Below are 57,671 nucleotides of genomic sequence, written 5' to 3' on the forward strand. Positions count from 1 at the left end.
ACGCATGCAGCAGCAGCGGGCGCTTGATGATGCGGAATTCCTCGACCACGGCGGTACGACCGGCCGCGGCTGTCACCATGCCCATATTGCGCATGCGCTCAAGATCGAGCTCGACCCGCTGGGGAGGGCTCCGGCGCGCGGCGACATCCGGCTCCGGGGTATTCACGGACGCCGCGACCGGGGCGTCGACGCCGACCGGGGGGGCGTCTTTCACAGGGAGACTGACGGTGACGTCCTGTACCTGGGATTTGGTAACGTCCCGGCCCTGCTCGATGCGGCGTGCCGCTTTTTCAATAATACTCACATGTACTCCTGCGCTCTGTTAGGCCATGCCCTTGACTACCGTGACGCCGATGACGCAGCTGTATGCGCCGAGCAACATAATCACCGACATTCCCAGCGCCCACAGGCGCCGCTTCTGCTTGACCTTCTGCGCTTGCGTCCAGTTCATGCTGACCGTGCCAAGGATCGGTAACCCGGTTACCTCACGCAGGGCGGACTGCGAAAGGAAGGTCGGCCGCACCTGGCTCAGCAAGAGGGCGACCGCCAGGCCTGCCGCGAGCGCACCGGCGAACACAAGGCTCGCCAGACGCAGGCGATTCGGGCCGGCTGGGGTCGAAGGTGCGGTCGGCGGATCGATCACGCGGAAGGTCAGCATATCGGTAGCAGAGGAAATGTCGCCCGATAATTTGGCCGACTCGCGGCGCTCCACCAGTTTCTGGTAGTTGGCGCGGTTGATTTCGTAGTCGCGGTTGAGCTGGGCCAGTTGGGCCTCGACTTCTGGCGCGCTGGTCAACTGGGCACGCAAGTTGCCGATTCGGCCCGCAAGGGTGTCGACGCGTGCCCTGAGTGAGGCGACGCGTGCTTCGGCCACCGAAAGTTGCACGTTCATCTGCTGCAGCATCGGGCTATAGCTGGCGCCCGGATCGGAGCTCTTTCTGCGCTTGCTGATTTCCTCTTTCTTCTGTTTTTCCAGCTCCGCCAGCAGCCGCTTGCTGGAAACAATGTCGGGGTGGGCGTCGGTGTACTGCAGGCGCAGCTGGTCGACACTCTTGTTGATCGCTGCAATGCGGCTTTCCAGCTCAGGGTTCGTACCGGCAGGATCGGCCGCTTCACCCGCGAGGGCGGCCGGTTCGTCGCCCGTCATCTGGCGCTTGATCGCATTGCGGGCTTCCTCGGCTTCGGCCAGTTCCAGGCGCGCCTGGTTCAGGGCTTCCATCATTTCGCCTAGCCTGGTACTCGAATCGCCTTGGCCGCCGCCAAGCCGGCCGAGGTGCTGGAGCTTGAAGTCCTTCAGCGTGTTTTCGGCAGTGATGAGCTTGTCTTCGTAACTCTTGATCTGGTCTTCGATGAACTGGATGGCCTTGTCGGAATCCTGCTTCTTGCCGCCGAAGCTGCCCTCCACGAAGATGGTCAGCAGTGACTGCACGATGTCCTTCGCCAGCTTCGGATCCGGGTCGTTGTAGACAATGGTATAGATGTCGTCCCGCTCGGTACCGCCGAACTTGATGTTGGCGATCAGGTTGTCGACCAGTTTTTCGTGTTCTTTCTGGTTCTTGGCCTTGATGTCCAGGTCGACCATGCGGATCACGCGCTCGACGTTGGGCCGGCTGATGAGGGTGCGGCGCATGAACATGACCTGTTGTTCGATGTTCGGCATCGAAGTCATGTTGGACAGGAGGGGCTTCAGGATGCTTTGGGTATCGACATAGACGCGCGCACTGGCCTGATAGTCGTTGGGCAAAGAAAATACGACAGCCCAGCCAGCGATGGCCACAATCCAGGACACAATGATTGCATGCCAGCGATATTTACCAATTGCCTTAAGGAATGTCAGGATGACGGCGGTGATTTCAGCCATATTGTTGATCTCGGAAGGTCTGCATGCTATTGACGGGCGCGTTGCCAGTCGGGATAACGGAGTTCAATGATCGCTTGCGCTTGGAGTAATTGCAATTGCATAATGGAAAAACCTGATACCTGAGTCACCATTTCAGCATGATTCCAACACTTCGTTGAAGCACAGAAACTGGATGATTGTGAATTTGTTGTACATTTTTACGAAGCATAGGCAATCATACAACATGTTTGCTATTTGTTATTTTTCTATTGTGCACGTATTGCCTAATTGCAATGCCTTTGAAGTGAGATTGTGTTGCTTAATTTAATTGATGCACTGCATGGAAGGCTAACACGGCGCGGCGTTTGTGCGGTGATCCTGATGAGCATGATCGGGCCGGTGCAACAGGCTGGCGCAGCAACTCTGGTCGAGACCGTTGCAAGGGTCAAGCGTTCGGTGGTCGCCGTGGGCACCTATATGCCTACCCGTAGTCCCGCCCTGAGTTTCGGCGGAACCGGATTCGTCGCGGGCGACGGCCTGACCGTCATCACCAACTCGCATGTCGTCCCGGACGTCATCGACACCGAGCGCAAGGAAGCCCTCGGGGTCCTGGTCGCCACTGCGGAAGGAGTCAGCTTCCGCCCGGCGGTGCTGGAAGTGCGCGACCGCGAACACGACCTGGCGCGGCTGCGCCTCAGCGGCGCGCCGCTCGTGCCGCTGAGCGTGGGGGATGCGGGCCAGGCCGCCGAGGGGCAGGCACTGGCCTTTACCGGTTTCCCGCTGGGTGTGGTGCTCGGACTCCATCCGGTTACCCATCGGGCGATGTTGTCTGCGATCACGCCGGCCGTCATGCCGGTTCGCAGCGCGCAGGGATTGAATCCACGCGTCATCAGCCAATTGCGCGGCGCTGGATTCAAGCTGTTCCAGCTCGATGCCACAGCTTACCCCGGCAACAGCGGCAGTCCCTTGTATGATCCCGAGACCGGCGTCGTCATGGGCATCATCAACATGGGAATGGTGAAAGGAGGCAGGGAAAATGCGATTACAAACCCGAGCGGCATCAGTTATGCGGTGCCCGCCCAGCACATTCACGCCTTAATGCAACAGAAGTCGCCTTGAGACGAGGATTTACATGTCGCGGCTTGTATGCGTAACTGGATGAGTTAGAATACCCTTCAGAAAAGGTGGCGAAATTTGCAACAAGCTCGTTTGCCTTATGACGCTTGAACCTGCACGAGGAACGCATGAATATTTTTGGTACGAAAAAGTCGCTGTCCCTGTTTTTCGCAGCGCTGGCAGCGCTTGCCCTGTCCGGCTGCGCCAGCACCGGCGGCACTACCGCAGCAGATATGGCGGCGGTGGAAGCGACCGATTACCTGATCGGGCCTGGCGACAATGTCACAATCACCGTGTGGCGCAACCCGGAAGTATCGATGTCGGTGCCGGTGCGTCCTGACGGCAAGATTACAACGCCACTGGTGGAAGACCTGCCGGCCGCCGGCAAGACCTCGACCCAGCTGGCACGCGATATCGAAGGAGCCCTTGCCAAGTATATCCAGCAGCCTGTGGTCACCGTGATCGTCACCGGCTTTTCCGGAATGTATACGGAGCAGATCCGCGTAATCGGCCAGGCGGTCAGGCCGCAGGCGCTGGCGTATCGAAAAGGGATGTCCTTGATGGATGTGCTGATCGCGGTCGGTGGGGTGAGTGAATTCGCATCCGGCAATCGCGCTCAGCTCATCCGTACTGTAGACGGGAAACAGCAGAAGCTGGTGGTCCGCCTCGACGACCTGTTGAAATCTGCTGACTTGTCTGCCAATCTGGCGATGCGCCCCGGAGATGTGCTGGTGATTCCTGAGAGCTTCTTCTAAGCAGCTTGTCGGAAATTTTTACAGGGATGTGCTGCCGGATCCATCATTGTGTCAACGATCGTCGCAAGACCTTGATTTCCTTGACGGGCACGTCTTCAGTGTTGCATGGAATGATCGTTGCTTATAGAATGAGCAGCAATGCGAGCTAGTTTCGCACAAGGGATTTGCCTGATTCGGTGACATTTTTTTGGGGTTGTGAAACGTGGATATCCAGGACCAAGATTCTGCGGCCGGCAGCGGTGGCGCGCCACGTAATCCGGGTCGCCGGCGGTTTGCCAGTGCCGGCGCCGCAGCGTCGGGAGTGATCCTGACGCTTGCAAGTGCTCCCGGGATGGCTACCGAGTGCCGAGCCCCCTCCGGCGCCATGTCGGGAAACGTCAGCAGGCCTGGCGCCAAGAATGTCATGTGCGCGGGTAGGTCGCCTGGATACTGGAAAAATTGGGCGACATACTGGCCGAGCGGCTGTTATGCGGCCACTGCTGGCAGGCGCCAGGCCACTACCTTCGCATCGGTATTTCCTTTCGGTTGGACCAGCCTGTACCAGACCGGAACGATGATGCAGGTACTCACCTGCAATGACGCTTCGTTGGACAGGCATAACCTGGGCGCCCATCTGGTTGCCGCCTACCTGAACGTCAAGAGCCAGAAAATCAGTTTCCTGACGGTCGAACGTCTCAAGTCCATCTGGCATGATCTCTATACCTACGGGTACTACACGCCGGTCGCGGGCACGCGCTGGTATGCCAAGGATGTGGCGGAATACCTCCAGCGCACTGAAACCTGATGCCCAGGTCCGTATCGGTAGCCTTCATTCAGTTGCGCAGATGTGGAAGCTGATCGACGGCCAGACGCTTGCCTGCCGTGGCTGGGACGATGAATACGTAGTCTATAACGACCTCTCGGGCGATACCCACCTGTTTGGCGCCGATGCGATGCAGGTGCTGCTGCAGCTGCGCGTCGCCCCTGCCAGCGAAGAGACGCTGGCGGCCGCCTTGCAGGCAGGACCCGGAGACCGTGAAGCGCTTGGCGTGATGCTGGCCGAACTGTCCGCCCTGTCGCTGGTCGAACGTCGCTGATGCCCCGGCTATCCGATCTGCCGGCGCCAGTCTTGCGCGCCGCACTCAGCGACGGCTCGCTTTGCCTCGCGACCGGTGTGTTCTCGGTCCGGGTACATTCCACGATTCCGTCTGTCGCAGACGCGCTTGGGCTGCTGTACGCCGATTATCCTGTCGAGGTCGCGGCTGCGTATGCCGATTTTTATATCCACCTTCGGCGCCCACGTGGCCTGCGGCGCTGGTTGCGACCCCAAGTCGAGTTTGACATCGACGGTGCCGCACCGTTCCTGCCGCTTCCGCTACCCCAGGCCTTTCCCATGTTCGAATGGGCGTCCAACTGGTGTATCTCCAGCCGTGCGCATACTTACCTCATCATCCATGCGGCGGCGGTCGAAAAAGGCGGACGCGTCGCGATCCTTCCGGCGCCGTCCGGATCTGGCAAGAGCACGCTATGCGCCGCCCTCGTCTGTTCGGGCTGGCGCCTGTTGTCGGATGAACTGACCCTGGTGCGCCTGGCGGATGGCGCCATACAACCGGTCCCGCGCCCGGTCAGCCTGAAAAACGCGTCAATCAAGGTAATCCGCGGTTTCGCACCAGGCGCGGTGCTCACGCCGGAGGTGGCTGACACTGCGAAAGGAACCATTGCCCATTTGAAGGTACCTCGCGACAGCGTGCTGCGTGCCCTGGACACCGCACGGCCCGGATGCATCGTCTTCCCGCGCTATGTCGCCAATGCCGACTTGCGCATGGAGCCGGTTGCGCGTGCACGTGCATTCACGCGTGTCGCCGAGAACTGCTTTAATTATGGCATGTTGGGGCGGGCGGGTTTTAGCGCCTTGGGGACGCTCGCCGACACGGCGCCAGCCTACGATGTAAGCTACGGGCGGCTCGACGATGCCCTTGCGCTGTTCGAGCGCCTGGCGGACTGGGCATGAGTCGTGACCTGCCGGTCCTGCTTGCGGTCCTGCGCGCGCCAGCCTCGATGGCAGGCTTGGGCCTGGCCCAATGGGAGCTGTTGCTGCGCCAGGCGGAGCGCTGCGATATGGGCGCAAGCCTGATGTTCCTTGCCCAGGAACAGGGGCTGGCGGCTGGGCTGCCGGCACCCGTACGCGAACAATTTGAGTGGCTGAAGGTCCGCGCCTCGCGCCACCGCCAGGCAGTCGAATGGGAGGTGCGCCAGCTCGAGCCCGTGCTGGCGACGCTGGGGCTGCCCCTGGTGTTGCTGAAGGGGGCAGCCTACGCCCTGGCTGGCCTGCCGCCGGCGCCGGGCCGCCTGTTTTCGGATATCGATATCCTGGTGCCATTCGAGCAGCTCGGCCGGGTCGAGGCGGCACTCATGCTGGACGGCTGGGTATCGAACCTGCCGGACCCCTATGACCAGCGCTACTACCGGGAATGGATGCACGAATTGCCGCCGATGCAGCATGCCCGGCGCCAGTCGGTGCTGGACGTGCACCACACGATCCTGCCGCGTACCGCGTCCGCCAAACCCGACCCGGCAAAACTATGGCAGGCTGCCCAGCCCGTGGCCGGACATCCGGCCTTGCGGGTGCTGGCGCCGGCAGACATGGTCCTGCATAGCGCGGTTCACCTGTTCCATGAAGGCGAATTCGATCACGGCATGCGCGGTCTTTTTGATTTGCACCGCCTGCTGGTGCATTTTGGCGCCGAGCCCGGATTCTGGGACGCGCTGTCGCTCCGTGCGCACCAGATGGACGTCGGCCGATCGCTTTTCTACGCATTGCGCTACACGGCCCGGCTGTTGGGCACGCCCGTTCCAAGCCCGATGCCCGGCCCGCTTGCAGCCGCCGGCCCTGGCGCTGTCCAGCTGGCGCTCATGGACTGGTTGTTCGTGCGCGTCCTGCGACCGCTTGGGCCAGGCTGCGATGCTTCGTTCGGGGCTGTCGCGCGCCTGGTTTTGTATCTCCGAGGGAACTGGCTGCGCATGCCACCGCTGATGCTGGCGCGCCATTTGTTGCACAAAGCCTTACTGTCCAAGCCTTCCTGAGTGCCACGGTTGGGCGCGGTCGCTGCAGCGGTCACACAGGTAGCGCCCCGTCGCCGCGCGATGGCCCTGGGGGAGCGTGGGGACCGACTCACCCATCCGATGGTGATAAGGTTCAAAAAAAAACCCCGCGAATTTCGCGGGGTTTTCCAATTAATGCTTGTCGAGCGAAGCTTATGCCTGCTTGGCCTTGTTGGAACGGCGGCGGGTTGCACCCAGTGCGCCCATCAGGCCTGCACCGATCAGCATGATGCTTGCTGGTTCTGGAACGCGGCTGGTGAACTGGCTGTTGCCGTCGACTTGCAGCAGCAAATCGCCACCGGCCAGGTTCACAGCGTATCCTGGGAACAGGCCCGCGCTATTTGGCTCGCTGCTCAGGTGGAAACCGGCCGTGGCCGAATCGCCTGCTGGGTAGTTCAGGTTCGATTGGAAATTGATACCGAAGATCAGGCTCGTAATTCCTTCCAGGAAGTTCGAGTCCACGAAATCGCCAGGCTGTGAAAGCGAAGCGCGGATACGTGCCGAGCCGTTACCTGCGTTCGGCGCCATCGAAGTGAACGACGAGAAGGTTGGGAATGCGTCGTCGCCTGCGTCGATCGTGAACAGTGCGATCAGCTGGCCGTCATCGAAACCGGTACCCAGTGCCGTATTCGCATTCATCGCGGTGTCGTAGTAAATGGCAACGCGGTTTTGGGCTGGGGTGCCAGCCAGGCCAAACACGGCGGTCGAAGTATTTGGACCTGGACCACCGGTGCTCACGCTAGAAGAGAGCACGACTTCACGCATTTTCGACACGATCGTGAACTCATATCCCTTGCCTGCATCGCCGACGCCATTCGCCTCCGCATCGAGGCCGTTCATGTTCTGCAAGCCACCGACAGAACCTTTCAGTGCGGCCTGGTACAGGAAATCGAACTCATAGCCTTGCTGCAGGGCCACATTAGGGTTAAAGCCGCCGACCGCTTTGGCTACGCCCGAACCCGACGATGCCCAGTCCAGGCCGGTGCCGCCGGTGGTCAGCAGGTTATTGTTGCCGTCTTTCAGGTTGAAGTTGACGATTGGGTCGGCGTGGGCAACACCGGCGAAGGACATGCCGATTGCCAGGGCGATTGGTGCGAGTTTGCGGATCGAGATCATGTGTGACTCCTGAGTTATTTGATGGCTTCTGCTAAGACACGTATTCTGTACTACTTTATTTGCCCTGAGCGGGCTATGCACCCTTATAAGCAAGCCCCGTGCCAGTTAAAAACAATTCTTTTAAATCAGCGACTTGCGATGTCATCGTGATGGGCAGCAGCGAGGTGTCGAGACAGGTTGTAAAGAAATTCGACACTGGATTTCAGTTCAAAATGCTTGCAAGCAAGGCCCCGAAGCGGGTACGCGGGCAATAGGCGGCAAGCGCATGTGCAGTCGACTTCGCGGCAGCCGCCGCTGGAGCACCGAGTAGCCTGCTGGACGCAGACTGGATGTCCGAAACCTTGAGACGATCGGCGCGCAGCAAGGCGCCGGCGCCGGTCCGGAGTACACCGTCCATGTTCAGGAACTGGTCCAGATTGCCGGCGATGCCCAACACGGGTACACCTGCCACGAGCGCCTGGTGGCAGGTCGGGCTGCCGCCATTGCAGATGACGAGTGCGGCGCGGCGTGCCGCCACTTCGCCAGGAAGAAAGCGTGCAACGCGGGCATTGTGCGGAATACTCGCCAATTCGACATTTCCGGCCGTTGCGGCCACCACCGTCACCGGCAGCTCGCCAAGCGCCTCCAGGACAAGTGGCAGTAAACGGCCTTGGCCGGAGCTGCCGAGCGTTACGTACACAATGGGCCTGTCGTCAGGCAACTCGTTCCACCATTCGGGAAAGGCGATTGGGGGAGACCAGGTGACTGCGCCAATGTAAGAATGTTCGACAGGCATGGCATGGGCCGGAAACATGTCCGGGATGTCAGCGTAGGCGGTGTAGTCGGCGTCGGTATAGATGCGGCGCAGGTCGCTGCCAAGCGCCGGCAGGCCATATTTGCGGCGTACGTGGTTCAATGGCCGGGCATGAAGGGCGAAGGCAAGCGGCCGCGCCGCGCGAAACAGCGGGTCGGCCAGGGCAATGGGAAGGAAGCGTGTCAGCGGGAGGTCGGGCACCCGATAGCGGGGCGCCGCATAGGGGCTCCAATAAGCGTTAATCAGGGACACATAAGGCAGTTTGGCCACCCGCGCGCTTACCGATAGCGACAGCCGGAAATCCCCCACCACCAGGTCGGGCGCCACTTTCTCCAGCAGCGCAAGGTCATCCTCGACATAGTGCTCGAGCGTGGCCTGGTCGTAGACTGGTTTGCCTTGAGCCAAGGCCTGTAGGAACTGCTGGCTCGACATGCTGCGGATCGTCCAGCGGGTAAAGCTGGTGCCTGTGAAGCAGAAATCGTACCCCTCGGCACATGCGACGTGGACGTCGTAGCGCTGGGGGTCGAGCGCGCCCGCCAGGGCGATCACGCGGCCCACGTGGGCCAGCGTTACGGCCTCGGCAACGAAAAGGATTTTCCGGCGCATCTGTGGCGCCTGGCGTGCGGGATCGGGCATGGTGGACTCTGTGAACAAGATGGATTGCGCCAGGGCAGTCGCAGTAAACCAGGAATCGGGTGCGCGCCGCGCCCTGGCAGGGCGCACGTCGCGCGGCGTCCTGGCTACTTCAACAGGCTGGACAGTTCCTTGCGCCTGGAACGTGCAGGGTAGGGGTTGCCGGCGCCGATACGGCCGATGAACACAGCGTTGGGGACGTCGTCGCCGATCAGTTCACGCAATTGCGGCAGCAGACGCCGCGCTGCCGCCTCCACCTTCGCCACGCGGGTAAACGCAAGCTTGTTGCGAAGGTAGCGGGCAAAGATCAGCGGTGTCATTTCGGGCTGCATGCACAGGCCGAGGCGGGTGGCGGTCAGCCAGAAGCGCTGCACCGCGCGTCCGGCCGCCACGTAGTCGTCGATCCCGACCGGCTCCTGGTGAGCCTTGATAACGAAGTGGGCTGCGCACGCAATCCCTGGCACCATATCCATTTCGAGGCGCGGCCCCCAGGTGCCCATCAAGGTATTCATCGTCGACAGACGATCCCAGCTCACCATCGCCCACTTCATCATGTGCAAGGTACCGCTATTGACGCCGAGCGCCTGGTCGGGAACACGGTCAGCGCTCTCGCTGGCGTCCCACTCGATGATGTCGTAGTGGGTACGATAGGCTTCCGGCATGGTCAGACGGACCTTGGCATTGTCGAACATCAGGCGCGCTGCCTGTAGACGGCTGCCGAAGGTTTCGAACCAGGCGATGGTGTACCCGGCCCCGACGGCGGCCTCCAGCTCCTGCTTTTCCTGGGTGGTGAGGCGACGTGTTTCCAGCTTGCGGCGATGCACGCTGCGGGTCTCGATCACGTCCACCAAGGGACTGCGCTGTATCCCGGGGTCCGCCACGAACTGTACGTCGTACACAGGCTGGTCGTCCGGACTCGCGCCGCGGCGCGTGATATCGGCGCGCAGGCCATGGGCGCTGGCTGCGATTGCCATCGTCTCGAGCAGCGCGCCATGCGACACCTGGCTGGGATGGCCGTCGAGGTCGTATACGCAATGCTCGCGGGTGTCGAAGCCATGCACGGCCACATGGGCGGGGCCAAGGATCTCGAAACGCCAGGGCTGGGTGTTGTCACCGCTTGGCGCCCAGCGCGCCTGGCCCATGATCCAGTCGAGAACCTTGTTGCTCATTGCGGCACCACCTTTCCGGCCAGTTGACGTTTGCCCACTGCGATCATCAAACGGTGCAGCGGATTGCGGTTGCCACCCGGACGCCAGGTCAGCGCCAGCTTGTTGCGGTAGGCGTCGAACTGCATGCCGTAGGGCGCTGCGCGGACCTGGCCGCGTTTCAGGAGGATCTTGAGTGCCTCGGTGCCCGCGATGCCGGCGCAGATCTGGCAGGCCATGATCGTCGACGGGCCGCGCCGCTCGTTGAAACTGACCGCCGACGGCACCACCAGATAGGGACGATGCAGGCCGGCAGGCGCGAGCCCAACCACGAAACGCACCGCCTTGTCGACGTCGGGCAGCTCGCCCCATTGGAAGTATTCTTCGAAGGTCATCTGGCCCGGGATGAAATTCAGCAGGGCCGCACCCATTCCCAAGGGCGCCACTGTGGTCGCCGGAATTCCCAGCGCAGCGCAGCGGGCAAAGGTCTGGCGCCGGATCTCGAAGGCGAAGAAGTCAAGACCGTCGATATACAGGTCGACGCCTTCGAGGAAGCTGTCCAGGTTGCCGCTCTCGATCCCTTCAGGGAAAACCTTGATGTCGATTTCCGGATTGATCCGGCGCGCCATGTCGGCCATCACCTCGACCTTCGGCTCGCCGATGGTATCCATGTTGGCGCCGACCTGGCGGTTGAAGTTGGCGATGTCGAAACGGTCGAAATCGGCGATGTGGAAGTTGGAGACGCCGAGGCGTGCCAGGGTGAGCAGATGGACTCCTCCAACGCCGCCGCCGCCAGCGATGGCAACACGCTTGCCGCGCAGAATTTGTTGTTCTTCAGGGCTTACCCAGCCAATATTGCGGGCAAACGCCTTGTCATAGCCAAACGGGGTTGTCATAGGGAATTGCGAGGTAAGGCGAGGGGGAAGCCCCCCTCCGTCAGTGGGAACCGTTGGACTGTCGTCCGTCGATGTTGAGCAGGCGTGCGCGGATACCTTCTTCTTCCCGTGGCGAGAAAAAGAAGGGGTAGAACGACCGCTCCGTCGGTTCGGATGCCCAGGTGCCGCCGTATTTCTGGATCTGTTCGGTGACGTAGTCCATGTTCACGCGCAGCAGGTAGGCCGGGGCATTGACCCGTGGGTTCGTCTTCAGTTCACTTTCGCGTTTGAACCCCAGCATGTACTCGTAGAAACGGCGATGACGCGGATTGATCTCGATGATGATATCGGTGCAATCGTGCAGGTCGCGTGCATATAACACAGCCAGGTGAAACAAGTTGGCCAGTGCAGTCTTTGAACGAACGGCCGTGTCGAAGGCCAGCTTGGTAAATTCACACAGCTTGGCTCCGTCCGCGCGCAGGCGGTCGAGCTCATCCTTGAAGATCATGTCCCCCGCCAGGCCCACCGTGGAATCGATGCCGATCGTGACTGTGCCTACCACGTCACCTTTGTCGGAAGCGGTCAGGGTAATCCGGTTGGGATCGTTGGTAAACGCATGGCTGCCAGCGTAGCCACGCCAGGCATACATTTTGTTAATCAACATGCTTGCCGAGTTACGCCCTTCTGGCGTATCCAGCAAGCGAATCCCGTAGGAATCCTGGTTCAAGATGATGTCCTCTTCCTCTGAGAATCGAATACTATCCTGATTCTTGCTTTGGGCCGCGTTCGATTCGAGCTCGTCCGTAGCATCGTCGGCAACATGCTCGCTTTCAGTCATGGTATTCACGGTAAACCTCTTCAAGTTGGACGCGTGTAAGGGACCTGCCCGCAGGTGCACAGGCTAGCCGCTATCTTTTTTTTATCAAAGCAGCTTAAGGAGAGCTTTGGCCTGTTCCGCCTCGGCAAACGGTTTATTGTCTGCCAGCAATTTCTCAAGTTCTTTGCGCGCGCTCGCCTTGTCGCCGGATTTGTGCAACGTGGCAGCGAAGTGATACCGCGTACCAGGTGCGTCCGGCGCCGCCGCCAGGGACTTCTTCAATAACGGCAGCGCACGCGCCGTGTTTCCCTGTTCCGCCAAAATCCACCCGAGGGTGTCAAGTACAGCCGGGTTGTCCGGCGCCAGCTTTGCCGCGCGCTCGGCAGTCGCCATTGCACGCGGATCTTTGGCCTGCTGATAAGTCCATGCAAGGTTGTTGAGGAGCACGACATTGTCTGGTTCATGCGCCAGCAAGCCTTCGAACAGCTGCGCCGCCTCCTTGTACTGCTTCCTCGCCAAGAGCATCTCAGCCAGATAAGTCCGGGTCAGCGCGTCGTTCGGGTTCGCCTTTGACCATTCGACGAGATAGTTTTCCGCCTCCTTGTCCTTGCCGCTGAGCCGTAAAGTCTGCGCGACTTTAATGGCCGTGGCCGGTGTCTTGCCGAGAAGGGCAGATTTCTTATAGGAAACAAGAGCCTGATCAAAACGCTTTAATTGCGTGTGGATATCCCCCTCGACGGCGAATCCAATCGGGGACTTGGGGTTAATCGACTGCATTTCGCGCGCCATTGCCAGCGCCTGGTCCATTTTGCCAGTACCTACTGCCAGTTCGACCTGAGCCAGGCGGGCTGGCAGATAGTCCGGCTGTAACTCGACGGCGCGTTTCAGGTCGGCGGCAGCAGCAGCAGGATCTTTCAGCAAGACATGCACGCGTGCAAGGCGCATGTGGACCGGCGCCGATTTCGGCGCCGCCGCCGCCAGTGCGGAGTAGGTCTCCAAGGCCCCGGTAAAGTCCTTGTTGGCGATTTGCGACTGGCCGAGCAGGTCAGCCAACTGGGGATTTTGTGGCGCAGTACTGCGAGCCTTGCGCGCCAGGGTGAGCGCCTTATCCGCTTTCCCGGTGGCAAGGTAATGTGCGCCAAGACGCACCACCGGTTCCGTCGCCGATGGATTTTCAGCGGCCGCTTTTTCGAGCCATGCTGTGGCCTGCTCTTTCTGTCCCTGGCCGCCGGCAAGTTCTGCCAGCGCGAACATGGCTGTCATGTGCTTCTTGTTCTTTGCGACGAAGGCTTCGAGACGCTGTTTTGCTGCCGCAGGGCCTTTTTCTGCATAATCCATCTTTGCCAGATTGACAACTGGCGCAAAGTCGTCGGGCTTCAGCGTCGCTGCTTTCTCGAAGCTGGCGCGCGCATTGGCCATGTCGCCCTTGGAGGCGTAGGCCGCGCCCTTGAGGTTTTGGAAAGCAAAATTCCCAGCGTGCTGCTTTTCCGCTCTGGCCGCCACTGCCAGCGCCTTGTCGAACTGGCGTTGGCTGAGCTCGGCACGCATGAGCGCCAATACGGTTTCGACGGACGCAGGATTGAGTTCGACCGCTTTGCTCAGCTCCCCGATGCCTGCCTCGGCATTTCCACCACTGATTCTGGACAAGCCAAGCGAGGTACGCAGGGCCGCCGACTTTGGATCGATTGCGCTGGCACGCTCGAAGTAACTCGTCGCCTTGCTGAAGTCTTGCGACTGTGCCGCCGACATGCCTGCCAGCGCCAGCAACTGGCCATCGTTCTCGCCATCCTTGAGCAAAGGAGCTAGCGTCGCGGTTGCCTCGGCAGGACGAGCACTTTGCAATTGTGCCTGCGCCAGCAATTTGCGTGCGTAGGCATGATTGGGGAACGCGTTAACAAACCGCTGTAACTGTTGCTCGGCTTGTTGATACGACCCGAGGTTCAGGTCGACCGCGCCAGACAGCAAGACGGCCGGCATATAGTTCGGCGCTACCTTGGTAACTTGTTGCAAGGAGTCACGGGCAGCGGTGAACTTATTTTGCTTGAAACTAAGCAGTGCGTCGGTGTAGCGGACGATCACGGCATTCGGCGCGACCTTGCGCGCAGCGGAGAGATCTGCCTGAGCGAGATCGTATTTTTGCGCGTCGATATGGAATTGTGCGCGTTCGACCAGCGCATTCATATGGTCAGGCTTAAGTTTGATAACTTGATCGTAGGCCGCCAAGGCTGCGTCGGTGCGGCCAGTCATGCGCAATAACGTGCCTTTGAACATCCAGACGCCGGGATCCTTTGGATTGGCCGCCAGCGCCTTTTCCAAGTGCGCATCGGCTCCGGCGGCGTCCTTGCGAGCCATGGCAAGCCGCGCCATGCCGAGAAGCGGGCCAGGGGCGTCGGGCTTCGCAGCAAGGGCAGCTTCATAGGCTTCGACAGCCTTGGCTTCAGCGCCGGTAGCTGCAAATGCGTCGCCGCGAGCGGTCAGCAATTCCGGGCCGGGAGGAGCATCCTTCGTTGCGTCGAGCGCTTGCTGGGCTTGCCCCTGCATGAGCAATGACCTGGCCAGAAGAGGCGAGGTCCGCCCCTGATCGACCTTGAGACTCGCTGCCTTGCGGATTTCCTTTTCCGCCGAGACCGGATCGCCGCTGTCGAGATAGCTGCGTGCCAATTCGACGCGGATATCGCCATCCTCCGGATTGGACGTCGCGGCATTTTTTAACTGGATCAGGGCAGCCTTGTGGTCGCCCTTTTGCTGATATTGCTTTGCGTCAGCCAGTAGTGACGCACTCGACTGTTCCTTGCTACAGCCGGTTACTCCAGCCAGCGCCAGCATGGTTGACAACACGACGGAAGCGCGAAGCACGTGTTTGGTAGAACGACGCATATGTGTTCCTTATAAGGTTTGCGGAAACGCAACAACACAGCATTTCCAGGCATGTATTTTCAATAATACCCTAAGGAACGGCTTATTTCCTCCGCCATCTAGTCGGATGTTGCGAAAATAGCGGGTCATCCATTGGAACCCCGCAGTCTCCCAAGCAGCGATTCCACATCATCGCTGAGGGGGATCCCGTGCTGCCGTAGCAATTGCACATGCAGCACAAGATTTTCCAGGACCAACTTGGCCGACACTGCCAGCAAGGTCAGCAGCCGGTCTTCATCGCTGAAATTCTCCATGCTGGCCGCCATCTCGCACAAGTGGGTCGCCACAAGGCCGCGCAATGCTTCCTCGGGAAACGGCAAATCCGCGAAATCGATGGGATCCGATCTCTCAACTTCGAGCATCAAGTCTGACAATTGTTGTGGCGTAATAGACAATTGTTTATATTGCGGCGCGATGCGCCTGCTGGGGGCGATGTGGACATCCGGATTGTATATCGCATTGCCACGGGATGGATGGTGCCTCCGCCCGGGTGCTGATATTGACGGGGCCATGCATTGCACCCCGGCGCGGTTGCCTGGCTACCACGTGTATCGATTAGTATCGACGGCGACGCGCTACGGCAAATGCGCCAAGCGCGGCGGCGATCAAGCTGACCGACCCGGGTTCCGGCACACCGTTTGGGGGATCGGGCGGATTGGTCGGGTCGCCGTCGACCTGGGCTACCGCGCGGTCGAGCACTTCCAGCCACCCCTCATTTTGGGTTCCCAGAGGTGCGGCGTCGAAGAAGTCCCATCCAAGTTGAACGATCTGACCGGAACCGAAGTTGAACAGGGTAACGGTGGACACCAGCAGGTCATCGTAGATGGATCGCGCACCGGGTGGTAGCGAGGACAGCTGGAAACCTCCCGTCGTTGGCGAGGGGGGCAAGGTCGCGGGACCGCCTGCAAACGTCGTACCGATGGCTGCTGGGCGCAAGGTCGAGGTGTCGGCGAGGTCGAAGACCAGGCTGAAGCCAAACAGCGTGTTGAGCGTGTCCCGGAAATCCGCCGCGATGATCAGGCCACCGCCGCCGGCAACAAAATTGCGCAGCACGTTGCGGGCGCTTTCATCCAGTGCGTCGATGAGGGAACCGTTTTCCTGTTCGGGAATGACCAGTACGGTCTGGCCGGCCAGCGCGGCGGTGATGCCGGCCGCGTCGGTTGCGGTGAAAGTCGTGACCGGATTGCCAGTGTCTATCAGCGCGGCCTGAAGGGTGTCGGACTCAGCTTCATTAGTATCGCTGGTGTCGACAATGCTTCCATTATCAAAAACAAGAACGGGTGCGGCGTGGACAACAAACATGAAGGAACCAAGGACGCATGCCGCCAACGCTCTCAAGACTAATGCCGAGTTCATTTAGTTCTCCTCTGGTTGAGTGTCCGAAAGAACTAAGCAAGCTCCGTACCACTAATTATTTGCGTTTGCGTACAAGCACTTAGTGTCGGGTAAATCGGAGATGCATCGAACCATGTAAATTTTGCCGACAGGCGGTATACCGCACCTGAAGGCGATGACGGAACGCTATCGATTGAAACGCGCTCCGTCACGCAAGCGCTACATATTACGGCGGTACTGCCCCCCCACCTCGAACAGCGCGGTCGTGATCTGGCCCAGCGAGCAGACCCGCACCGCGTCCATCAGGCGGGCGAACACGTTCTCGTTGTCGATCGCGGCCTGCTGCAGCGCGGCCAGGGCGGCGGGGGCCTGGCCGGCGTGGCGGCTGTGGAACTCGTCCAGGCGCGTCAGCTGCGACTGCTTTTCGTCGTCGGTGGAACGGGCCAGCTCGATGGTCGCCGGGGCGCCGGTGTTGTTCGGGTTACGGAAGGTGTTCACGCCGATGATCGGCAGGGTGCCGTCGTGCTTCTGGTGCTCGTACAGCATCGACTCTTCCTGGATCTTGCCGCGCTGGTAGCCGGTTTCCATGGCGCCCAGCACGCCACCGCGCTCGGCGATGCGCTCGAATTCCTGCATCACCTGCTCTTCGACCAGGTCGGTCAATTCGTCGATGATGAACGAACCCTGGTTCGGGTTCTCGTTCTTGGCCAGGCCCCATTCGCGGTTGATGATCAGCTGGATCGCCAGTGCACGGCGCACCGATTCGTCGGTCGGCGTGGTGATCGCCTCGTCGTAGGCGTTGGTGTGCAGCGAGTTGCAGTTGTCGTAGATCGCGATCAGCGCCTGCAAGGTGGTGCGGATGTCGTTGAAGTCGATTTCCTGCGCGTGCAGCGAGCGGCCCGAGGTCTGGATGTGGTACTTGAGCTTTTGCGAACGCTCGTTGGCGCCGTACTTGTCGCGCATGGCCACCGCCCAAATGCGGCGCGCCACGCGGCCCAGCACCGTGTATTCCGGGTCCATGCCGTTGGAGAAGAAGAACGACAAATTTGGCGCGAAATCGTCGATGTGCATGCCGCGGGCCAGGTAGGCTTCGACGAAGGTGAAGCCGTTCGACAGCGTGAAGGCCAGCTGCGAGATCGGGTTCGCGCCCGCTTCGGCGATGTGGTAGCCCGAGATCGACACCGAGTAGAAGTTGCGCACCTGGTGGTGCACGAAATATTCCTGGATGTCGCCCATGACCTTGAGCGAGAACTCGGTGCTGAAGATGCAGGTGTTCTGGCCCTGGTCTTCCTTCAGGATGTCGGCCTGCACGGTGCCGCGCACGTTCATCAGGACCCAGTCCTTGATTTTTTGCGCTTCGTCGTCGGTCGGCTGGCGGCCGTTGTCCGCCACGAACTTGTCGATCTGCTGGTCGATGGCGGTATTCATGAACATCGCCAGGATGGTCGGGGCCGGGCCGTTGATCGTCATCGACACCGAGGTCGACGGGCTGCACAAATCGAAGCCGTCATACAGCACCTTCATGTCGTCCAGCGTGGCGATCGACACGCCCGAGTTGCCGACCTTGCCGTAGATGTCGGGACGGATGGCCGGGTCGGCGCCGTACAGGGTGACCGAGTCGAAGGCGGTGGAGAGGCGCTTGGCGTCCATGCCGGTGGACACCAGCTTGAAGCGGCGGTTGGTGCGGAAGGCGTCGCCTTCGCCGGCGAACATGCGGGTCGGGTCTTCGCCTTCGCGTTTAAAAGCGAATACGCCGGCCGTGTAGGGGAAGGAGCCGGGCACGTTTTCCAGCATCAGGAAGCGCAGGATCTCGCCATGGTCTTCGAAACGCGGCAGCGCCACCTTGCGGATCGGGTTGCCGGACAGGGTCTTCGACACCAGGCGGGTGCGGATTTCCTTGTCGCGGATTTTCACGACATAGTCTTCGCCCGCATAGGCCGCCTGCATGTCGGGCCACATCGCCAGCAGTTTCTTGGCGCCGCCTTCCATGGCGTTGTCGCGCTCCTGGATCAGGTCATCCAACACCACTTCGCGGTTGGCGCTGGCCAGCATGCGCTTGGTCTCGCTCAGGTGCTGGCGCTCGCGCGCGAGCGACACCTGCTTGCCGACGTTGCGATGGTAGCCGCGCACGGTGTCGGCGATTTCGGCGAGGTAGCGTGCGCGGGCGGGTGGCACGATCACGTTCTTGCCGCTCGAGTACTTCTGGGTGCCCGCAGCCAGGCGGCTGGCTTCCACCTGCAGCCCGAGTTCGGCCAGCTTCGGCAGCAGGCCGAGGTAGAGGGCGGTCACGCCGTCGTCGTTGAAGCGCGAAGCCTGGGTGCCGTAGACCGGCATCTCGTCGGGCGACTTGCTCCACTGTTCGCGGTTGCGCTGGTACTGCTTGGCGACGTCGCGCAGTGCGTCCTGGGCGCCCTTGCGGTCGAATTTATTGATCGCGATGAAGTCGGCGAAATCGAGCATGTCGATTTTTTCCAGCTGCGAGGCGGCGCCGAATTCCGGCGTCATCACGTACATCGAGGTGTCGACGTGCGGCACGATGGCGGCGTCGCCCTGGCCGATGCCCGAGGTCTCGACAATGACCAAATCAAAACCCGCGACCTTGCAGGCGGCGATGACGTCAGGCAGCGCCTGCGAGATTTCCGAGCCCGCTTCGCGCGTGGCGAGCGAGCGCATGAAGACACGCGCCTGGCCGTTCCACGGGTTGATCGCATTCATGCGGATGCGATCGCCCAGCAGGGCGCCGCCCGACTTGCGGCGCGACGGGTCGATCGAGATGACGGCGATGTTGATGCGGTCGCCCTGGTCGAGGCGGATACGGCGGATCAGTTCATCGGTGAGCGAAGACTTGCCGGCGCCGCCGGTGCCGGTGATGCCGAGGGTCGGCGTCTTGACGCCCTCGGCCGCCTCCACGATCTGCGCGCGCAGGCCTGGGTCGACCTTGCCGCTTTCGAGTGCGGTGATCAGCTGGGCCAGCGGGCGGTGGCGCGCGGCGACGTCGCCTTGCTGCAGCGCCTCGATGCTCGTTGGGGCATAGCCCGACAAATCGACGTCGCACATCTCGAGCATCGAGCGGATCATGCCTACCAGGCCCATGCGCTGGCCGTCTTCCGGGCTGAAGATGCGGGTGACGCCGTAGGCGTGCAGTTCGTCGATTTCGCTCGCGACGATCACGCCACCGCCGCCGCCGAACACCTTGATGTGGGCGCCGCCGCGCTGGCGCAGCAGGTCGATCATGTACTTGAAGTATTCGACGTGGCCACCCTGGTAGCTCGAGATGGCGATGCCCTGCACGTCTTCGGCCAGGGCCGCGGTGACGACTTCGTCGACCGAGCGGTTGTGGCCGAGGTGGATCACTTCGGCGCCGTTCGACTGCAGGATGCGGCGCATGATGTTGATCGAGGCGTCATGGCCGTCGAACAGGGAAGCGGCGGTGACGAAGCGCACCTTGTTGGCCAGCTTCGGCTGCTCAGGGAGGTCGAGTTTGGCGGCGGAAGTGATGTCGTTCATGAGGTAGGGTCCTTGGGAGTTCGGGAGGACAGGGGTATCGGCGTACGGTATATGACGTTAACGTTAACGTCAAGCCGGGCACGTGGCCCCCGCCCGTCGTACCGGCGCAGGCCGGTACCCAATTTCCGCGCCGCAAGCCAGAACAGCTTCATTACCGCGCGACGTACTTGGGTTCCGGCCTTCGCCGGAACGACGTTGTTTTACACTAGTGCTCGTTCATGCAGCGCGGCGTTTGACGTTGCCGGAGAGCAGCTCAGCCTTGCGGGCACGGAATTCAGCGACGGCCTTTTCCTTCACGTGGCCGTAGCCGCGGATCTGTTCCGGCAGCGACGCCAGTTCGATGGCGTCGGCGTGGGTGTTTGCGCCCAAGCCGGGCAGCAGGCCTTCGATCATGTCACGGTATTCCTTGACCAGCGCACGTTCCATCTTGCGCTCTTCGGTGTAGCCGAAGACATCGAAGGCGCCGCCGCGCAGGCCTTTCAATTTCGCCAGCAGCTTGAAGGCGCCGAACATCCACGCACCATACTGCGCCTTGACCATGCGGCCCTTGTCGTCCTTTTTCGCGAACAGCGGCGGCGCCAGGTTGAACTTGAACGTGAAATCGCCTTCGAACTGGCTCCTGACCTGTTCCAGGAAGGCGCCGTCGGTGTACAGGCGCGCCACTTCGTATTCGTCCTTGTAGGCCATCAGCTTGAAGTAGTACTTGGCCACGGCGGTGGACAGCTTGCTGCCCAGGCCTTGCGCCGTTTCGGCGGCGCGTACGCGTCCCACCAGGTCCGCATAGATGCCGGCGTAGGCGCTGTCCTGGTAGGCGGTGAGGAACTCGGTGCGCTTCTTGATGATGGTCTCGAGGCTCTGCGGCATCTGCACCAGCACGGCCCGGGTGGGCGTGGCCTGCTTTTCGACGCGCTTGAAGTCCACCGCGGCGCGGCGGCCCCACAGGAAGCTCATCTTGTTCGAGGCAACGGCCACGCCATTGAGTTCGATCGCCCGCATCAGCGCGGCTTCCGTCAAGGGAATGCGGCCCTTCTGCCACGCGTAGCCCATCAGGAACAGGTTGGTGGCGATCGAGTCGCCCATCAGCGCGGTGGCGATGCGGGTCGCGTCGACGAAATCGGCGCCGTCGACGCCGCCCACGGCTTCCAGGATCAGCGCGCGCACGTCGGCGGCCGGGAATTCCCAGTCGGCCTGCTGGGCGAAGCTGCCGGTCGGCTGCTCGTGCAGGTTGACGATGGCCAGCGTCCTGCCCGGGCGCATTTTCGAGACCGCGTCGGCCGCGCCGGTAGTGAGGATGTCGCAGCCGAGGATCAGGTCCGCTTCGCCGGTGGCGATGCGCTGGGCGCGCAGGCGGGAAGGGCTGGCGGCGATCTTCACGTGCGAGGTGACGGAACCGTTCTTCTGGCTCATGCCGGTCATGTCCAGCACCGACGCGCCCTTGCCTTCCAGGTGGGCGGCCATGCCCATCAGCGCGCCGACGGTGATGACGCCGGTGCCGCCGATGCCGTTGATCAGGATGTTGTACGGGTGCTCGATGCTCGGCAATGCCGGCTCAGGCAAGGCGCCCCAGCCATCGTCAGCACCTTGTTTCGACACGCCGGCCTTGCTCTTCTTGAGCGTGCCGCCTTCGACGGTGACGAAGCTCGGGCAGAAGCCCTTGGCGCAGGAATAATCCTTGTTGCACGAGGACTGGTCGATCTGGCGCTTGCGGCCGAAGTCGGTTTCCTTCGGCAGGATCGACACGCAGTTCGACTGGACGCCGCAGTCGCCGCAGCCTTCGCACACGGCTTCGTTGATCACCATGCGCTGGTTCGGGTCGGCGAATTCGCCCTTTTTCCGGCGGCGGCGCTTCTCGGCGGCGCAGGTCTGGTCGTAGATGATGACGGTCACGCCCGGCAGTTCGCGCAGCTCGCGCTGGATGTCGTCCATGTGCTTGCGGTCGTGCAGGGTCACCATCGCCGGCAGGTTCGAGCGGTCGGCATAGCGCGACAGGTCTTCGGTGACAAGGGCGATGCGTTTCACGCCTTCGGCCGCCATCTGCTGGGCGATCATCGGCACCGAGGTCTGGCCGTCGACCGGCTGGCCGCCGGTCATCGCGACCGCGTCGTTGTACAGGATCTTGTAGGTGATGTTGACCTTGGCGGCCACCGCCGCGCGGATCGCCAGGTAGCCGGAGTGGAAGTAGGTGCCGTCGCCCAGGTTCTGGAACACGTGCGGCACTTTCGAGAACGCGGCCTGGCCGATCCACGGCGTGCCTTCGCCGCCCATGTGGGTGGTGAGCTTGTTCATCTCGGGGTAGATCGAGGTGGCCATCACGTGGCAGCCGATGCCGGCCAGCGCGAAGGAGCCGTCCGGCACCTTGGTCGAGGTATTGTGCGGACAGCCGGAGCAGTAGAAGGCCGGGCGGAACGGCGTCGTGATCGCCTTTTGCAGCACGGCGTCCTTCGCATCGAGGAAGGCCAGGCGCGCGCGGATCAGGTCACGGGTGGCGTCTTCCAGGTCCAGGCGCGCGATGCGGCCGGCGATCACGCGCGCCACTTGCGCCACCGAGAAGTCGGCTTTCGGCGGCAGCAGCCAGTCGCCGCGCGGCGCAACCCACTCGCCCTTGTCGTCGAACTTGCCGACGATGTGGGGGCGTACGTCGTCGCGCCAGTTGTACAGCTGCTCCTTCAATTGGTACTCGACCACCTGGCGCTTCTCTTCGACCACCAGGATCTCTTCCAGGCCCTGCGCGAATTCGCGCACGCCGTCCGGTTCCAGCGGCCAGATCATGGCGACCTTGTACAGGCGCAGGCCGACCTTGGCGGCCATGGCCTCGTCGATGCCCAGTTCTTCCAGCGCTTCGAGCACGTCGAGGTAGGACTTGCCGGAGGCGATGATGCCCAGCTTCGCGTCCGGGCTGTCGATGGTGACGCGATTGAGCTTGTTCTCGCGGGCGTAGGCCAGCGCGGCGTAGATCTTGTAGTCCTGCATCAGCGCTTCCTGGGCGCGCGCCTGCTGGCCCAGCGGGACCGAGGACAACCTGGTATTCAGGCCGCCTTCGGGCATCGCGAAGTGCTGCGGGAGCTTCACCTCGACGCGGAACGGGTTGGCGTCCACGGAGCTGCTCGATTCGACCGTGTCGGCCAGTGCCTTGAAGGCCACCGCGCAGCCCGAGAAGCGCGACATGGCCCAGCCATGAACGCCCAGGTCCAGGTATTCCTGCACATTGCAGGGGTAGAGCACGGGGATCATGCAGGCTGAGAAGATATGGTCCGACTGGTGCGGCAGCGTCGACGAATAGGCGCCGTGGTCGTCGCCGGCCACCAGCAGCACGCCGCCATGCTTGCTTGTCCCCGCATGGTTCATGTGCTTGAAGACGTCGCCGCAGCGGTCCACGCCCGGGCCCTTGCCGTACCACATGGCGAACACGCCGTCGTGTTTCGCCGGGCCGATCAGGTCGACGGTCTGGGTGCCCCAGACGGCGGTGGCGGCCAGGTCTTCGTTCACGCCCGGGACGAAGCGGATGTTGCTCGCTTCCAGATGGCCCTTGGCCTTCCACAGCGTCTCGTCCAGGCCACCCAGCGGCGAACCGCGGTAGCCGGACACGAAGCCCGCGGTGTCGAGGCCTGCGGCGGCGTCGCGCTCGCGCTGCATCATCGGCAGGCGCACCAGGGCCTGGATACCGGACAGGAAGATGTTGCCGGTCCTGGCGGTGTATTTGTCCTCTAAAGTGACGGTGGTGAGGCGGGACGAAACGTCCGGCGCCACGGCCTGGGGCGTGACGGTATCTGGCATGCGGGTCTCCATTGTGTGGGTCGGTGCTGCGCCGGCCGCCGGGTAGGCGGGGCGCTTTTTAACCGCGTGGAGTGTAGGGACTTGGGCCGGCCAGGACCAATAGGGAATGCGGATGGGGGTATAAGAAAAAATGATGACCGTTATCAGCCCAGGCGTGCACCCGGCCAGGCGCCGCGCGCGCACAGGTCTTCGGTCACTTCGCGCACCAGCTTGCCGATCGCGGCGGCGGCGTTGGTGAGCGGGATGTTACGCGAGGCGCACAGGGTCACCTGGCGCGTCACGGCCGGGTCGACCACCGGCCAGGCCGTCATGGCCCCACGCTCGATATCGGCCAGCAGCGGCGCCACCGGCAGCAGGGTGGCGCCGAGGTCGGCCAGCAGCGCCGAGCGCAGGATGGCCAGCGAATTGATCTCGAGGATGGTGCCCAGCGCCAGGCCCGCGCCCTGGGCCACCCGTTCGACCAGCGGACGCACGCCGTGCTGGCGCGCCGGCAGGATCAGGGTGCTGGCCAGCGCTTCCTGCAGGCGCAGGCTGGCGGCGGCGGGCGCGAAGCTTGATCCGCTGCGGCAGATGAACATCAGGTTTTCTTCGACCAGCGGGGTGGCGCTGAAGTGGCCGGCCGAGACGTCGTCGAACAGCACCGCCAGGTTCAGGCGACCGGATTTGAGCTGCTCGGTGAGGCTGCCCGAGATCTCCTCGGTCAGCTGCAGCGTGATTTCCGGGTAGCGCGTGCGGGTGGCGGTGAGCAGGGGCAGGGCCAGCGCGCCCGAGATACTGTGGGGCAGGCCGAGCGAGACGCTGCCGGACGGCCGGGTGGTCGACTGCACCACGGCCGAACGGGCATCGGCCACCTGTTTCAGGATCGCCTGCGCATGCTCGTAGAAGATCTTGCCGGCGTCGGTGCTGAGCATGCCGTGGGCGGAGCGGTGCAGCAGTTGCGCGCCGAGTTCCTCTTCCAGCTGCCGCAATTGCTGGGTCAGGGCCGGCTGCGCCACGTGCAGGACCAGGGCGGCGCGCGACAGCGAACCGTGGTCGACGATGGCAACGAAATAGCGGAGCTGGCGGAGTTCCATGCTTTAGAGTGTATCTGAGAAGCAACAATCTGTGAGTATTGGTAACAACCTTGCTATACTGCACTATGGCCGACGGGCGCCGACATTATTACAGAGCAGAGTAGCGACATGTTAAAAAAGGTGGATGCAGCGCAGCTGAAGATCGGAATGTATATCCATGACCTCGATTGCGGCTGGATGGACCATCCATTCGTGCGCGCCCGCTTCGAGCTCACCACCGACGAAGAGATCTACAAGATCCGCACCGCCAAGATCCGCGGCGTGGTCATCGATTGCAGCAAGGGCCTGGACGTGGACGACGCGCCGACCCTGGCCCAGGCCGAAGCCGCCACCGAGGCCGAAGTCACGGCGATCGCCGCCAAGCCGCTGGTCATCACCCGCGTCTCGCTGGGCGAGGAACTGGCGCGCGCGGCCCAGGTCCGCAAGCAGGCCGTCGGCCTGGTGCGCACCGTGATGGCCGATGCCCGGCTGGGCAAGGCGGTCGAACTGGAGAAGGTCGGCCCGGTCGTCGAGAGCATTACCGAATCGATCCTGCGCAACTCGGGCGCCCTGCTTGGCCTGCTGCGCATCAAGAACAAGGACGACTACACCTTCCTGCATTCGGTCAGCGTGTGCGCGCTGCTGGTGGCGTTCTGCCGCTCGCGCAACATGGATGAAGACACGATCTACCAGGCCGGCCTGGGCGGGCTGCTGCACGACACCGGCAAGGCCCTGGTGCCGGACGCCATCCTGAACAAGGCCGGCCGCCTCACCGACGAAGAATTCGACATCATCAAGCGCCACCCGCGCGACGGCTACGACATCCTGCTCAAGACGCCGGAGATCGGCCAGATCCCGCTCGACATCACGCTGCACCACCACGAGCGGCGCGACGGCAGCGGCTACCCGGACAAGCAGTGCGAAGGCAGCATCAGCGAACTGGCGCAGATGGCGGCGATCGTCGACGTGTACGACGCCATCACCTCGGACCGCTGCTACCACAAGGGCATGTCGGCCGCCGAAGCGCTGCGCAAGATCTACGAGTGGAGCAAGTTCCACTTCAACCCGACCCTGGCGCAGGAGTTCATGCGCTGCGTCGGCATCTATCCGGTCGGCACCCTGGTGCTGCTGGAATCCGGACGCCTGGGCGTGGTGATCGAGCCGCACGAAACCAGCCTGCTCACGCCGAAGGTGAATGTCTTCTTCAGCACCAAGAGCCAGGGTTATATCAAGCCCCAGACCGTCGACCTGTCGAAGGCCCTTGGTTTCGGCGGCGGCGACAAGATCGTGCGCCACGAGTCGCCCGAAAAGTGGAACGTCAACCCGATGCAGTTCATGAACATCGCCTGACACCCGCGTGCATCGGCAGGGATGCGACAATGGCATTCCTGGATACAGATTTTTTACCGTTTGGTAAGGATTCGCGATGCACCCACCCATCGAATTCTGGTTCGAGTTCGGCAGCAACTACAGCTATCTCTCCCTGATGCGCATCGAGCAGGCGGCCAGCCGGGCCGGCGTGCCGCTGCGCTGGAAGCCCTTCCTGCTCGGCCCCATTCTGCGCGCGCTCGGTCACCAAGACTCGCCCTTCAACGAGCAGAAGGAAAAGGGCGACTACGTATGGCGCGACATGGCGCGCCGCGCTGCGAAATACGGTCTTCCCTTCCAGCGTCCAAGCGTGTTCCCGCGCCGCGCCGTCCTGCCGATGCGGGTCGCGCTGCTGGGCGCCGACCAGCCGTGGATGGGCGAATTCTGCCGCCGTATCATGCTGCAGAACTGGGTACATGACTGCGATATCGACCATGACGGCGTGGTACTCGCCGCGCTGGACGGGCTGGTGATCGATCCGGCGGCGATCGTGGCGCAGGCAGGGGCGGAGCACACCAAGGCGCTGCTGCGCGCGCAGACCGAACAAGCCCGCGCACGCGGCATTTTCGGCGCCCCGAGCTTGATCGTGGATGGCGAATTATTCTGGGGCGACGACCGCCTCGATGACGCGCTCGACTACGCGCAGGCCGGCCGGCCTTAGAAAAATTCGGCGGTGTCGTTGGTGGCGACGGTCTGCAGCAGGCCGCCGGCCACCAGTTCTTCGTAGTGGCAGGCCCGGTTGCGGCCATTGGCCTTGGCGAAGTACAGCGCCTGGTCGGCGTGGCCCAGCGTGACCACCGGCGAATCGGCCACACGGATGCTGGTGAAGCCGACGCTCACCGTCACCCGTCCCACCTGCGGGAATTCATGGGTTTCGACGTTGGTGCGGAAGCGGTCGATGATGCGGCGCGCGTTCTCCAGCGTCGTCGAACGCAGCAGCACCACGAACTCTTCGCCGCCAAAGCGGAACACCCGGTCCTGGGCGCGGAACGAGGACTGCAGCAGGTTGGCCACCAGGATCAGCACTTCGTCGCCGTACAGGTGGCCGAAGCGGTCGTTCACTCCCTTGAAATGGTCGACGTCGACCACCGCCAGCCACTGCTTTTCCTCGGCCACGTGATGGCGCCGTTCCGGCTGGCCCGGCACCCGGGTCTCGGTATCGGCGCAGTGCAGCATGCGCGCCAGCTGGTCGTCGAAGGTCTTGCGGTTGAGCAGACCGGTGAGCGAGTCGCGCTCGCTGTAGTCGAGCAGGTTCTGGAAATTGCGGTAGACGCTGACGATCCCGCTGATGGTGTGGATCGATTCGCCCGTGAAGCCGTGTTCGTGGGTGATCTCGAGGCAGGTGTCGGCCTTGTCGCCGAACCAGATCGGCAGCCACAGGATGCGCAGGCCGTCGGCATTGACGCCTTCGGCGCGCGAATCGTGGCGCTCGAGGCAGTGCGCCAGGGCGGGGAAGGCGGCGATCGGCTCGCCCGGGCTGCCCGCATCCATCGATTCGTCCGGACAGGCCACGCCGCCGGCGCGGATGCAGGCGCGCGAACGCACGAAGCGCTGGCCGCAGACGGTGGCGATCGCCAGCACCCGCGTCTGGGTCGCGCCGGCCAGTTCCTGTACCGCCGAAATCACGGAAATGTCCAGCATCGTGTGATCGCGGTGGCCAGTCATGTCCACCATGTGTCGCAGCAGGGAATCCATGTCGTTCGCAGAAACAGTGTCGGGCAACAGGCACCACCGGGAAAGTCTACAGGGTGCCGCTTTTTTAAGCGCGCAAGGGAGCTAGCATAGAACGTTTTTGTATAGTAGGCAACTATTCTTAACAATATTTATCGTTTTGATGCGTGGGAAATAGTCTGCCGAAAGGAAGAGCTTGTCGGATCGCAAGCGCAACCGGGGAACGCCGTTTCCATACGGCAAACTTGCCGAACATCAACTTGCCGCATGGAACTATTCGGTACAGTGAACTCACTGACAGACGCAGTCGATAGCAGCAAAAGACGGGGCCCCGTCTGTCAGGTAGTCGCTGTAAAGCAGTTGTGTCAAGCAGTCAAATAGTCGGTACGCAGTTGATCACTGTAGTAAGCCCTTTAACCACTACAAGGAGTTTGTCATGAGCACCATTACCTCCGCCATCAAAGCTTTCGTTGCAGATGAAAACGGTGTGACGGCCATCGAATACGGCCTGATCGCTTCCCTGATCGGCGTCGTGATGGCAGGCGTTGCAGGCGAGGTCGGCACGAAGATCGAGCAGGCGTTCGAGTACATCCGCGACCAGTTCACCGCCACCACCCCTTAATCGCTGTCAGGCCCCCCGGCGCGATCTGGCCCTGGGGGGCTTTTTTTTTATGGAGCGATCATGCCTGTCGCAGCTTACCTCGACACGCTGCTGCTGCTGCTGGTGGCCGCCGCCGCGATCAACGACCTCGCCAGCCGGCGCATCCCGAACCTGCTGTTGCTGTCCGGGCTCATCGCCGCGCTGGCCCTGCATGCCCTGTCACCCGATCCGGGCCAGGCCTTGCTGGCCTGCCTGGGCGGGGCGGCAACCGGGCTGCTGATTTTCATGCCCTTCTACCTGGTCCGCGGCATGGCTGCCGGGGACGTCAAGATGATGGCCACCGTGGGCGCTTTCACCGGGCCGGCCGCCGCCCTGCACATTGCCATCCTGTCCTGGTGCGCCGGGGGCGTGATGGCCCTGGCCATCATCGTCTTCCGCGGCCGGGTGCGCATGGCCCTGGGCAACCTGTGGGGCATCGTGCGCCCGGCCGTGCTGCGGCTGCCCGCGGCGCCCCTGGCCATGCGGGAAAGCGCCGGTTCCATGCCCTACGGCGTCGCGATCGCGGCCGGCACAATCTACGTTCTCATGGCCCGCTACGCTTGACATTTTGGCCAAGTTCTCTTCCTTGCTGGTTGTCAAACGCGGGGGTGGGGGCGATGGCTAGAATCAATTTAACAAATGTAAGAAATATCCGTAGCCAGCAGGAGGTTTCCCCATGGAAGTGTTATCAGCGTCCTTGCAAATAGCCAACCCGGATGCGTATGCCGGGCCGGGGGAGGCCGCGCGCGGCGCTGCGCTCGAGCCCGAGCTTGCGGCTGTCCTTCCGCGCCAGCCGCGCTCGGTGCGCGATACCGGGCTCGAACCGCGCTTCGTTACCGCCCTGGTGATCAAGACCATGCATGCCGGCGGCAAGACCGCGCTGTCGGTACTGACCGGACGCCTGCGGCTGTCGATCAGCGTGGTGCGCGAAGTGCTGCAGTCCCTGGTCGTGGAGCAGCAGGTCGAAGTGGCATGGTGCGGCGGCACCGACATCGACGTGCATTACCAGCTCACCGCCTTCGGCCAGCGCGCCGCCGCCGAGTACCTCGCCGAATCGCGCTATATCGGCCCGGCTCCGGTGACACTGGACGCCTGGCGCGCGCAGGTCCAGGCCCAGTCGCTGCGCCAGCCGGACGCGCTGCGCGTCGCGCCGGCCGAACTGCAGGCGGCGCTGGCCGATGACGGCCTCGAGCCCGGCGTGCGCGAGCTGATCGGCGCGGCGCTGCATTCGAACCGCCCGCTGATGCTGTATGGCCCTTCCGGCAGCGGCAAGACCAGCCTGGCGCGCAAGCTGGCGCGCCTGCGCCAGGAACCGGTGGCGGTGCCCTACGCGGTGCTGGTCAACCACGAGATCGTGCAGCTGCATGACCCGGCCCTGCACCGGACGCCGCTGCAGGCGCGCGCGCTGGAAGACCGGCGCAGCTGCGATGCGCGCTGGGCCCTGTGCCGGCGCCCGCTGGTGCACACCGGGGCCGAGCTGGCGCGCGACATGCTGGAACTGCGCATCGACGCCGCCAGCGGCGTGCTGCGCGCACCGCCCCACCTGCTGGCCAACAACGGCCTGCTCATCATCGATGACCTGGGACGCCAGCGCATGCCGGCCGCCGAAGCCATGCATCGCCTGCTCGGCGCGCTCGAATCCGGTACCGACCATGTCTCGGTGCCCGGTGGGGCCAGCCATGCGCTGCCGTTCGACGTCGCGCTGGTGCTGGCCACCAGCCTGGCGCCCGAGGCGGTGCTGGACGAATCCTGCCTGCGCCGCATCGGCTACCGGATTCCGGTCGGCCCGCTGTCCGACAGCGCCTACCGCGCCCTGCTGCGCCGCCAGTGCCTGCTGCGCGGCATCGATGCCGACGAGGCGGCGATCGACTACCTCATCAACGAACTGCACCGCCGCACCCGGCGTCCGCTGCTGGCAGCCTGGCCTCACGAGCTGCTGGGACGGATCGCCGACTTCGCCGGCTTTGCCGGCCACGCCCCGCGTTTCGACGTGGACAGCGTGGCCCGGGCCTGGAGCAGCCTGTTTGGTTCCGGCGCGGCGCCGGAGCCGGGTAACCTGGGAGACGTCCGATGAAAAACAAGCGTGCCGTGATCGTGATGTCGCTCGCGATCCTGTTCGGCCTGGCCGCCGTGGTGCTGGCTTCGCGCTGGCTGCTGACGCAACCGGCGACAAGCAGCGGCCGCATCGCGGTCGCGGCGGCCGATATCAACATCGGGATGCGCCTGACGCCCGAGATGCTCAAGCTGGTCGACTGGCCGGCCCACAGCGTGCCGAAAGGCGCATTCGACGACCCGCAGAAGCTTGCCGGGCGGGTCCTCAGGACCAGTATCCTGATGGGCGAGCCGCTGAGCGAAGCCAAGCTGGCGCCGGCCGGCACCCTGGGCGGCCTGTCGGCCCTGATCACCGAAGGCAAGCGCGCCATCACGGTACGCGTCAACGACGTGATCGGCGTGGCCGGCTTCGCCTTGCCGGGCAACTTCGTCGACATCATCGTCAGCACCGAGACCGACCCGCTGCCGCAGTCGGACAACGGGCGCGAGAAGAGCATTTCGAAGATCGTGCTCGAGCGGATCCTGGTGCTGGCGGTGGCCCAGGAGGTCAATCGCGACGAAACCAAGCCCAAGGTCGTCAATGCCGTCACGCTCGAAGTCACGCCCGAGCAGGCAGAGAAGCTCGACCTGGCGCGCAGCGTCGGCACGCTGTCGCTGGCCTTGCGCAACCAGGTCGACCCGGCTGCGGCGGCCACGCTCGGCGCCACCAAGGACAATCTGCTGCCGCCGCCCGCCGCACCGGTGCGCCAGGTGGCGCTGCCGGTGCACGTGGCCCGGACACCGGCGCCGCCGCCGCGCGCCGCGCCCACGGCGGCCGCGCGCGACTGCATCAAGGTCATCAACGGCCTGCACGCTTCGCAAGAATGCTTCTGACCCTTACCGATCCGGGATGGACGCCATGAACAGACGCCTACACTTCGCACGCTTCACCGCTGGCATCGCGCTGGCCGCGGCCGTGCCCACCCACGCGGCCCCCGCGCCGGCCACGCCGGCCGCCGAAGCCGCCCCCGCCAGGCCGGCGCCACGTGCGCCCGCCAATCCCCAGGAGCCGCGCCCGCAGTCCGCGATGGGCTGCAGCGGCGAGGCCGCGCGGCCGGCCGTGCTCTCGCTCAATATGGGCAAGTCGACCATGCTGCGCCTGCCCGAGAAAGTCGTCAACCGCAGCGTGGGCAATCCTGCCGTGGTGCAGGCCATGCTGGTGTCGCCCGACACGCTGTATATCGCCGGGGTCGATGTCGGCAGTACCAATATGATCGTGCAGGGAAAAAGCGGCCTGTGCAGCGTGGTCGACATCGTCGTGGCGATGGATCCGGCCGCGCTGCAGGCGACCCTCGCCGCCGCCATGCCCGATGAGAAGGACATCCGGGTCATCGCCGCCGCCGATTCCCTGGTTTTGACCGGTACCGTCAGCGACGCCGGTGCGATGGCGCGCGCGGTGGAACTGGCCGGCGCCTACGTCCGGCGGCCACTGCGCCAGTTGCCGGCGGCGGCCAAGGAAAACGAGACCGACGGCGTGATCGCGCTCGCCAACAGCAACAGCGGCGGCGGTGGCGCGTCATCGGCCGCGGCGCGCGTGGTCAACCTGCTCAGCGTCAGCGCGCCGCAGCAGGTGCAGCTCGAAGTCAAGATCGCCGAAGTGTCGAAGACCCTGCTCGAGCGGCTCGAAACCAGCACCACCATCAATTTCGGCTCCGGCAGCTGGGCCGCGGCGCTGGTGACCAACTTCCTCACCGGGCAGGGCCGGGCCGGGGTGGGCGCCGTGAAGACCAACGGCAACCGGCTGGTCGGCGAGGCCGACAAGCAGGATGGCCTGGTGCGTATCCTGGCCGAGCCGAACCTGCTGGCCATCAGCGGCCAGGAGGGGACCTTCCTGGCCGGCGGCAGGTTCTTCATCCCGGTGGCCCAGGACCAGAACAAGGTCACGCTCGAGGAGAAGGAATTCGGCGTCGGCCTGCGCTTCACCCCGACCGTGCTGGCCGGAGGGAGGATCAACCTGAAAGTGGCGCCGGAAGTGTCGGAACTGTCGCGCGAAGGGGTCGGGGTGTCGGCACTGGGCATCACCGGCAGCGCGATCCTGCCCCTGATCACCACCCGCCGCGCCAGCACCACCGTGCAGCTGCACGACGGCCAGAGCTTCGCCATCGGTGGCCTGATCAAGAACAACCTGGTGGCCAACCTGAAAGGCTTGCCGATGCTGGGCGAAGTGCCGGTCCTGGGCGCCCTGTTCCGCAGCACCGACTACCAGCAGGACCGCACCGAACTGGTGTTCGTGATCACGGCGCGGCTGGTCAAGCCGCTGCCGGGCGCCAGCTACTCGCTGCCGACCGACAAGGTCGGGATCCCGACGCGCGCCGGGGTGCTGCTCGGCGGGATGCTCGAGGGCGCGGCGCCGGCCGCGACCACGGCCGCCGTCTCCACCCCGCAACCAGCAGCGCCCGCCGCGCACACCGCCGGCGGCTTCGAACTCAAATAGGAGCCCATCGTGAAGACGACGATCCGCCTCATGCCGCTGGTGCTGGTGCTGGTGCTGCCAGGCTGCGTGCACACCACCCCGCAGTGGGACCAACAGTTCGGCAGCGCCACGCGCAGCAACCTGGCGCTGCAGGTGCTGGACCCGGCGGCGGCCGCCAACCGCCAGCCTGCCACCGGCATCGACGGCCGCGCGGCCAAGGGCGCGCACGACCGGTATCAGCGCAGTTTCGCACAGCCCGAAAGCACCCCGCCGGCGCTGGTCATCAATACCGGCGGCGCGCGATGAGCGCCCATCGTCTTCCCTGATCCAATGCGCCAGCAACGAGGCCCCCCATGAAAGCCCTACTCATCAGCCGCAACAGCCAGCTTTATGCGGAGATCGCCTCCCAGGGAGCCGCGCGTGTGCCGCCGCTGAACCTCGGGGCCGTGCGCGCCAGCCTGCGCGAGGCGCTCGACCGGCCCGAACCCGACAACCCGCAGCTGGTCATTGTCGACGCCACCGAGACCGAACCTTCCGAAGCGGCCCTGCTGGAGCGCCTCGGCCGCCAGTATCCCGAAGCCCACCTGATGCTGCTGACCGACCAGCACCAGCCGGAGCTCCTGATCCGCGCGATGCGCGCCGGCGTGCGCGAAGTGCTGCAGCTGCCACTGGTGCACCGCGCCTTGCACGAGTCGATGGACCGGATTTCGACGGCGGCCGGCGTCAATGCGCTGCGCGACGGGAAAATCCTCGCCTTCATCGCCTGCAAGGGCGGAAGCGGCGCCACCTTCATCTCGACCAATTTCGGCTATGCGCTGGCCACGCTGGCGGCCAAGAAGGTGCTGCTGATCGACCTGCACGGCCAGTTCGGCGACGCCGCGCTGTATGTCTCCGACCTGAAGCCGACCATGACCCTGTCGGATGTCTGCGCCCAGATCGCGCGCGTGGACGGGCCTTTCCTGGAATCCTGCGTGGTGCACGTCACGCCCGGCTTCGGGGTGCTGGCCGCGGCCGACGACGCCGCCCATGCCAAGGAAGCCAAGCCGGAGCACATCGACACCATCCTGCGCGTCGCGCGCCAGCACTACGACTACGTGCTGCTCGACGTCGGGCGCCAGATCGACGCGGTATCGCTGCGCGCGCTGGACGTCACCGACACCATCTACCCGGTGCTGCAGCTCGCGCTGCCCGATATCCGCGATGCGCGCCGCCTGCTCGACATCTTCCGCTCGCTCGGCTACGTGCTCGACCACATCCGCCTGATCGTCAACCGCTACGAAAAGGGCGGCAAGCTGCGCCTGCAGGACCTCCATGCGGCGCTCGGGTGCGAAGTGGTGCATACCTTCCCCAACGACTACGTCGCCGTCACCGATTCGGTCAACCAGGGCGTGCCGGTGCTGCAGCTGTCGCGCGCGAGCGCGGCCGCGCGCAGCCTGGCCGACATGGTCGAACTGGTGACCAGCCGCCGCGTCCAGGAAAGCAAGGGCTTGTTCGACCGCCTGTTCGGACGGGGAGAATCGGATGACTGAGCGGATCAATGATGGACTCACAGGAGCTGACCATGTCCCTACGTGAACGCCTTGCGATCTCGAACCAGGAGCGCCAGGCCGGCCAGGTCCCGGCCGAGACCAACAACCAGGCCTACCAGGAACTGAAGAAGCTGATGCACCAGATGATCCTGGACCGCATCGACCTCGAGCGCCTCAAGCGCCTGACCGCCGAGCAGTTCAAGCACGAGCTGGCGCTGCTGATCCAGCGCATCATCGAGGAAGAGCGCATCGTGCTGAACCAGCACGAGCGCCACCACCTGGTGCTCGACATCCAGCACGAGATGCTCGGCTTCGGCCCGCTCGAGCCGCTGCTGAACGACCCTTCGGTGTCGGACATCCTGGTCAACACGTCCAGCAAGGTCTATGTGGAGCGGCGCGGCAAGCTCGAACTGACCGACATCACCTTCCACGACAACGCCCACCTGATGAAGATCATCGAGAAGATCGTCTCGCGCGTGGGCCGCCGCGTGGACGAGTCGAGCCCGATGGTCGATGCGCGCCTGCCGGACGGCTCGCGCGTCAATGCGATCATCCCGCCGCTGGCGGTGGACGGCCCGCTGCTGTCGATCCGGCGCTTCGGCACCAGCCCGCTGACGGTGCAGAACCTGCTCGACTATAAAAGCCTGACCCCGCCCATGATCAAGGTGCTGGAATGCCTGGGCGCGGCCAAGGTGAACATCCTGATCTCGGGCGGCACCGGCAGCGGCAAGACCACCTTGCTCAACCTGATTTCCGGTTTCATTCCCGCCAACGAGCGCATCGTGACGATCGAGGATGCGGCCGAACTGCAGCTGCGCCAGCCACACGTGGTGCGCCTGGAGACCCGCCCGCCCAACATCGAAGGCAAGGGCGAAGTGACCCAGCGCGCACTGGTGCGCAACGCGCTGCGGATGCGTCCCGACCGCATCATCCTGGGCGAGGTGCGCGGCGCCGAAGCGCTCGACATGCTGCAGGCGATGAACACCGGCCACGAGGGCTCGCTGGCGACCATCCACTCGAACACCCCGCGCGACGCCCTGTCGCGGCTGGAGAACATGGTGAGCATGGCGGGCGTGAACCTGACCGCGCGCGCGATCCGCCAGCAGATCGTGTCGGCGGTGACGGTGGTGGTGCAGGCCTCGCGCCTGACCGACGGCACGCGCAAGGTGGTCAGCCTGCAGGAGATCACCGGGATGGAGGGCGACATCATCTCGATGCAGGAAATCTACCGCTTCGAGCAGAGCGGGGTCGACCCCGACGGCAAGGTCAAGGGACGCTTCAGCGCCACCGGCGTGCGCCCCCGTTTCACCGAGCGCCTGCGGATGTATGGCGTGCCGGTGCCGGAAGACGCCTTCGATCCCGACCGGACCTTCGACTAGGGGAGGGACCATGGACGCGGTCTTCTACGCTTTTGTCGTGTTCCTGTTCGCGGCGGCAGTCCTCGCGATCGAGGGCGCCTACCTGTGGTGGATGGGTACCCACGGCGCGGCGGCGCGCCGGGTGGCGCGCCGGCTGCAGGTGATGTCCGGCTCGCCCGGGCGCAGCGGCGAACGGATTTCGATCCTCAAGCAGCGCCCATTCAGCCGCCATGCCGCCTTCGACCGGCTGCTGCACCGGGTGAAGCTGGCGCACCGGATCGATGCGCTGCTGGTGCAGGCGGGCGCCACGACCACGGTCGGGCAGTTCCTGGCCTGGTCGGCCGGCTGCATGGGCGGCGTGGTGCTGCTGTCGTTCGCCTGGCCGCTGCCGGCGCCGGTGCGCATCGTCGTGGCCGCGCTCGGGCTGGTGCTGCCGTGGATTTTGCTGCGCCGTGCGCGCCAGCGGCGGCTGCTGCGCATCGAGCAGCAGCTGCCCGACGCCGCCGACTTCATCGCGCGCGCGCTGCGCGCCGGCCACTCGTTCAGCAATGTGCTGCAGATCGTCGGCAACGAGCTGTCCGAGCCGCTCAGCGGCGAGTTCCGCATCGCGCGCGAAGAAATCAACTACGGCGTGCCGATGAACGAAGCATTGCACGCCATGGCCGCGCGCATCCCGCTCACCGACCTGCGCTACCTGATCATCGCGGTCCTGATCCAGCGCGAATCGGGCGGCAATCTGGCAGAGATCCTGGGCAATATCAGCCAGATCATCCGCGCCCGCCTGAAGCTGGTGGCGCATGTGCGCGTGCTGTCGGCCGAAGGCCGGATGTCGGCCTGGATCCTCGGCCTGCTGCCGTTTTGCGTGCTCGGCGTGATGCTGGTGTCGAATCCCCAGTATGTGAGCATGCTCTGGACCGAGCCGAAAGGGCAGCGCATGCTCTGGTACAGCCTGGGCATGCTGCTGGTCGGCGTGGTCTGGCTGCGCAAGATCATCCGTATCCGTATCTGAGTCCGGCCCGCGTTCTACTCAGAGGTGACCATGACATCTTCCCTGCTGATCTTCCTGTTCGTCGTCCTGTGCGTCGTTGCCGGCCTGGCGTGGCTCGGCGTGGCGCTGTTCGCGCCGCTCGCCCTGCGCGAGCGCCTGCGGCATTTCCTCGGCAGCGCCGAACCGAGCCACGCCGATCCCGGCGGCGGCTGGGTCGAGCGCGTGGCCACCGTCGCCAAGCCGCTGACCCGGCTGTCGATTCCCGACGAAGGCTGGGAAAAATCGGCGCTGCGCACGCGCTTCATGAACGCCGGCTGGCGCAGGCCGTCGGCGCCGACGCTGTATTTCGCGTCCAAGACCGGGCTGGCGCTGTTGCTGCCGGCGCTGGCGGCGCCGTTTGCCGTGATCTACAGCGCCGCGCTCAACGGCAACCGCCTGCTGGCGCTGCTGCTGGCGGCAGCGGCGCTCGGCTACTACGTGCCGAACATCGTCCTCGAGCGGATCGTGCTGCGCCGCCGGCGCGAGATCTTCGAAACCATCCCGGACGCGCTCGACCTGCTGACGGTCTGCGTCGAAGCCGGCCTGAGCCTGGAACGGGCGCTGGTCAAGGTGGCCGGTGAAATCCATATCAAGAGCGCCGTGCTGGCCCAGGAACTGCAACTGGTGCTGATGGAAATGCGGGCCGGCTTCACCAAGGAGAAGGCGCTACGCAATTTCGCGCTGCGTTCGGGCGTCGAGGACGTCGACACCCTGGTGGCCATGCTGATCCAGTCCGAGCGCTTCGGCACCAGCGTCGGCGACTCGCTGCGCGTGCACTCCGATAACCTGCGCCACAAGCGGCGCATGCTGGCCGAGGAGTGCGCCGCCAAGATCGGACTGAAGCTGCTGTTCCCCCTGATTTTCTGCATTTTCCCGATGCTGCTGATGGTGCTGCTCGGTCCCGCCGCGATCCAGATCTCGCGGACCCTGGGCGCGCTGCCCGGCGCACGTTGAACACGAAGGAGCCCGCAATGCGAACACCCCCCTTACTCACCCTCGCCACCCGGCTGGCGCTGTTGTGCGCCGGCGCCGGCCTGGTCGCCTGCGCACCCTTTGGCGCCCGGGTCGCCTTCGATGGCGCGGTGCCGGCCGCGGACGATGCCTATCTCGCCGGCCGCAACCACCACCTGGCGCGCCGCTACGACGAAGCGCGCGTCGCCTACCAGGCCGCGCTCAAGTCGGCGCCGGAGCATGTCAACGCGCGCAACGGGCTGGCCACGCTGCACGCCGAACAGCGCGAATTCGGCGCCGCGATCGCGTTGTGGCGCGCCCTGACCGAATCGCTGACCCTGGCCTCCGGCCCCGGCAAGGCCTACCTGTTCAGCAACCTGGGGCACGCCTACTTCCTCAGCGGCGATTACGACCAGGCCCTGGTCGCGCTTGAAAAAGCCTGCCTGCTCGACCCGCTGAACCACCGTTCCTGGGAGCTGCTGGGCGACACCTTGCGCAAACTCGGGCGCGAAGAGCGCGCCCAGCAAATGCTGGGCCAGGCCAAGGCCCTGCGGGCGCACGATTTCCGCGCCGACTACGCGGCCACCGGCGGCCAGAGCCCGGTGGCGGCGATCGAGCGCGCCGTCAAGGCCCCCGGGCGCGCGGATCCGGGCTGGGGCCACGCCCAGCTGCACGTCGGGGTCGACGGGATGCTGGAGCTGCGGCGCGACGCGGCGCCGTCGCTGCCATCGGCGCCGCTGCCGGCACCGGCGGCCCCGGGCGCGGCGGCGCCGGTGCTGGCGCTGGTCGAGATCCGCAATGGCAACGGGGTGAAAGGCATGGCGCGCACCCTGGCGCGCCAGATCGGCAGCGGCGAACTGAAAGTCATGCGCCTGTCGAACCAGCGCGGCTACGCCGTGCGGCGCACCCGCATCGAATACGACCCGGCGCACCGGGCCGCGGCCGAGCGCCTGGCCAGCCGCTTCGGCACGGCCGTGCTGCAGGAAGTGGCGGACTGTGCGCCCGCCAACCTGCGCGTGGTGATCGGGCGCGATATCGCGCGGCGCGGTTTTGCGCTGCGCCCGCCGGTGCCGGCCATGGACAACGCGGCCTTGACCCTGGCGGCGAACAAACCTGGTTGAAAAAAGCTCCGTCCGCACGTTTGTTCAGCATCAAACGCGTATGACGCGCGCCCGGGAGAATGCGTTGAACAGCCTTCTCCCGGGAGCCTTCCATGCATTATTCCTACCGTCTCTACCTCATCCTCGCCGGCCTGGTGCTGGCCGTGCTCACCGCCTGCGCGCCCACCGCCACGCGCCAGGGCACGGGCGAATACATCGACGACGCGGTCATCAGCAGCCGCGTCAAGGCCGCGTTCGCCGCCGATCCCGGGGTCAAGGCCACCGAAGTCCAGGTCGAAACCTTCAAGGGCACGGTACAGCTCAGCGGCTTCGTCGAGTCGGCCGAAAGCGCCGTGCGGGCGGCGCAGATCGCGCGCGATGTCCCCGGCGTCAAGGAAGTCCGCAATGCGATGGTGACCAAGGAAGCAGGGCGCCAGTAGGGCAGGGCCCCTGGCGGCTTTCGGTGCTGCCTGCTGGCGCGGGCTGGCTTATTTCCAGGACACCTTGCCCATGCCGTTGGCGCTGACGTTGCGGCTGGCCGGGTTGCCGTACACGGTGGCCGAGCCCATGCCGTTCAGGTCGACGTCGGCGGCGCGGCTCGCGTACACGGTGGCGCCACCGAGGCCGTTCATGTCCAGGTCGACCGACTCGGCGCGCAGGCCCTGCGCTTCCAGGCTGCCGACACCGGCCAGCTTGGCGCGCAGCAGCTTGCTCTCGCCGCTGACGCTGATGCGGCCGGCGCCGCGCAGGCTCAGGTCGACGCGGTCGGCGCGGATGCCGTTGAAGGTCAGCCCGCCCACGCCGCCCAGGCGGGCGTCGACGTTGCGGTAGTTGCTGTTCACGGTCACCGAGCCGGCGCCATCCAGGGCCACCTCGATGGCATTGCCGGTAAACCCCGTGACGGTGGAGGCGCCCACGCCGTGCGACGTGAACGCGGATAAATTCGGCACGGTCAGCTCGGCGCGCAGCTTCTCGTGCACATCGTTGTTGCGGGTGTTGAAGGATTCGGTACCGATTTCCAGCGTGTCGCCGCGCTGCGAGGTGGTGATGCGCTGCACGTAGCGGCGGTCGCCCGACACCACCAGCGATGGCGTGTTGCCCTGGCGTAGCACGAGGTCGACGATACCGCCCAGTTTTACCTTGGTGACCCTGGCGTCGACGCTGCGGTTTTCGCGCACCACCTCATCGGCCAGGGATGGGCTGGCAACCAGTGCGAGCGTGGCGGCGACGGCGGCGGCACTCAACAGTTTTTTCATGCTTGTTCTCCGGTAGGGTGGCATTGACACCACGATAGGCCGCGGCCAAGCGCCGCCCGCGGCGATTGCGATGAACTGCGCAATCCGCGCCCTGGAGCGTAGAAAAGCCGGCATGGCGCCGGCCCGGGCGGCGCAGCGGCTCAGAGCGCAGGCGCGGCGCGCCGGTACACGCGCACATAGTCCACCAGCATCCGCTGCGGCAGCACCGTGCTGCTGTCCGGATAGCCGGGCCAGAGGCCGCCGACGGCCAGGTTCAGCAGCACGAAGAAGGGTTGCTCGAAGACCCAGTCGCCCTTGACCAGGTCGGGGCGCGCCGTGTGGTACAGGATGCCATCGCGGTACCAGCGGATCTCGCCGCGCTCCCACTCCACCGCATATACATGGTAGTCGTCGGCATAGATGCCGGTCGCCAGCGGCGACTGCCCGCTGAAGGCCTTGTCGCCCGAGTAGCCCGGCCCGTGCAGCGTGCCATGCACGATCGCCGGCTCCTTGCCGATGTTCTCCATGATGTCGATCTCGCCGCCGCGCGGCCACCCCTGCTTCTCGATGGCGGCGCCCAGCATCCAGAAGGCCGGCCAGATGCCCTGTCCCTTCGGCACCTTGATGCGCGCCTCGAAACGGCCGTGCAGCTGTTCCATCAGGCCGGCCGTCTTGATCCGCGCCGACGTGTAGTCGCTGCCCTCGTAGCGTTCGCGGCGCGCCTCGATCACCAGCTTGCCATCCTCCAGCCGCAGGTTCTCCGGCCGGCCCGTGTAATGCTGCAGCTCCTTGTTGCCCCAGCCGTGGCCGCCGGTTTCCGCGACCCACTTGCCGGGGTCGAGCCGGGCGCCATCGAATTCGTCGCTCCAGGCCAGCGTCCAGCCGGCAGGGATGGTAACGGCGGGGGGCACGGCGGCTGGCGGGGTGGCGCAGGCCGCCAGGGAAGCGAGCGCGAGCAGCGCGAGGACAATACGGGCGGGTGTCATACGTCTCCTTGTGGCGTCAGCGCGCGGCAGGCAGGCGTGCCTGTTCCCGCCTGACGTGTTGCATGATGTTGAGGAAGGTATCGGTCCACACCAGCTGGCGGTTGTCGGCCAGGAAGCGGACCAGTTCTTCATGGGCCTGCGAGGACACCGTCAGGTAATCGCCGCCGATGCCGTGAAACGTAAAATTGACCATCGTGCCGCGCTGCGCGGCCTGGCGCACGATGGCGATCAGCGCGGCGCCGCTGCTGCCTTCCGGCGCCGCGACCGGCACCGCCAGCGGATCGAGCGTGGCCATCGCATCGATCACGCCGGTCCCGCCGCCGACCTTCACCGCGACAAACGCCGCGCGCACCGCAGGCAGATAGTCACGCCCGCCGGCCAGGGTATCGCCACAGGGCAGGGTATAGGTGCGCTCCTGGCGCCCGTCGATGGCCGCCAGCATCGTATTGGCCAGCAGCACCTGGTCGCGCATCTGCTCGACGCTGGTGGTGTCGAGGTTGCGGTGCGGCGCGACCCAGTCGCGCCCGGGTTTGCTGCGCGCGCATTGGTGGAACAGGCTGTGGTTGCCCAGTTCGTGTCCACGGCGCGCCGCCGCGCGCCAGTGTTCCATCCGCAGCGCGACCGACGGGTTCGACATCTGCAGGTAGAAACTGCCCTTGAGTCCGTACTTGTCGAGGGTGGGGATGGCATGGTCGAGCTGCGAATCGAGGGCGTCGTCGTAGGCCAGGCTGACCGCCGCCCGGGCGCCGTGCGGCCATGCGAAGGCCGGGCCCGCATCAGCCGCGAAGGCCGGTCCGCCGCCCGCCAGGCCGGCGCACACGGCCAGCACGGCAAGGACGCGCCGGCGGTGGTGCAGCGCGTTCGGGTGTCCACATCGCTCCATATGCTCCTTTGCCTGGCCAGTATTTGGAAACGTTCCCATTGTCGTCTGCGCAATAGTGCACCGAGGTGTTTGGCGTGTCAATTGCGGCGTCGCGGCGCGCGCCGCACGGACCCGCCGCCATTTATCCCCTGTCGCCAGCTGGGGTGTTGCAAAACAGCCGCAGTGGACCGCCTACCGACACGGAATATTCCGTTGACAATTTTTTTTTCCAACCCTAATATTCAGACAACTCGCATGGAAACGTTTCCATGCCCCGGAAAGCGCGCTCGAACAACGCGGCTCTCGCCGACCAGCCTGGCAGCAGCCGGCACGGTGGCGAAGCGGCGCCGGAGCGGGGGAGGAAGCAGGACGACAGCATGAGCGCCGGCAGCGTGCAGCGATGGTTGGGGCCGGCAGTGGTAGTGGAGACACCGTTGGTGGGTGACGGTCAAAATTTAAAAAAACAGGAGAGCACCATGTATTACCCCAAGGCTAGACAGACGTTGATGAGCCTGGCAGTCGCCAGCGCATGCGCGGCATTCATGCCGGCCCATGCCCAGGAAGTCGCTTCCACCCCGGGCGCTGCCGCCACCAGCGAGCAGGCAGCGCAGGAAGCGACCAGCCCATCGTCGCCGGCCGGCGTCCAGACCGTCGTCGTGACCGGCCTGCGCGCCAGCCTCGAATCGTCGATGAACCTCAAGCGCAACGCGCAGGGCTTCGTCGACGGCATCGTCGCCGAAGACATCGGCAAATTCCCGGATACCAACCTGGCCGAGTCGCTGCAGCGCATCAGCGGGGTGTCGATCGACCGCAGCATCGGCGAAGGCTCGAAAGTCACCGTGCGCGGCGTCGGTCCCGACTTCAACCTGGTGCTGCTCAATGGCCGCCAGATGCCGACCTCGAGCCTGGGCGACCGCCCGGGCCGCGGCTATGACTTCGCCAACATCGCCTCGGAAGGCGTGTCCCAGCTGCAGGTGTACAAATCGGCGCGCGCCGAAACTCCGACCGGCGGCATCGGCGCCACCATCAACGTGCTGACCGCGCGTCCGCTGGCGCGTCCGGGCCTGCAGGCCACGGTCGGCGTCAAGGGCGTGTACGACAAGTCGGCCGAGAACCTGCCGGGCGACGTCAAGCGCGGCGACAAGGTCACCCCAGAAATCTCTGGCCTGTACAGCAACACCTTTGGCGACGGCAAGTTCGGTATCGCCCTGACCGGCAGCTATCAGGAACGCAACCTGGGCTACAACCAGGCCGCCGTCTCGAATGGCTGGAAGGGCCCGTTCCGCGGCGACGAGAACAACTGGGGCACCATCCCGGCAGGCACCGCCGGCAACCGCCCGCAAGGCAGCACCCTGTACCAGGTGCCGCAAAACCTGAACTACAACATGAGCGGGATCCAGCGCCAGCGCACCAACGGCCAGCTGACCTTCCAGTTCGCACCGACCAAGGCGCTGACCACCACCCTGGACTACACCTACTCGGAAAACAAGATCCAGACCCGCCGCAACGACATCTCGGCCTGGTTCAACTTCGGCCCGTCCACCAGCACCTGGACCGGCGGCCCGATCGCCGGCCCGCTGACCTACACCGAGCAGATCCCGACCGCCAACAGCGATATCGCCATGGGCGCCGCCGACTTCGCGACCAAGACCCAGAACAAGTCGCTGGGCTTTAACACCGCGTGGCGCGTGAACAGCGACATCCGCCTCGAACTCGACGTGCACAAGTCGACCGCCGAATCGAAGCCGGACAGCCCCTTCGGCTCCAGCAACACCCTGGGCACCGCCAGCTTCAGCCGCGGCGACACCGGCGTCGACTTCTCGAAGGACTTCCCGGTGCTGAGCATCGCCGGCGCCGACTTCGCGCGCGCCCCGCAGCAGGTCACCGGCTCGGTGTTCGAGAACGGCTACGTGAAGAGCGAGATCGAACAGGCCCAGGTGCACGGCAGCTGGAAGCTGCTGGAAGCGTCCGAGCTCAAGTTCGGCCTGGCCAGCACCGACGTGAACAACCGCTCGGCCTTCTCGGTGCAGCAGCGCGACACCTGGGGCGGCGCCACCGTACCGTCCGACTACCCGGCCAGCCTGTTCCACCAGGAGAGCCTGCGCCAGTACTTCGACAACATCGACGGCAGCGACAACCCGGCCCTGTTCAACACCTTCTACACCTTCAACTTCGACCAGGTGCGCCAGGCCGCGGCCAAGGCCTCGGGCCTGCCTAACCTGTACCTGCCGAAGACCACCTACGACACCGACCAGCGCACCCGCGAAAAATCGAAGAGCCTGTACCTGCAGTTCAATACCGACTGGGATACCGCGCTGCCGATCCACACCTCGGTCGGTGTGCGCTACGAGAAGACCGACGTCACCTCGACCGCGCTGGTGCCGATCGCCACCACCATCAGCTGGGTCTCGCAGAACGAATTCCCGGTGGCCTTCGGCACGCCGTCCTTCACCACCTTGACTGGCAAGTACCACCACGTGCTGCCAAGCTTCGATGCGGACATCGAGCTGCGCTCGGACATGAAGGGCCGCTTCAGCTACGGCGAAACCATCGGCCGTCCGCGCTACGACCAGCTCACCGGCGGCCAGGTGCTCGATACCCTGGCGCGCGTGCAGGGCGGCACCGGCCGCCAGGGCAATCCGGGCCTGCTGCCGGTCAAGTCGAAGAACATCGACCTGGCCTACGAGTGGTACTACGGGAAATCGAGCTTCGTCTCGCTCGGCCACTTCCGCAAGAGCCTCGAGAACTACGCCGGCCAGTCGCAAGTGGTGGCCCAGCCCTTCGGCCTGCGCACCCCGGTGGGCGGCGCCTACTGGAACGCCGCGGTGGGCGCGGGCTGCGTCGCGACCGACCTGACCTGCATCCGCAACTACATTCTGCGCAACTTCAACGGCCGCCCCGGCGTCACCCGCGGCACCGACGACGCGACCGGCAATGCGACCGGCACCATCATCGGCCAGCCGAACGACCCGATCGCCAACTTCCAGATCACCAGCTACTCGAACCAGAAAGCGGCGCGCCTGCGTGGCCTGGAACTCAATGTCCAGCACATGTTCGGCAACAGCGGCTTCGGCGTTTCGGCCAACTACACCAAGGTCGATTCGGGCCTGGCGTACAACAACGCCAGCATCGGCGAGCAGTTCGCGCTGGTCGGCATGAGCGATTCGGCCAACCTGGTGGGTATCTTCGAGAACGACAAGTGGAACGTGCGCGCGGCCTATAACTGGCGCGACAAGTTCCTGTCCTCGACCTTCGACGGCTCGGGTCCGAACCCGAACTATGTCGAAGCCTACGGACAGCTCGACCTGAGCATCGGCTACAACATCAGCAAGAACCTGTCGCTGCAGTTCGAGGGCATCAACCTGACCGACGAAATCAAGCGCATCCACGGCCGCACGGAGCGCAACCTGCTGTACGTCGAGCAGTCGGGTCCACGCTACATGCTGGCCGCCCGCTACAAGTTCTGACCGCCTTTCCACGCCCGTGGAAAGCGTCAAAGGCCGCGGCCCCGCCGCGGCCTTTTCAGGTTAGACTTGGCCCGCATTCGTTCTATGGAAACCCAACATGGTCAGTAGCGCCATCAGGCATGTCGTCATCGTCGGTGGAGGCTCGGCCGGCTGGCTCACGGCCGCCGTGCTGGCCTCCAGCCTCGAAACGCAGGAACGCGGCGGCGCGCGCGTGACCCTGGTCGAATCGCCCGACGTGCCCACCATCGGCGTCGGCGAAGGCACCTGGCCCACCATGCGCGACACCCTGCGCGCGGCCGGCCTGTCCGAGTCGGCGTTCTTTCGCGAATGCGACGCCGCCTTCAAGCAGGGCTCGCGCTTCAACGGCTGGGTCACGGGCGCCGCCGACGATGTGTACTTCCATCCCTTCGTGCTGCCCCAGGGCTGGGGCGACGCCGATCTGGCCGGGCGCTGGCTCGAACGCCACAGCCACGTTCCCTTCGCCGACATGGCCAGCTACCAGCCGCACCTGTGCGTGCAGGGCCGCGCACCCAAGCAGGCGATGACGCCCGAATTCGCGGCGGTGGCCAACTACGGCTACCACCTCGACGCCGGCAAGTTCGGCAGCTTCCTCAAGAAGCACTGCCTGGAACAGCTGGGCGTGCACTTCGTGCCCGACCACGTCACCGGCATCGCCTCGCACGACAACGGCGACATCGCGGCCCTGCACACCAAGGCGCACGGCGCGCTGGCGGGCGACCTGTTCGTCGACTGCAGCGGCATGCAGTCGCTGCTGCTGGGGCAGCACTACGGCGTGCCCTTCCTGTCGCAACGCGGGGTGCTGTTCAACGACAGCGCGCTGGCGGTGCAGGTGCCCTATGCGAACGAACATGACCCGATCGCCTCGCAAACCAGCTCCACCGCGCAGGCAGCCGGCTGGATCTGGGACATCGGCCTGCCGGCCCGGCGCGGCATCGGCCACGTGTACTCGAGCGCGCATACCAGCGACGAACAGGCCGAGCTGGCGCTGCGCGCCTACATCCGCGCCACCGGCGGTCCAGGCGACATCCCGCCGCCGCGCAAGCTGTCCTTCCACCCCGGCTACCGCGAACAATTCTGGCACCGCAACTGCGTGGCCATCGGGCTGTCCGCCGGCTTCATCGAGCCCCTGGAGGCCTCGGCGCTGGCGATGGTCGAATTGTCGGCCGCGATGCTGGCCGACGAGATGCCCGTTACGCGCGCCCAGATGGACATCAGCGCGCGCCGCTTCAACGAGACCTTCACCTACCGCTGGGAGCGGGTGATCGACTTCCTCAAGCTGCACTATGTGCTGAGCCGGCGCGAGGACAGCGACTACTGGCGCGACAACCGCCGCAGCGAGACCATCCCGCAGCGCCTGGCGGACATGCTGGCGCTGTGGACCCACCGCCCGCCTTCGCGTCACGATTTCAGCCGCATCCAGGAAGTCTTCCCGGCCGCGAGCTACCAGTATATTTTGTATGGCATGGGCTTTCGTCCCGAACCGGGCCTGGCCCGGCGGCCGCGGGTGGGGGAGAGCGACGGCGACACCGCCGACGGCTTCTTCCGCCAGGCCGCCGACCTGACCCGCAGGATGCTGCCCGCACTGCCGGACAACCGCGCACTCATCGCCCACATCGTGCGCCATGGGCTGCCCAAGCACTGAACCACCACCGAATAAAAGAGATCAAGCATGGCCAACCCAGTACTGCTCAATAACATCGATCACAAAGACCTGCGCGTGATTACCCGCCACGGCCACGGCCTGGCCGACGAAGTGGCCTACGTGCCGACCTTCCCGGCCGAATTCCGCCTGCTGCAGGCGCATTACCCGATCGTCTTCAGCAAGACCGGCGAGGGCGACGCCCTCGAGCCGATCGTGCTGCTCGGCTTCGAGGCCGGCGAAAACCTGTTCCTGCAAGCCGATGGCTGGGACGCCGCCACCATCCCGCTGATGGTCGACCGCCAGCCCTTCCTGATCGGGCAGCATGGCGAGGAGCTGATGATCCACATCGACCTGGACAGCCCGCGCGTGGGCGAGGGCGAGGGCGAGGCGATCTTCCTGCCGCATGGCGGCATGTCGCCCTACCTCGAGAACATCAATTCGATCCTGCTGGCCATCCACGAAGGCATGCAGTCGAACGCGGGCTTCATGGCGGCGCTGGCCCAGCACGAGCTGGTCGAAGGCTTCTCGCTCGACATCGAACTCGACGACGGCGCCCAGCACCGCCTGGCCGGCTTCTACACCATCAACGAAGAACGCCTGGCCGCGCTGGATGCGCCAGCGATCGACAGCCTGCACAAGGCCGGCTACCTGGCGCCGATCTACTTCCAGCTGGCCTCGCTGTCGAACTTCCGCGCGCTGATCGACCGCAAGAACCTGCGCCATGCTGCCCGCACCTAAAGAAATCCGCGAGCTCACCGGCCTCACGCCGCGTGACCTCGGCCCTGGCATCCTCGAGTCCACCGAGCCGTTGGTGCTGCGCGGCCTGCTGGCGCACTGGCCGGCGGTGGCCGCCGCGCGCGCGTCCACCGGTGCGGCCGACGCCTACCTGCGCCGCTTCTACCGCGACGCCACCGTCACCGCCATGCTCGGCACGCCCGAGACGGGTGGGCGCTTCTTCTACAATGAAGACCTGAGCGGCTTCAACTTCGCCCCGGTGCGGGTGCGGCTCGACAGGGTGCTGTCGGAGCTGGAGCGCTACCGCGGCGCCGCCAAGGAACCGGCGATCTACGTCGGCTCCACCACCATCGACACCTGCCTGCCGGGCTTCCACGACGAGAACACCATCGACCTGGGCGGGCGCGACGCGCTGGGCAGCATCTGGATCGGCAACCGCACCCGCATCGCCGCGCATTACGACCTGCCGGACAACCTGGCCTGCGTCGTCGCCGGGCGCCGCCGCTTCACCCTGTTCCCACCGCAGCAGGTGGCCAACCTGTATATCGGCCCGCTCGACCTGACCCCGGCCGGCCAGGCCATCAGCCTGGTCGACTTCCACGATCCCGACCTGGAACGCTTCCCGCGCTTCGCCCAGGCGATGGAGCACGCCCAGGCGGCCGAACTGGAACCGGGCGACGCGCTGTTCATCCCCAGCATGTGGTGGCACCACATCGAGGCGCTGGGCGAATTCAACGTGCTGGTGAATTACTGGTGGCGCCAGTCGCCCGATTACATGGACACGCCGATGAACGCGCTGATGCACGCATTGATGAGCGTGCGCGACCTGCCACTTGAACAGCGCAAGGCCTGGCAGGAGCTGTTCCGCCATTACGTCTTCGAAGCCGACGAGGGCACGGCCGCCCATATTCCCGAGCAGGCCAGGCACAGCCTCGGCCCGCTCGACGGCGACGCCGTGCGCGCCATCCGGGCCCAATTGTTAAAACGAATGAACCGCTGAGGAGACCGCAGGTGGAGACCAAGGGACCGAATGGAATGGGAAGGCCGGTACGCCGCGTCGTCATCGCTGGCGGCGGCACCGCCGGCTGGATGGCGGCCGCCTGCATCTCGAAGGTATTAGGAAAACAGCTCGACATCAGGCTGGTCGAATCCGACGAGATCGGCACCGTGGGCGTGGGCGAGGCCACCATCCCGACCCTGCTGAACTTCCACAACCTGCTCGAGATCAACGAGCAGGAGTTCATGGCCGAGACCAAGGCCACCTTCAAGCTGGGCATCAGCTTCGAGAACTGGCGCAACGTGAACGAGGACTACATCCACTCGTTCGGCCTGACCGGCACCGACCATTGGACCGCCGGCTTCCAGCACTTCTGGCACAAGGGCCGCGAGCGCGGCCTGGCCGGCGACTACGGCGACTACTGCCTCGAGCTGCGCGCCGCGCAAGAAAACAAGTTCGCCCACCTGCCGCGCAATGGCATGAACTACGCCTACCACCTCGACGCGAGCGCCTACGCGCGCTATCTGCGCAAGTTCAGCGAACGCCTGGGCGTGCAGCGCATCGAAGGCAAGATCGTCGACGTCACGACCAGTGCGCTCACGGGCCACATCCGCTCGATCACGCTCGATTCCGGCGCCGACATCGAGGGCGACCTGTTCATCGACTGCACGGGTTTTCGCGCGCTGCTGATCGGCGAGGCGATGAAGGTGAAGTACCAGGACTGGTCGCAATGGCTGTTCAACGACTGTGCGGCCGCGCTGCAGACGGCGTCCGCCGGCGACGCGGTGCCGCTCACGCGTTCGATCGCGCACGCCTTCGGCTGGCAATGGCGCATCCCGCTGCAGCACCGGGTCGGCAATGGCATCGTGTTCTCGAGCCGCTACGTGGAGCAAGACGAAGCGATTGCAGCGCTGCAGGCCAACATCGTGGGCGAGCCCTTGATGAAACCGCGCGTCATCAAGTTCACGCCCGGCCAGCGCGAGCAGGTCTGGAAAGGCAATTGCGTGGCGATCGGCCTGTCGAGCGGCTTCCTGGAGCCGATCGAATCGACCAGCATCCACCTGATCCAGCGCGGCATCGTGCGCCTGATGCAGATGTTCCCGGCCAATGGCATCGCCCAGACCGACGTCGAGGAATACAACCGCCAGGCCGCGACCGAGATCGAACACATCCGCGACTTCATCATCCTGCACTACAAGGTCAACAACCGGCTCGATCCCTACTGGCGCGACGCGCGCGAGATGCAGGTCCCGGTGTCGCTGCAGCACCGCATTGACCTCTTCCGCCAAACCGGCCGCGTGTTCCGCGTGCCCAACGAGCTGTTTGCCGAAAATTCCTGGATCCAGGTGATGCTGGGGCAGGGCATCATGCCGCTGCAGCACCACCAGACCGCCGACCTGATGGGCGACGCCGAGCTGTCGCATTTCCTCGGCGCGATCAAGGGGCAGGTCGACAAGACGGTGGCGCAGCTGCCCGCGCACCAGGCTTATGTCGAGCGTTACTGCTCGGCGCCGAAGTAAGCCAGGAACATCGACACCGCCGCCTCGATCACCGGCGCCTGCTGGGCCGGCGCCAGCGGGGCGGCGCCCATCGCTACCTGGGGCCAGAAGGCGAAAGCCTTGATCTGCCCCTGCAGCATCGTCGCAGCGAAAGCCGGGTCGCCGGCCTTCAGCCTGCCATCGGCCTGGGCCGCCCGGATCCAGGCAGTCACCCCTTCCTCGCGCTCGTTCAGGCGCGCAAAAATCGGCAGCGCGCGCTCCGGCGCGTGGATCGCTTCCGAGATCGCCACCCGCGCGAGATCCAGGAAATCGCGGTCCTCCAGGGTGCGCAGCTTGAGGCGCACCAGTTCCGTGAGCTGCTCGCGCAGGCCAAGGTCGCTGCGGTAGGGCAGTTCCATCAGCGCCGCGCTGCTCTCGAACAGCTGCACGATGGTTTCCGCAAACAGCTCTTCCTTGCTGGGGAAGTGGTTATAGACCGTACGTTTCGACACTTCCGCCACCAGGGCGATCCGGTCCATGCTGGTGGCGTCGAAGCCGTTCGCCCGGAATTCGCCGGCGGCGGCGGTGACGATGGCGTTGCGCTTGCGGTCGGTGAGGCGGGGAGCGTTCATCCATTAATTTTACACCCACCAGTTTACTTTCTCCAAAATAGAAACTACACTGTGTAGTGTACTTTTGCCGTTCATGTCAGGTTATTCATGCGCATTCTGTTCGTCACGCTACTTCTGGGAGTCGTCTCCATCATGGCCTACTGCACCCTCGCTACCGCTACCGCTACCGCTACCGCTACCGCTACCGCTACCGCTACCGCTACCGCTACCGCTACCGCTACCGCTACCGCTACCGCTGCGCCGCACCGCGACGCTTCGCCCCATTTCCTGGACGGCAAATTCCGCAACGCGATCAAGATGCGCGACTACAGCATCGGCGAAATGGCCAGCCTGTGGTGGAACGCCATGCTCAACAAGCCGGCCGGCACCATGCCGAAGGAGGCGATCCCGGTGCGTGCGTTGACCCGGGCCGCCCTGCTGGCCGCGCCCGACAACACCCTGTACCGCCTCGGCCACTCGACCATGCTGGTGAAGCTGGGCGGCGCCTTCTACCTGACCGACCCGGTGTTTTCCGAGCGCGCTTCGCCAGTGCAGTGGGCCGGCCCCAAGCGCTTCCATGCGCCGCCGATCAGCATCGAGGAACTCCCGCCGATCAAGGCCGTCATCCTGTCGCACGACCATTACGACCACCTCGATTTCGCCGCCATCAAGGCGCTGGCCGCCAAGACCGAGCACTTCCTTACCCCGCTGGGCGTGGGCGACCGGCTGGTGGCGTGGGGCGTGGACGCGGCCAAGGTGCGCCAGTTCGACTGGTGGCAGGAAGCGCGTATCGATGGTGTGCGTTTCGTCGCCACGCCGGCCCAGCACTTCTCGGGCCGCACATTGGCCGACCGCGACACCACGCTGTGGGCGTCCTGGGTGATCCTGCACCAGGACCTGCGCCTGTTCTTCAGCGGCGACAGTGGCTATTTCACCGGCTTCAAGGAGATCGGCGAACGCTTCGGCCCGTTTGATGTCGCGATGGTGGAAACCGGCGCCTACGACCCGCAGTGGCCGGACGTGCACATGCAGCCGGAAGAAACCCTGCAGGCCTTCCTCGACCTGAAGGGCAAGTGGCTGCTGCCGGTCCACAACGGCACCTTCGACCTGGCCCTGCACCGCTGGCAGGACCCGCTTGAGCGCATCTCTGCCTTGGCGGCGGCAAAAGGCGCGCTGCTGACGACGCCGGAAATGGGCGAGCCGCTGCGGCTCGCACAGCCGCATGCCGGCGCGCCGTGGTGGCGTGGCCTGGAGTGAGTCCGCAATAAAAAATGCCCGCGATGAAGCGGGCATTTTTTTACCAAACGGTCAGGAAATCAGGCCGTGGCGACCGGCTGCTTGTGCAGGTTCACATACTTCACGCCGTAGTACAGGATGAACAGGTAGCACACGGCAGGCACCAGGAAGGATGGCTGCAGGCCGATGGTGTCGGCAAACATGCCCTGGATGAAGGGCACCACGGCGCCGCCCACGATCGCCATGCACAGGATGCCCGAACCTTGGCCGGTGAACTTGCCCAGGCCGTGCAGCGCGAGGCTGAAGATGGTCGGGAACATGATCGAATTGCACAGGCCGACCGCGATGATCGCCCACATCGCCAGCTGGCCTTCGCTGAAGGTCGCCAGCAGCACCAGCAGGATCGAACCGAGGGCATTGAAGGCCAGGGTCTTGCCCGGGCTGATGTAGCGCATCACGGCGAAGCCGATGAAACGGCCCACCAGCGCGCCGCCCCAGTACAGGCTGACGTACTGCGCCGCGTCCGCGTGGCTCAGGCCAGCGATATTGCCCTCGCCGAGGAAGTTGATCAGGAAGCTGCCGATGCTCACCTCGGCGCCCACATACAGGAAGATCGCGACTGCGCCCAGCACCAGGTGGCGATAGGCCATCGCGCCGCCCTTGCCGTCGAGGGCCGGCTTGCCGTCGTCGGCGTGGTCGAGCTTCGGCAGCTTGGCCACCGCGAACAGCACCGCCAGGATCGCCAGCGCCGCCGCCAGGGCCAGGTAAGGGCCCTGCACCGCGGCCGCTTCCTGCGCCTTGTGCGCGGCCTGCTCGGCGGCCGACATGGCCGCCAGCTGGTCCGCGCCCACCGCTGCCGCGGACAGGATCAGCAAGCCGCCCAGCGCCGGCGCCACCGTGGTGCCGAGCGAATTGAAGGCCTGGGTGAGGGTGAGGCGGCTGGACGCCGTCGGCGCCGGCCCGAGCACGGTCACGTAGGGGTTGGCCGCCACCTGCAGGATGGTGATGCCGCTGGCCAGCACGAAGAAGGCGAACAGGAACAGGCCGTAACCGCCTTTCGAGGCCGGGTAGAACAGCGCGCAGCCGGCGGCCGCGATCATGAGGCCCGTCACGGCGCCGTTCTGGTAGCCGATCTTCTTGATCAGCATCCCGGCCGGCAGCGACACGATGAAATAGGCGCCGAAGAAGCAGAACTGCACCAGCATCGCCTGCAGGTAGGTGAGGGTGTAGATCGACTTCAGGTGCGGGATCAGCACGTCGTTGAGCGACGTGAGCAGGCCCCACATGAAGAACAGGATGGTGACGATGACGAGCGCACTGGTGTGCTGGGTATGCTCGCCCGGCGTAGCCTGCGCCGCCGAAGGCGACGCGGCGGCTGCCGTGGGTTTCGGTGCTGTGTTCTGCATGGGGTCTCCGTATTGTTAATGCAGTGCTGCGACATGATCCGACAGCATGGCGGATACGCCACGCAGCGCCGGGTATTGCTCGGTGATCAGGTAAGTCGGGATGCGCGCGAGGTAGGGGCCCAGGCGTCCCTTGTCCTCGAAGCGTTCGCGGAAGGCCGATCCGGTGAACAGCTTGCCCAGGCGCGGCGCGATGCCGCCCCCGATATACATGCCGCCGGTCGCGCCCAGCGTGAGCGCGACGTTGCCGGCCACGCTGCCAAGGATAGCGCAGAATGCTTCGACGGTGCGAAGGCAGTCGGCCGAGCTCCCGGCCAGCGCCGCGCCGGTGATGGCCGGCGCCTCGAGGCGCTTGCCGGTACGGGCCCAATGGATCAGCTCCAGCCCCATGCCCGACAGCAGGCGCTCGGCCGACACGTGGCCGTACTCGCCCCACAAGGCTTCCAGGATCGCCACTTCTTCCTTGCTGGACGGGGCGAAGCTCACGTGGCCCCCTTCGCCCGCCAGCGCGATCCAGCGCCCGCCGGCCGGGATCACACCCGAGACGCCCAGGCCGGTGCCGGGCCCGATCAGGCCGATGGGGCGGTTGGGCAGTTCGATGCCGCCGCCGATCCGCTCGCGGCCATCGAGCCCCAGGTGGGGCAGCGACATCGCCAGCGCGGCGAAATCGTTCACTACCAGCAGCGTCGCCAATCCCTGCTGCACCCGCAACTCCTCGATCGAAAAGCTCCAGTGGTGGTTGGTCATGCTGACCCGGTCTTCCTCCACCGGGTTGGCGATCGCGATCGCCGCGTGGCGCAGGCCCTGCACCGCGCAGCCGCGCGCGGCCGCCTGGCCAAGGTAGGCCTGCATCGCCGCGCCCAGGGTCGGGTAATCGGCGCAGGCCAGCACGTCGATATCGGCCAGGCCGGCGCTCGCCGACTCCAGTGCGAAGCGGGCATTGGTGCCGCCGATGTCGGCCAGCAGCCGCAGTTCCTGGCTCATCGCAGGTCCTCGCAGCGCACGGCGTCCGGTTCCACGGCGGCGCCGCCGGCGATCTCGATGCTGGTGAAGGCGGCGGCAAAGGCGGCGTCGCTAGTGATCTGGAATGGTGCATCGACCTTCGCCAGGTCAGTGCCCCTGGCCTGGAAGCAGGCGAGCGGGATCTTGACGGTCTGCTTGCCCTTGCCGGCCAGGCGCTGGAACAGCGCGGTGGCGTCGAGCGTGCCGGCGCCCATGCCCATGCTGACCTTGCCGGCCGGTGCGCCGGTGACGATGGTGTCGAAGCGCAGCGCCGCGTTGGTGCTGGCCGCCGCCGGCAGCACCATCGGACGCGCGCCGCGCGCCTCCAGCGTGGCCGGACCGGTCCAGGTCACCAGCTTGGCGTCCTGCTGGGTATTGACCTGCGAAGTCTGCACGGTGACGCCTGGCAGGGTAAAGGTTGAGTTGAGGTCGGCGCCCAGCACCATGTGTTGCGATCCGGCACGGATATGCAGCGGGAAGCTGGCGCGGTCGGCCTGGCTGAACACCGGGAAGGTATTGCTCACACCGCAGCCGCCGGACGGGTAGGCGGCGTCCAGCTTGCCGACTGTCGAGCGGGTGGCCGTCTTCAGGCCGTAACCCCAGGCGAACAGCGGCGCGTAGTCCTTGTCGCCGACATTCAGGTCGGTCTGGCAGGCGGACTTCGGCCACGAGAAGGGCAGCTTGCCGCTGAATGCATGGCGCTTGGCACCGGCCACCAGCAGGTCCGACACGCCCTTGCCCTCGGTGCCCGGCAGCCAGGCGGCCACGAAGACGTCCGACAGGTTGAGCAGGTCGTTGACGAACAGCGGGCGGCCCGAGACGAATACGGTGACCACCGGCTTGCCCTTGCCGGCCACCGCCTGCAGGACCGCCAGGTCTTCCGGATAGCGCCCGCTGTGGCGCAGGGTTCCGTTGGGGCCGATGTCGCCGTCGCCTTCCGCATACGGGCGCTCGCCGATGACCGCGATCACCGCATCGAAGGCCGCCACGTCCACGCCTTGCCCATCGACGCTGAACGTCACCTTGTCCGTGCCCGCCGCGTCGCGAATGCCGGCCAGGATCGTGTCGCCGTTCGGGAAGTCGGCATTGGTGTTGGCCGTGCCCTGCCAGGTGATCGACCAGCCGCCGCTCTGGTTCGACATGTCGTCCGCGCTTTTCCCCACCACGAGGATCTTCTTGCCGCGGGCGATCGGCAGCACCGGGTTGTCGTTCTTGAGCAGTACCAGCGATTCGCGCACCGCGCGGCGCGCCAGTTCGCGCGGCTTCATCGCCGCGTCCTTGCCTGCGTAGGCGTTCTGGGCCGGACTCTTGTCGAACAGGCCGGCGCGCAGCTTGACGCGGATGATGCGGCTGACCGCATCGTCGATGCGCGCCATCGGGATCTCGCCCGCTTCCACCTGCTTGATGGTGTTGGCGATGAAGGCCTTCCAGTCGTCCGGCACCATGATCATGTCGTTGCCGGCATTGATCGCCGCCGCGCAGCTGTCGTTGCGGCAGCCCGGCACTTCGCCGTGGCCGTTCCAGTCGGTGACGACGAAACCGTCGAAGCCCATCTTGCCCTTGAGGGTGTCGGTGAGCATGCTGCGGCTGCCGTGCATCTTGCCGTAGTTGGTGCCGCCGGCGACGTCGTTCCACGAGTTGAACGAGGACATGACGGTCTGGGCCCCGGCCTGCAGGGCAGGGTAGTAGCCGGCCCCGTGGATGTTGATCATCTGGGCCTTGCTCGACTTGTTGACGCCACGGTCCTTGCCGTGTTCGGTGCCGCCGTCGCCGATGAAGTGCTTGGCGGTGGCGATGGTGTTGGCGTCATCCTTGAGCTTGCCCTGCATGCCGCGCACATAGGCGCCGGCATAGCTTTTCACCACGTCCGGATTCTCGGAATAGCTTTCATAGGTGCGCCCCCAGCGGTCGTCGCGCACCACGGCCAGGGTCGGCCCGAACACCCAGGCGATGCCGCTGGCGCGGGTGGCTTTCGCGGTGGCTGCGCCGATTTCCTCGAGCAGCTTCGGGTTGCGCGCCGCGCCCAGGCCGATATTGTGCGGGAAGAGGGTCGCGCCAAAGACGTTGTTGTGGCCATGCACCGCATCGGTTCCCCACACCACCGGCACTTTGACCGCCATGTCGGTGGCCATCGAGGCTTCGTGGTAGCGCTGGGCCAGCGCCAGCCATTCGGCCGCATTCGCATGCTTGTTCCCGTTCGGCCAGCTGCCGCCGCCATTGAGCACCGAGCCGAGGTAGTAGCGTTTCACGTCCTCCGGCGACGCGCTCTTGATCTCGGGCTGGGTCATCTGGCCGACCTTCTGCGCCAGCGTCATCTTGCCGACGATGTCGCGCACGCGCTGCTCGAGCGCCGCGTCCTTGCCGATGGCGCTGTGGACGCGCGGCCAGTCTGTCATCGGCGCCGCACTGGCGGGAAGGGCGGCGGCGAGGGCAAGCGCCAGTACTGGATTGCGGAGCATGGGTGTCATGGCTGTCTTTCTAAGTAGGATCTCATTCGCCGTGCAGGAAGGAGCGGTACCACTTGCCGCTGCTTTTCAGGCGCCGTTCCTGGGTCGCGTAATCGATGTGGGTGAGCCCGAAGCGCTTCAGGTAGCCTTCCGCCCATTCGAAATTGTCGAGCAGGCTCCAGGCGAAGTAGCCCTTCACCGGCGCGCCGTCCCGGATCGCGCACTTGAGCGAGGCCAGGTGGCTCACCAGGTATTGGCGCCGCTCGACGTCGTCGATCTCGCCATCCGCGCCCACCTGGTCCGGATAGCAGGAACCGTTCTCGGTGATGTACATCGGGCCCGGGTGGTAGTCGTCCTCGATGCGCGCCAGGAGTTCGGCCAGTCCCGCGGGCGCGACTTCCCATCCCATGTAGGTGGTCGCGGCGCCTTCGGCCGGCGGCAGCACGCGCGCCGACAGGGGCGCGTGCGCCGGGTCGTGCTCGATGGTCTCGGGGAAGTAGTAGTTCACGCCAAGGAAATCGGTCGGCACCGCGATGGCGTCCAGGTCGCCCGGCAGCACGATTGGCGCGGCGTCGCCGATGGCCTCGAGCGTCGCCTGCGGGTAGCCGCGCCCATACAGCGGATCGAGGAACCAGCGGTAGCGCAG

48 protein-coding genes (2 of these 48 running past the window's edge) are annotated in these 57,671 nt (G+C 65.0%); 26 read left to right on the plus strand and 22 right to left on the minus strand.

Annotated features, from left to right (window positions below; genetic code table 11):
* Positions 1-304 carry the beginning of an XrtA-associated tyrosine autokinase gene (locus BM031_RS01260; protein WP_229408358.1) on the minus strand. The gene continues 599 nt to the left of window position 1, outside the view, so the window shows 304 of its 903 coding nt (coding positions 1-304); its start codon is at positions 302-304; its stop codon lies off the left edge, out of view.
* An 18-nt stretch (positions 305-322) separates the two neighbouring features.
* Positions 323-1,861, minus strand: coding sequence for an XrtA system polysaccharide chain length determinant (locus BM031_RS01265; RefSeq protein ID WP_091870034.1), 1,539 nt, complete (start codon positions 1,859-1,861; stop codon positions 323-325).
* A gap of 360 nt (positions 1,862-2,221) precedes the next feature.
* Between BM031_RS01265 and BM031_RS01270 the strand changes: the two genes are divergently transcribed.
* The 6 genes from BM031_RS01270 (at position 2,222) to BM031_RS01290 (ending at position 6,774) form a co-directional block, all read left to right on the plus strand.
* Entirely contained in the window at positions 2,222-2,959 is a 738-nt protein-coding gene (locus tag BM031_RS01270) for a S1 family peptidase (RefSeq protein ID WP_091870375.1), read from the plus strand.
* Positions 2,960-3,084: 125 nt separating this feature from the next.
* On the plus strand, positions 3,085-3,711 hold the full coding sequence (locus BM031_RS01275) for an XrtA/PEP-CTERM system exopolysaccharide export protein (protein WP_091870377.1): 627 nt from the start codon (positions 3,085-3,087) through the stop codon (positions 3,709-3,711).
* A 202-nt stretch (positions 3,712-3,913) separates the two neighbouring features.
* On the plus strand, positions 3,914-4,495 hold the full coding sequence (locus tag BM031_RS25395; protein WP_177207614.1) for a hypothetical protein: 582 nt from the start codon (positions 3,914-3,916) through the stop codon (positions 4,493-4,495).
* Between the two features lie 40 nt (positions 4,496-4,535).
* Complete coding sequence (locus BM031_RS01280; protein ID WP_177207615.1) at positions 4,536-4,787, plus strand: HPr-rel-A system PqqD family peptide chaperone; 252 nt, start codon at positions 4,536-4,538, stop codon at positions 4,785-4,787.
* Positions 4,788-4,819: 32 nt separating this feature from the next.
* Positions 4,820-5,701, plus strand: a complete 882-nt coding sequence (locus tag BM031_RS01285) for an HprK-related kinase A (RefSeq protein WP_229408360.1) — start codon at positions 4,820-4,822, stop codon at positions 5,699-5,701.
* Positions 5,698-6,774 (plus strand): nucleotidyltransferase domain-containing protein, encoded by a 1,077-nt coding sequence (locus BM031_RS01290; protein WP_091870043.1) that lies wholly within the window; start codon positions 5,698-5,700, stop codon positions 6,772-6,774. The genes BM031_RS01285 and BM031_RS01290 overlap by 4 nt, the downstream gene beginning before the upstream one ends.
* Before the next feature lie 171 nt (positions 6,775-6,945).
* Here the strand turns inward: BM031_RS01290 and BM031_RS01295 are convergent, their stop codons facing one another.
* The 11 genes from BM031_RS01295 to BM031_RS01345 form a co-directional block, all read right to left on the minus strand.
* Positions 6,946-7,908 (minus strand): PEP-CTERM sorting domain-containing protein, encoded by a 963-nt coding sequence (locus tag BM031_RS01295; protein WP_091870045.1) that lies wholly within the window; start codon positions 7,906-7,908, stop codon positions 6,946-6,948.
* Positions 7,909-8,110: 202 nt separating this feature from the next.
* Entirely contained in the window at positions 8,111-9,337 is a 1,227-nt protein-coding gene (locus BM031_RS01300) for a glycosyltransferase (RefSeq protein WP_229408361.1), read from the minus strand.
* Positions 9,338-9,441: 104 nt separating this feature from the next.
* The gene (locus BM031_RS01305) at positions 9,442-10,503 is read right to left on the minus strand and encodes a nitroreductase family protein (protein WP_091870048.1); all 1,062 of its coding nucleotides are present in this window, start codon (positions 10,501-10,503) and stop codon (positions 9,442-9,444) included.
* On the minus strand, positions 10,500-11,375 hold the full coding sequence (locus tag BM031_RS01310) for a ThiF family adenylyltransferase (RefSeq protein ID WP_091870051.1): 876 nt from the start codon (positions 11,373-11,375) through the stop codon (positions 10,500-10,502). Before BM031_RS01310 ends, BM031_RS01305 begins: the two co-directional genes overlap by 4 nt.
* A gap of 40 nt (positions 11,376-11,415) precedes the next feature.
* A complete protein-coding gene (locus BM031_RS01315; RefSeq protein ID WP_229408389.1) occupies positions 11,416-12,192 on the minus strand; it encodes an N-acyl amino acid synthase FeeM domain-containing protein in 777 nt (258 codons plus the stop codon).
* Between the two features lie 84 nt (positions 12,193-12,276).
* Positions 12,277-15,048 (minus strand): XrtA/PEP-CTERM system TPR-repeat protein PrsT, encoded by a 2,772-nt coding sequence (prsT, locus tag BM031_RS01320; protein WP_091870054.1) that lies wholly within the window; start codon positions 15,046-15,048, stop codon positions 12,277-12,279.
* Between the two features lie 125 nt (positions 15,049-15,173).
* Positions 15,174-15,482, minus strand: a complete 309-nt coding sequence (locus tag BM031_RS01325; protein WP_091870058.1) for a hypothetical protein — start codon at positions 15,480-15,482, stop codon at positions 15,174-15,176.
* Between the two features lie 160 nt (positions 15,483-15,642).
* Positions 15,643-16,443, minus strand: a complete 801-nt coding sequence (locus BM031_RS01330; RefSeq protein WP_091870061.1) for a PEP-CTERM sorting domain-containing protein — start codon at positions 16,441-16,443, stop codon at positions 15,643-15,645.
* A gap of 198 nt (positions 16,444-16,641) precedes the next feature.
* Positions 16,642-19,929 carry a fused isobutyryl-CoA mutase/GTPase IcmF gene (gene icmF, locus BM031_RS01335; protein ID WP_091870064.1) on the minus strand — a complete coding sequence of 1,096 codons (3,288 nt, stop codon included), beginning with the start codon at positions 19,927-19,929 and terminating at the stop codon, positions 16,642-16,644.
* Between the two features lie 216 nt (positions 19,930-20,145).
* Positions 20,146-23,703 (minus strand): indolepyruvate ferredoxin oxidoreductase family protein, encoded by a 3,558-nt coding sequence (locus tag BM031_RS01340; RefSeq protein ID WP_091870067.1) that lies wholly within the window; start codon positions 23,701-23,703, stop codon positions 20,146-20,148.
* 143 nt (positions 23,704-23,846) lie between these two features.
* Positions 23,847-24,776 carry a LysR substrate-binding domain-containing protein gene (locus BM031_RS01345; RefSeq protein WP_091870070.1) on the minus strand — a complete coding sequence of 310 codons (930 nt, stop codon included), beginning with the start codon at positions 24,774-24,776 and terminating at the stop codon, positions 23,847-23,849.
* Between the two features lie 108 nt (positions 24,777-24,884).
* On the opposite strand from BM031_RS01345, the gene BM031_RS01350 reads away from it, so the two are divergent.
* Both BM031_RS01350 and BM031_RS01355 read left to right on the plus strand, forming a co-directional pair.
* Positions 24,885-26,105, plus strand: a complete 1,221-nt coding sequence (locus tag BM031_RS01350; RefSeq protein WP_091870073.1) for an HD-GYP domain-containing protein — start codon at positions 24,885-24,887, stop codon at positions 26,103-26,105.
* Between the two features lie 76 nt (positions 26,106-26,181).
* Complete coding sequence (locus BM031_RS01355) at positions 26,182-26,784, plus strand: 2-hydroxychromene-2-carboxylate isomerase (RefSeq protein ID WP_091870076.1); 603 nt, start codon at positions 26,182-26,184, stop codon at positions 26,782-26,784.
* Here BM031_RS01355 and BM031_RS01360 read toward each other — a convergent pair.
* Positions 26,781-27,818 carry a GGDEF domain-containing protein gene (locus BM031_RS01360; protein ID WP_091870078.1) on the minus strand — a complete coding sequence of 346 codons (1,038 nt, stop codon included), beginning with the start codon at positions 27,816-27,818 and terminating at the stop codon, positions 26,781-26,783. The two genes, BM031_RS01355 and BM031_RS01360, sit on opposite strands and share 4 nt — an antisense overlap.
* Before the next feature lie 412 nt (positions 27,819-28,230).
* Between BM031_RS01360 and BM031_RS01365 the strand changes: the two genes are divergently transcribed.
* From BM031_RS01365 to BM031_RS01420, 12 genes are all read left to right on the plus strand, one after another.
* Complete coding sequence (locus BM031_RS01365) at positions 28,231-28,416, plus strand: Flp family type IVb pilin (RefSeq protein WP_091870080.1); 186 nt, start codon at positions 28,231-28,233, stop codon at positions 28,414-28,416.
* Between the two features lie 60 nt (positions 28,417-28,476).
* Positions 28,477-28,998, plus strand: a complete 522-nt coding sequence (locus BM031_RS01370; protein ID WP_091870083.1) for an A24 family peptidase — start codon at positions 28,477-28,479, stop codon at positions 28,996-28,998.
* Positions 28,999-29,110: 112 nt separating this feature from the next.
* Positions 29,111-30,508 carry a DUF8689 domain-containing protein gene (locus BM031_RS01375; RefSeq protein ID WP_091870086.1) on the plus strand — a complete coding sequence of 466 codons (1,398 nt, stop codon included), beginning with the start codon at positions 29,111-29,113 and terminating at the stop codon, positions 30,506-30,508.
* Positions 30,505-31,359 carry a Flp pilus assembly protein CpaB gene (gene cpaB, locus BM031_RS01380; protein ID WP_091870088.1) on the plus strand — a complete coding sequence of 285 codons (855 nt, stop codon included), beginning with the start codon at positions 30,505-30,507 and terminating at the stop codon, positions 31,357-31,359. Before BM031_RS01375 ends, cpaB begins: the two co-directional genes overlap by 4 nt.
* 25 nt (positions 31,360-31,384) lie before the next feature.
* Positions 31,385-32,959 carry a type II and III secretion system protein family protein gene (locus BM031_RS01385; protein ID WP_091870385.1) on the plus strand — a complete coding sequence of 525 codons (1,575 nt, stop codon included), beginning with the start codon at positions 31,385-31,387 and terminating at the stop codon, positions 32,957-32,959.
* A gap of 9 nt (positions 32,960-32,968) precedes the next feature.
* Positions 32,969-33,244 (plus strand): hypothetical protein, encoded by a 276-nt coding sequence (locus BM031_RS01390; protein ID WP_229408372.1) that lies wholly within the window; start codon positions 32,969-32,971, stop codon positions 33,242-33,244.
* A gap of 47 nt (positions 33,245-33,291) precedes the next feature.
* Positions 33,292-34,467: a CpaE/TadZ family protein gene (locus BM031_RS01395; RefSeq protein WP_091870091.1), complete on the plus strand. Its 1,176-nt coding sequence runs from the start codon at positions 33,292-33,294 to the stop codon at positions 34,465-34,467.
* A 32-nt stretch (positions 34,468-34,499) separates the two neighbouring features.
* Positions 34,500-35,846, plus strand: a complete 1,347-nt coding sequence (locus BM031_RS01400; RefSeq protein ID WP_091870391.1) for a TadA family conjugal transfer-associated ATPase — start codon at positions 34,500-34,502, stop codon at positions 35,844-35,846.
* A 10-nt stretch (positions 35,847-35,856) separates the two neighbouring features.
* On the plus strand, positions 35,857-36,834 hold the full coding sequence (locus BM031_RS01405; protein WP_091870094.1) for a type II secretion system F family protein: 978 nt from the start codon (positions 35,857-35,859) through the stop codon (positions 36,832-36,834).
* 30 nt (positions 36,835-36,864) lie between these two features.
* Positions 36,865-37,806, plus strand: a complete 942-nt coding sequence (locus tag BM031_RS01410; protein WP_091870097.1) for a type II secretion system F family protein — start codon at positions 36,865-36,867, stop codon at positions 37,804-37,806.
* A gap of 17 nt (positions 37,807-37,823) precedes the next feature.
* Positions 37,824-38,924, plus strand: coding sequence for a LytR C-terminal domain-containing protein (locus BM031_RS01415; protein ID WP_091870099.1), 1,101 nt, complete (start codon positions 37,824-37,826; stop codon positions 38,922-38,924).
* 92 nt (positions 38,925-39,016) lie between these two features.
* Positions 39,017-39,343: a BON domain-containing protein gene (locus BM031_RS01420; protein ID WP_091870102.1), complete on the plus strand. Its 327-nt coding sequence runs from the start codon at positions 39,017-39,019 to the stop codon at positions 39,341-39,343.
* A 48-nt stretch (positions 39,344-39,391) separates the two neighbouring features.
* Here the strand turns inward: BM031_RS01420 and BM031_RS01425 are convergent, their stop codons facing one another.
* The 3 genes from BM031_RS01425 to BM031_RS01435 form a co-directional block, all read right to left on the minus strand.
* Entirely contained in the window at positions 39,392-40,159 is a 768-nt protein-coding gene (locus BM031_RS01425) for a GIN domain-containing protein (protein WP_229408374.1), read from the minus strand.
* Between the two features lie 140 nt (positions 40,160-40,299).
* Positions 40,300-41,124 carry a glycoside hydrolase family 16 protein gene (locus BM031_RS01430; protein WP_091870105.1) on the minus strand — a complete coding sequence of 275 codons (825 nt, stop codon included), beginning with the start codon at positions 41,122-41,124 and terminating at the stop codon, positions 40,300-40,302.
* Between the two features lie 16 nt (positions 41,125-41,140).
* Positions 41,141-42,007: a polysaccharide deacetylase family protein gene (locus tag BM031_RS01435; RefSeq protein WP_091870107.1), complete on the minus strand. Its 867-nt coding sequence runs from the start codon at positions 42,005-42,007 to the stop codon at positions 41,141-41,143.
* Positions 42,008-42,492: 485 nt separating this feature from the next.
* Here BM031_RS01435 and BM031_RS01440 point away from each other — a divergent pair, with 485 nt between their 5' ends.
* From BM031_RS01440 to BM031_RS01460, 5 genes are all read left to right on the plus strand, one after another.
* The gene (locus BM031_RS01440) at positions 42,493-45,453 is read left to right on the plus strand and encodes a TonB-dependent receptor (protein ID WP_229408376.1); all 2,961 of its coding nucleotides are present in this window, start codon (positions 42,493-42,495) and stop codon (positions 45,451-45,453) included.
* Positions 45,454-45,550: 97 nt separating this feature from the next.
* Positions 45,551-47,116 (plus strand): tryptophan halogenase family protein, encoded by a 1,566-nt coding sequence (locus tag BM031_RS01445; protein WP_091870113.1) that lies wholly within the window; start codon positions 45,551-45,553, stop codon positions 47,114-47,116.
* Positions 47,117-47,143: 27 nt separating this feature from the next.
* On the plus strand, positions 47,144-47,854 hold the full coding sequence (locus BM031_RS01450) for a SapC family protein (protein ID WP_091870115.1): 711 nt from the start codon (positions 47,144-47,146) through the stop codon (positions 47,852-47,854).
* On the plus strand, positions 47,838-48,851 hold the full coding sequence (locus BM031_RS01455) for a cupin-like domain-containing protein (protein ID WP_091870118.1): 1,014 nt from the start codon (positions 47,838-47,840) through the stop codon (positions 48,849-48,851). The genes BM031_RS01450 and BM031_RS01455 overlap by 17 nt, the downstream gene beginning before the upstream one ends.
* Before the next feature lie 35 nt (positions 48,852-48,886).
* The gene (locus BM031_RS01460) at positions 48,887-50,368 is read left to right on the plus strand and encodes a tryptophan halogenase family protein (RefSeq protein WP_091870120.1); all 1,482 of its coding nucleotides are present in this window, start codon (positions 48,887-48,889) and stop codon (positions 50,366-50,368) included.
* On the opposite strand, the gene BM031_RS01465 is transcribed toward BM031_RS01460, so the two are convergent.
* Positions 50,347-50,958: a TetR/AcrR family transcriptional regulator gene (locus BM031_RS01465; protein WP_091870123.1), complete on the minus strand. Its 612-nt coding sequence runs from the start codon at positions 50,956-50,958 to the stop codon at positions 50,347-50,349. The two genes, BM031_RS01460 and BM031_RS01465, sit on opposite strands and share 22 nt — an antisense overlap.
* Positions 50,959-51,045: 87 nt before the next feature.
* On the opposite strand from BM031_RS01465, the gene BM031_RS01470 reads away from it, so the two are divergent.
* A complete protein-coding gene (locus BM031_RS01470; protein WP_229408378.1) occupies positions 51,046-52,194 on the plus strand; it encodes an MBL fold metallo-hydrolase in 1,149 nt (382 codons plus the stop codon).
* A gap of 59 nt (positions 52,195-52,253) precedes the next feature.
* Here the strand turns inward: BM031_RS01470 and fucP are convergent, their stop codons facing one another.
* The 4 genes in view from fucP to BM031_RS01490 are tightly spaced (at most 22 nt apart) and all read right to left on the minus strand, a layout consistent with a single transcriptional unit that may run on beyond the window.
* Positions 52,254-53,579 carry an L-fucose:H+ symporter permease gene (fucP, locus tag BM031_RS01475; protein ID WP_091870128.1) on the minus strand — a complete coding sequence of 442 codons (1,326 nt, stop codon included), beginning with the start codon at positions 53,577-53,579 and terminating at the stop codon, positions 52,254-52,256.
* A 15-nt stretch (positions 53,580-53,594) separates the two neighbouring features.
* Complete coding sequence (locus BM031_RS01480; RefSeq protein ID WP_091870131.1) at positions 53,595-54,560, minus strand: glucokinase; 966 nt, start codon at positions 54,558-54,560, stop codon at positions 53,595-53,597.
* Positions 54,557-57,046 carry a glycoside hydrolase family 3 protein gene (locus BM031_RS01485; RefSeq protein WP_091870133.1) on the minus strand — a complete coding sequence of 830 codons (2,490 nt, stop codon included), beginning with the start codon at positions 57,044-57,046 and terminating at the stop codon, positions 54,557-54,559. The genes BM031_RS01480 and BM031_RS01485 overlap by 4 nt, the downstream gene beginning before the upstream one ends.
* A 22-nt stretch (positions 57,047-57,068) precedes the next feature.
* Positions 57,069-57,671: the 3' portion of a GH1 family beta-glucosidase gene (locus BM031_RS01490; protein WP_091870136.1), read on the minus strand. The gene runs 765 nt beyond the window's last position; only the last 603 of its 1,368 coding nucleotides appear in the window; its start codon lies off the right edge, out of view — the gene reads right to left on this strand; its stop codon occupies positions 57,069-57,071.

It is taken from the genome of Massilia yuzhufengensis (assembly GCF_900112225.1).
GTDB lineage: Bacteria > Pseudomonadota > Gammaproteobacteria > Burkholderiales > Burkholderiaceae_D > Telluria > Telluria yuzhufengensis.

Coding starts and splice junctions, on each gene's coding strand:
- BM031_RS01275 (WP_091870377.1), top strand. CDS start 3,085: ATGAATATTTTTGGTACGAAAAAGTCGCTGTCCCTGTTTTTCGCAGCG.
- BM031_RS01360 (WP_091870078.1), bottom strand. CDS start 27,818: ATGGATTCCCTGCTGCGACACATGGTGGACATGACTGGCCACCGCGAT.
- BM031_RS01465 (WP_091870123.1), bottom strand. CDS start 50,958: ATGAACGCTCCCCGCCTCACCGACCGCAAGCGCAACGCCATCGTCACC.
- BM031_RS01295 (WP_091870045.1), bottom strand. CDS start 7,908: ATGATCTCGATCCGCAAACTCGCACCAATCGCCCTGGCAATCGGCATG.
- BM031_RS01450 (WP_091870115.1), top strand. CDS start 47,144: ATGGCCAACCCAGTACTGCTCAATAACATCGATCACAAAGACCTGCGC.
- BM031_RS01415 (WP_091870099.1), top strand. CDS start 37,824: ATGCGAACACCCCCCTTACTCACCCTCGCCACCCGGCTGGCGCTGTTG.
- BM031_RS01430 (WP_091870105.1), bottom strand. CDS start 41,124: ATGACACCCGCCCGTATTGTCCTCGCGCTGCTCGCGCTCGCTTCCCTG.
- BM031_RS01400 (WP_091870391.1), top strand. CDS start 34,500: ATGTCCCTACGTGAACGCCTTGCGATCTCGAACCAGGAGCGCCAGGCC.
- BM031_RS01435 (WP_091870107.1), bottom strand. CDS start 42,007: ATGGAGCGATGTGGACACCCGAACGCGCTGCACCACCGCCGGCGCGTC.
- BM031_RS01410 (WP_091870097.1), top strand. CDS start 36,865: ATGACATCTTCCCTGCTGATCTTCCTGTTCGTCGTCCTGTGCGTCGTT.
- BM031_RS01300 (WP_229408361.1), bottom strand. CDS start 9,337: ATGCCCGATCCCGCACGCCAGGCGCCACAGATGCGCCGGAAAATCCTT.
- BM031_RS01305 (WP_091870048.1), bottom strand. CDS start 10,503: ATGAGCAACAAGGTTCTCGACTGGATCATGGGCCAGGCGCGCTGGGCG.
- BM031_RS01270 (WP_091870375.1), top strand. CDS start 2,222: ATGAGCATGATCGGGCCGGTGCAACAGGCTGGCGCAGCAACTCTGGTC.
- BM031_RS01345 (WP_091870070.1), bottom strand. CDS start 24,776: ATGGAACTCCGCCAGCTCCGCTATTTCGTTGCCATCGTCGACCACGGT.
- BM031_RS01425 (WP_229408374.1), bottom strand. CDS start 40,159: ATGAAAAAACTGTTGAGTGCCGCCGCCGTCGCCGCCACGCTCGCACTG.
- BM031_RS01280 (WP_177207615.1), top strand. CDS start 4,536: ATGTGGAAGCTGATCGACGGCCAGACGCTTGCCTGCCGTGGCTGGGAC.
- fucP (WP_091870128.1), bottom strand. CDS start 53,579: ATGCAGAACACAGCACCGAAACCCACGGCAGCCGCCGCGTCGCCTTCG.
- prsT (WP_091870054.1), bottom strand. CDS start 15,048: ATGCGTCGTTCTACCAAACACGTGCTTCGCGCTTCCGTCGTGTTGTCA.
- BM031_RS01375 (WP_091870086.1), top strand. CDS start 29,111: ATGGAAGTGTTATCAGCGTCCTTGCAAATAGCCAACCCGGATGCGTAT.
- BM031_RS01480 (WP_091870131.1), bottom strand. CDS start 54,560: ATGAGCCAGGAACTGCGGCTGCTGGCCGACATCGGCGGCACCAATGCC.
- BM031_RS01470 (WP_229408378.1), top strand. CDS start 51,046: ATGCGCATTCTGTTCGTCACGCTACTTCTGGGAGTCGTCTCCATCATG.
- BM031_RS01265 (WP_091870034.1), bottom strand. CDS start 1,861: ATGGCTGAAATCACCGCCGTCATCCTGACATTCCTTAAGGCAATTGGT.
- BM031_RS01395 (WP_091870091.1), top strand. CDS start 33,292: ATGAAAGCCCTACTCATCAGCCGCAACAGCCAGCTTTATGCGGAGATC.
- BM031_RS01365 (WP_091870080.1), top strand. CDS start 28,231: ATGAGCACCATTACCTCCGCCATCAAAGCTTTCGTTGCAGATGAAAAC.
- BM031_RS01460 (WP_091870120.1), top strand. CDS start 48,887: ATGGGAAGGCCGGTACGCCGCGTCGTCATCGCTGGCGGCGGCACCGCC.
- BM031_RS01370 (WP_091870083.1), top strand. CDS start 28,477: ATGCCTGTCGCAGCTTACCTCGACACGCTGCTGCTGCTGCTGGTGGCC.
- BM031_RS01355 (WP_091870076.1), top strand. CDS start 26,182: ATGCACCCACCCATCGAATTCTGGTTCGAGTTCGGCAGCAACTACAGC.
- BM031_RS01485 (WP_091870133.1), bottom strand. CDS start 57,046: ATGACACCCATGCTCCGCAATCCAGTACTGGCGCTTGCCCTCGCCGCC.
- BM031_RS01310 (WP_091870051.1), bottom strand. CDS start 11,375: ATGACAACCCCGTTTGGCTATGACAAGGCGTTTGCCCGCAATATTGGC.
- BM031_RS01340 (WP_091870067.1), bottom strand. CDS start 23,703: ATGCCAGATACCGTCACGCCCCAGGCCGTGGCGCCGGACGTTTCGTCC.
- BM031_RS01315 (WP_229408389.1), bottom strand. CDS start 12,192: ATGACTGAAAGCGAGCATGTTGCCGACGATGCTACGGACGAGCTCGAA.
- BM031_RS01385 (WP_091870385.1), top strand. CDS start 31,385: ATGAACAGACGCCTACACTTCGCACGCTTCACCGCTGGCATCGCGCTG.
- cpaB (WP_091870088.1), top strand. CDS start 30,505: ATGAAAAACAAGCGTGCCGTGATCGTGATGTCGCTCGCGATCCTGTTC.
- BM031_RS01420 (WP_091870102.1), top strand. CDS start 39,017: ATGCATTATTCCTACCGTCTCTACCTCATCCTCGCCGGCCTGGTGCTG.
- BM031_RS01350 (WP_091870073.1), top strand. CDS start 24,885: ATGTTAAAAAAGGTGGATGCAGCGCAGCTGAAGATCGGAATGTATATC.
- BM031_RS01440 (WP_229408376.1), top strand. CDS start 42,493: ATGAGCCTGGCAGTCGCCAGCGCATGCGCGGCATTCATGCCGGCCCAT.
- icmF (WP_091870064.1), bottom strand. CDS start 19,929: ATGAACGACATCACTTCCGCCGCCAAACTCGACCTCCCTGAGCAGCCG.
- BM031_RS01445 (WP_091870113.1), top strand. CDS start 45,551: ATGGTCAGTAGCGCCATCAGGCATGTCGTCATCGTCGGTGGAGGCTCG.
- BM031_RS01330 (WP_091870061.1), bottom strand. CDS start 16,443: ATGAACTCGGCATTAGTCTTGAGAGCGTTGGCGGCATGCGTCCTTGGT.
- BM031_RS01290 (WP_091870043.1), top strand. CDS start 5,698: ATGAGTCGTGACCTGCCGGTCCTGCTTGCGGTCCTGCGCGCGCCAGCC.
- BM031_RS01405 (WP_091870094.1), top strand. CDS start 35,857: ATGGACGCGGTCTTCTACGCTTTTGTCGTGTTCCTGTTCGCGGCGGCA.
- BM031_RS01455 (WP_091870118.1), top strand. CDS start 47,838: ATGCTGCCCGCACCTAAAGAAATCCGCGAGCTCACCGGCCTCACGCCG.